The sequence below is a fragment of the Paenibacillus sp. VTT E-133291 genome, assembly GCF_002264395.1.
GTDB lineage: Bacteria > Bacillota > Bacilli > Paenibacillales > Paenibacillaceae > Paenibacillus_AQ > Paenibacillus_AQ nitricinens.
In genome coordinates, this window is sequence record NZ_NFVA01000001.1 from 115,343 (window position 1) to 173,013 (window position 57,671).

The window sequence follows — 57,671 nt, forward strand, 5'->3', positions numbered from 1 at the left end:
GGGTGGCTATCGACTTCCAACGGAAGCAGAGTGGCAATATGCTTGTAAAGCAGGAACTACTTGCTATCAATACGGAGAGCTAAATAAAATTGCTTGGTATAATGAAAATTCAGATGGTCAACTCCATACCGTAGGGACGAAAGACCAAATGCATGGGGGCTTTATGATATGTTAGGGAATGATTGGCAATGGTGCTGGGATTTATATGATGAACAAGTATATGGTTCCTATCGTATTTTTCGAGGAGGTAGCTGGGCTGAAGAAGTTAGGGGATGTGGAGCTACCTGTCGTCGTCGCAGCCATCCTACATTTAGCGTGGATGATCTTGGATTTCGTCTTGCTCGATTTTTATAGCCATAGCTGTCCCAAAATTTATCCTTACTAAGGAGGCATTTCTGGAATGAGAAAGTTTATGGCTATCTCCACAATATTTATTACTCTGCTCGTTCTAGGTATATGTTAGATTTGCTGATGATCCAGAAACTGATTATATTTTCACAGACAGGGATGCTTCAGACTGGACGCAACTAGATCCAAAGGAACCGCAATTATTAAAGAAGGTTGATCATTAGTTGCTACATAGCAAAGAATCCTTGGTCTGAAAAAAATAGTTTCTCGCCAGCTAACCGCACTTTGTGCGGTCTTTTCTTTGAGGATCAATCCAATAAAAATGATAACTTGACAGATTTCATTTGTGCGTATACATTTGTATACATAGGCAATTCGTATACATATGTATACAACAAAGGAGGGGTTAATATGCGTGATGGACATTTCGGAAAACGCGGCCATCGAGAACATGGGGAACACAAAGACCGTGGAGAGCATAGAGATCGTGAACATATGGGCAGACATGGGATGGATTCCATGGATGGTCCCCCAAAAAGTGCTCAAACTTTTCGTCGCGGCAGAGCTCTAGCATTTTTGGAAAAGCTTAATGTGAATCGAGCCACTTTACAGCGGCAGCTGCAAACACCGGAGCTGGATTCGATCAAGCAAGTGATTAGCGGTGAACTGAAGGCAACAGAAGCGATCATTGAAGAGTTTATTCATATTTTTCAGATTCACGAAGTAACAACTGAAGAGAAGACGGTTTGCGATACTAAAAAAGAGGAGATTGATCCTGAAAATGAAAACCATTGATCTTATTAAAACGCGTAGAAGTATTAAGCAATTTAAGGCAGATTCCATTCATGAGGATGATTTATTGAAATGGCTGGAAGCAGCTAGTTATGCTCCAAACCATCGTATGAATGAACCTTGGGAACTCCTATTTATCGGGCCTGATACGAGAGCTAAATTAAAGCATAAGACGAATTTTGGAAGCGCTCCTGTCGTTCTTGCTATCTTATCTAAACCTGGTGCAACAGCGTTTGAACGTGACGAGAATGTTATGGCTGCCGCTTGTTTCGCACAGAACTTTTTATTAGCAGCACATGAAGTGGGGGTTGGTGCCTATTGGGCTTCTTTAGGTGCTTTGCCTCATAATCGTGAAATTCTAGGTGTTCCGCAAGATTACGATGTGATTGGACTATTTGGTATTGGATATCCAGAGGAAGTTCCAAATGCTAAGCCAAGAACACCGATGAAATCAAAAATCACATATTTATCTTAAAAGGTGATGGAATGTGGAAACTTAAGAGTTACTTAAGGCCATATTGGGTGTGGTCTGTGTTAGCACCACTTATGATGATGATCGAAGTGTCTATGGATTTGCTTCAACCTACATTAATGGCGAGCATTGTGGATCATGGGATTATGACGAAGGATGTATCACATATATATTCGACTGGATTGATCATGCTTGGAGTGGCATTGATCGGTCTATTGGGTGGGGTGGGCTGTACCGTTTTTTCAAGTATCGCCTCTCAAAATTTCGGTAATGATTTACGGATCAATCTGTTTGAACATATTCAGAAATTCTCAAATAAGAATCTGGATCAATTGAAGACAGGTTCGTTAATTACTCGTTTAACAAATGATGTGGTGCAGCTACAAACCTTTGTACAGATGATTTTGCGGAATATCCGATCTCCATTGCTATTGATTGGTAGTTTGGTGATGGCCATCCGGATTAGTCCTACGTTGACGCTCATTCTTGTCGTTGCCGTGCCATTGCTGGTTGCCATATTGTATGGGTTAATTCGACTTTCTTTTCCTTTGTTCGAGAAAATGCAAACTAAATTAGACGGAGTCAATACCGTATTGCAGGAGAATTTATCGGGCATCCGTGTAGTCAAAGCATTTGTTCGTGGCAAACATGAAGAGAAACGGTTTAATACAGCCAACAAGGATTACACAGAGACTGCGATAAAAGCGGTACGCCTGATGTCATTAAATATGCCACTCATGATGCTAGTGCTCAATGCAAGTATTGTAGCTGTCCTTTGGTTTGGAGGGGCGCAGAGCTGGAATGGCACGCTTCCGGTAGGTCAGTTGATCGCCTTTATTAACTACATCACCCAACTATTGATGTCCATGTTAATGCTGAGTAATATGCTCATATTCTTCTCGCGTGCAAAAGTCTCCGCAGATCGGGAGAATGAAGTGTTGTCCACAATCAGCGAGATTACAGAAGTAACCGATGCTATGAAAGATGCTATATCTAACGGTCGAATTGTATTTGACAACGTTTCCTTTGCCTATGACCCTGCGGATGAGAACCTTGTGTTAGATGGCATCAATTTCACTGCTGAGCCAGGTGAAACCGTAGCCATCCTTGGAGCCACTGGTGCTGGTAAATCAACCTTGGTTAGCCTCATTCCTCGTCTTTATGATGTATCCTCTGGATCTATTACGATTGATGGTTCCGACACTCGGCAAATTTCTTTGAAACAATTGCGTCGCAGGATCGGTTATGTTATGCAGCAGGCTATTCTGTTCAGTGGAACAGTCCGGGATAATATCCGCTATGGCAGACCGGAGGCTACAGATGAAGAAGTGGAACAAGCAGCAATTGCCGCTGAAGCGCATCTTTTTATTATAGAACTTCCAGAAGGCTATGATACAGTGCTTGGTCAAAGAGGGATTAACTTGTCTGGTGGGCAGAAGCAGCGGCTTTCGATTGCAAGGGCGTTGTTAATACAGCCAACAATCCTAATCATGGACGACAGTACTAGCGCCCTCGATGCGGCAACAGAGTCGCGAATTCGACAAATGTTAAAAACACGGCTACATAGAAGTACAAATATTTTAATAGCTCAACGTGTCACCTCTGTGATTGATGCGGACCGTATTTTAATTCTAGAAAACGGTCGAATCGCTGTACAAGGTACACATGATGGACTTATGAGTAGCAGTGAAATATACAGAGATATCTGGAAGTCGCAGATAAAGGGGGAGGAGATGCCTTATGTCAAAGTCTAATAACGGCATGAACACCACTCCTTTCAATCGACCAGGCGGATTCGGCCCAGGACCGGGATCAGGCCCCGGACGCGGCGGCGCTGTACCAATCGTCCGCGCCAAGAATCAAGCAAGTACGCTTAAACGCATCTGGACTTACTTGAATCGCCAACGGTTCGGGTTAATTATTGTGTATGTATTTACGGTGTTGAATGCACTTCTTTCATTGATCGGACCGTATCTCATCGGTAAAGCGATTGATACTGCGGTTATGCCGCATGATTATCATGGTCTTGTGCAGTTTTGTATTCTCCTTATTGGCATTTATGGGTTAGGTAGTGTAGTTGCTTGGGTGCAAGCATACGTCATGACATCTGTTTCACAGAATACCGTATTTGAGCTGCGTCGTGATCTGTTCAGCAAGTATCAGCAGCTACCTATTAAGTTTTTTGACACACGAGCTAATGGAGAGCTGATGAGCCGGGCAACGAACGATATAGAGAGCGTATCCAGCACACTCAATCAGAGTGTAACCCAGTTGTTAAATAGTTTGATTACGCTAAGCGGTTCACTCGTTATAATGTTCATGCTGAACGTTCCTTTGACCGTAGTTTCACTAATCACAATTCCGCTCGTACTACTGGCTAGTCGTAAAATTATAGGTTTAAGCCGAACTTATTTTCGAAATCAGCAGCGGCATTTAGGTGAACTGGGCGCGTTTATCGAAGAAACCATCAGCGGACAAAAAGTGGTCAAACAATACAATAGAGAAGAAGCGGAAGTTAAGCGATTCCGAAAAATCAGCGGAGAGCTGAACAAGGTTATCATTAAGGCACAAATCGTATCTGGACTAGTGGGACCCGTGATGAACATGATTAATAATCTTGGATTTGCGATCATAGCCGGGGTTGGGGGCTGGATGGCCTTCCATAACATGGCTACAGTAGGTATAATCGTTAGCTTCCTTACCTATTCCAAACAGTTCGGTAGACCCATTTCTGATCTTGCTAACCAGTACAATTTAATCCAATCTGCAATTGCCGGAGCGGAGCGTGTGTTTGAAGTTTTGGAGATGCCGTCCGAATATGGGGATGAAGAAAGTGAGAATCTGCCAAGGCTAAAAGGGGAGGTTGTTTTCCAGGACGTTTCCTTTGCTTACAAATTGGATACACCGATTCTGTCTGGAGTTACGTTTGAAGCCAAACCTGGGGAGAAAATTGCGCTTGTTGGTCCAACAGGAGCAGGTAAAACAACTATTGTTAACCTGCTGAGTCGTTTCTATGATTTGAACGGAGGTGCCATACGGATTGATGGCCGTGACATCCAAGAGGTAGATAAAAATTCACTTCGTAGTCAGCTAGGGATGGTGCTGCAAGATGCGCATGTATTCTCGGGAACCATTCGTGAGAATATTCGGTTTGGCCGACTTGATGCGACCGATCAAGAGATTGAGCAAGCTGCGCGGCTAGCCAATGCGGATGCTTTTATCAAAAGATTGCCGCATGATTACGAGACCCTTCTTAATGCAGAAGGTAGTAATCTTAGTCATGGACAGCGCCAACTGTTAACAATCGCTCGCGCAATTTTAGCTGATCCTGCCATATTAATTCTTGATGAAGCAACCAGTAGCGTAGACACACGTACGGAAATGCACATTCAACAGGCAATGAAGAATTTGATGAAGGGTCGAACAAGCTTTGTAATTGCCCACAGGCTTAGTACGATTCAGGACGCAGATCGTATACTCGTGATCCAGGGTGGAGGAATTGCTGAGCAAGGAAATCATGAGGAGCTTCTTGCAATGCAAGGCGCCTATTACGAGTTATACAATACCCAGTTCAAACGAGCGATTTAAAGAAATATTTATATGGCTGTTGAAAAAACACTGACTTGGATCAGTGTTTTTTTGTTAGAGAGGTGACCAGAGACCATCGAATTGACCGCCGAAACGCGACATTGTATGCTACAACAAGATAATGTAAACAAGGAAGTGATTATGTGAGCCATTCCAGCTATGAGCAGCTTGAGACAGAAGGCAAACTACCGTTTGATGTTTCTTTACATAGCGTCAGCTTTGTGCCGAATCATTGGCATACGAGTGTGGAGCTGATTTTTGTGCTGTCTGGTAATCTAGAGGTTTCTACCGGAAACCGTCAATATAGGCTTAAAGAAGGGGATATGCTACTCATTAACCAGTGTTACGTGCATGAGGTTATCGGATTAGATGAGAATATCATCGCTACCTTTCAAATCCCTACAACCTATCTTAAGCAGCACATCCACAATGTGGAGAAGATCAGCTTTGAATGTTATTCTGCAGAAGCCGGTCCTGAGAAGCAAAATGGCTTAGATAACATGCGTCAGCTCATGGCTGAAATGGTACAGCTGAAATACAAAGGTGGGGAAGCCTATGAACTGGAGATGGAAGCACGTATGCTTGGGTTATTCTCTGTTTTGGTCAAACAGTTCAAGCTGCCAAATTCCGGCGAAGCGATGAATATAAAATATATGGAACGAATGATGAGCATCATCACTTATATAGATGAACATTATAAAGACCCGGTGTCGCTGCAGATAATCGCGGAACGAGAGTATTTGTCGGTGCCGTATTTATCCAAATTTTTTAGCGAGAATATTGGGGTCAACTTCCAGACGTACTTAACCAGCATTCGTTTAAAAAATACCGTAGAAGCCCTTTTAAGAGATCAAGAGCATTCCCTTGCTGAACTGGCACTTGAGCAGGGCTTTCCAAACGCGAAATCTTTTTACGCTGCATTCAAAAGCCGATATCATATCACACCACATGAATATCGCAAAAAATATCGGCCGCAAACTCACTCGAAACAGGAAGGTTCTACTTCCGGATACTTAGCGTTTAATCAATCCAGCGCACTGGGCATTATTCGGCAATTCCTCCGGCGTAGTCAGTCGCACCAGCTTGAACCCGTGCATCCGGTTGTTCAGCTGTCTGCGAGCATTTCGTTAGACAGGATTCAGCGGCAAATTCAGCATAGCTGGAAAAATATTATTACAATCAGTAAAGCAAATGAAGGACTTCAAAGTGATGTACAAGCTCATTTGAAATATGTACAAGAGCGGTGTCCGTTTCGCTATTTACGTTTTCATGGAATTTTTGATGATTCAATGATGGTGTACCGGGAGGATCACGAAGGGCAGGCACATTATAATTTTCGCTTTGTAGATCAGTTGTTTGATTTTTTGTTATCGATCGGCTTGAAACCTTTTATAGAACTGGGCTTTATGCCTTTTGATCTCGCAGTAGACAGCAGTAAACATGTATTTTATGAAAAGAGTTACGTGAGTCCACCTAAATCCATGGACCGTTGGTGTGAATTGGTTGATCGCTTTATTCGCCATTGTCTCAGTCGGTACGGTCTAGAAGAGGTGGAAAGCTGGAGGTTTGAATTCTGGAATGAACCGGAATATGGATTGTTCTGGCCTGCGACGGAAGAAGCGTACAACGAATTGTATGCCCGAACGTTCGACACCCTCAAAGTCATCTCTCTGAACCTACAGATTGGCGCTCCTGGTAGAATTATTACGCTGAACTCCAATGCGTTTTGTGAACAGTTTTTCGCATTCTGCAAAGAACGGGGTTGTCTTCCTGATTTTATCCCGTTACATTTTTATCCGCATGAGGACATGGATGATCTGCTTAGTAACAATTGGGGGCAAAAAGAACTATCAAGTGAAAAAGAAATGTCTCCCCTGACAGTAGAGGGGTTCAACAAAGTGTCCCCAAACCCTGACTATTTGAAGGAATCACTGGAGCGTGAAATCGGGCTGCTCGCTGAGTTAGGACTTAGCGGACTAGAGCTATATTTAACCGAATGGAATTCAACAGCATTTCATCGTGAATTGACCAATGACACATTATATAAAGCTGCATATATCGTAAAGAATATCATCGAAAATCTCGACAGCATCAGTGGGTTCGGATATTGGGTACTGAGTGACAATATTGAAGAAACAGCGGCTTCATCCCGGATGTTTCATGGTGGGCTTGGACTTATGACTCAGTATGGAATTCCAAAAGCAGCTATGCATGCCTATGAAATGCTCGCTAAGCTGGGGAATCGGCTAGTCGCACACGAAGAGGGTTATATCGTGACGGCTGGTAGAGGCGGTTATCAGATTCTGGCTTATAATTACTGTCACTTTGATGATTTGTACGCGCTTGGTGATACTTCATTCATTACACCTACTAGCCGTTATAGTGGCTTCAAAAACGAGAGGCTTCTTAAAGTTGAGCTCACATTAACTGGATTACCATCTGGCAGATATAAGCAAGTAAACCATACGATCAGCAGGGCACATGGCAGCAGCTTTGACAAGTGGGTAGAGATGGGGGCTCCAACCGTTCTGACTGCAGAGGACACTGCTTATCTAAAAGCTGCCTCTATTCCAGGCAGACAGATTCAGCTTCTTGAAGTAGGTGAAGAGCTTTCTGTTGTCATTAGAATGGAACCTCATAGCGTAGAACTCATTGAGCTGACTCCATTGTTTTGAGAAAATGAGTCAATTTTTAAGCTTCATTTTGATAAAGATTTTTGAAACGCTTTCATTTAGATTAAAAATAAACCTAAAAGTGTGTAATTGACTACCTCTCCTGTAAGAGGTGGTTTATTTTATAATCTAATTGTAAACGTTTTCTAAAAGGATGAGGAGGAATTACAATGACTGGAGCATCGATTAAAGGGCAGGTTCTCACCCCTTTTCGTAGATTGACCTTTGGTATTCTGCTTGGTTACGGCATGATGATGCTGGCACTGATGACACCTGCCACCTTGCTGCTGACCTTTAAAATGATTGAAGTGGATCCGAATGGTTACACCTCTTCCTATGGACTGGTTGCAGGAATTGGCGCAATCTTTGCACTTATCGGAAATCCGATTGGCGGTGCACTCAGTGACCGAACCCATCTTTCGTTCGGACGGCGGCGCACGTGGATTATCCTTGGTCCACTAGTTGGCTGTACAGCGCTGGTATGTACTGGTTTCGCCAACGAGCCTTGGCAGATCATGATTAGCTGGGCAGTCGCACAATTTTTCTTCAATGTAGGGATGGCAGCCTATACAGCGCTTATTCCAGACCAAGTATCTCAGGAAAAACAAGGGACAATCTCCGGATTAATCGGTCTCACTATTCCAATCGCTATGACGGTAGGGATGATCATGATGACAGTGATGACCTCAGTTTCTTCAGAAATTAAGTGGCTTTTGCTCGGAGTAATCGGCATCATAGGTCCACTCCTCAGTACGTTGATTATTAAAGAAGGTAAAGTAGAACTTGTTCCCAAGACAAATAATCAAATATCGCTGGGTAAGAAGCTGAGTACGATTTTTCCTAGTCCACGCAAATTCCCGGAATTCTCTTGGGCTTTCGTATCCAAGTTCCTGATCATGATGGGATATTGTAGCACTTTATACCTCACAGTCATGCTGGTAAACCGGATGGGACTTACGGAAGAGCTGGCTACCGCAAAGGTTGCTACGATTAATATCGTTATGCTAGTGGGTGTTGCAATTACAAGTATCTTCGGTGGGGTGTTGTCAGATAAATTTGGTAAGCAAAAACCATTCCTGATCGTTTCAGGGTTCATCATTGCTATTGGGGTTCTGTTGTTTGCCTTTGTGCCAAGTTATGCGGCCTACATTGCCGGAGCTGCAGTGATCGGATTGGGCTTTGGCTGCTTCTCAGCCGTAGATATGGCACTCGTTGCACGGATTCTTCCAAGTAAAGAGGATTCAGCCAAAGACTTTGGGATTATGAACGTAGCTAATGCGTTGCCTCAGTCCATTGTTCCAGCAATTGCTCCCGTGCTGTTAGGCATTGGCAGCTGGACCTTCTTTTATATCTTCCTTGCCGTCTGCACCATATTCGGTATGCTGGCAGTGAAGCCACTTCCAGAAGTGGGAACAGAGAAAAGAGCTCAAACTGCTGAACTGACGGCTGTCGAAACACAATCACAAAAAGCCAATTTGGTCTAAGAAAAAACAAACAAGAAAACAGTGGAGGGAAACCAAATGAATCAGAGAGAGACTATTAAAACTAAAAGCCATCATACCATTTCTTACGTAAGCAATAAGGGCGGTCCAACCTTGGGTTATTCCCCTGAATCTGGAGTGCAGATTCTCCAGCAGGACGGACTGTTCTTCAAAGATTTAAATCGTAATGGCAAGCTGGATAAATATGAGGACTGGCGATTGACGCCACAAGAGCGGGCTGAAGATTTGGCTTCACAGATGAGTATTGAACAAATTGCTGGACTCATGTTGTATAGTCGTCATCAATCCATCCCAGCAGTTAGCAGCAGCTGGTTCTCAGGAACGTATAACGGTAAATCCTATGAGGAGAGCGGAGCCAAGCCATGGGAGCTTACCGATGAACAGCTGGCATTTCTGGCACAGGACCATCTAAGACATATTCTGGTGACCACCGTGGAAACTCCGGAAATTGCCGCCCTGTGGAACAACCAGGTACAAGCATTTGCAGAAGGAAGCGGTCTAGGGATTCCAGCCAACAACAGCTCCGATCCTCGCCATGGCTCAGATTCTAGTTCGGAGTTTAATGCTGGAGCTGGTGGACAAATCTCCATGTGGCCGGAGACGCTGGGTCTTGCGGCTACCTTCGATCCGAAGATCACTTATCAGTTCGGGCAAGTTGCCTCGCGTGAGTATCGCGCACTGGGTCTAGGTACGGCGCTATCGCCGCAAATAGATATAGCTACAGATCCGCGATGGTTTCGCTTTAACGGCACATTTGGTGAGGATTCTAAGTTGTCTGCTGACATGGCAAGAGCCTATGTCGACGGCTTCCAGAGCTCGGAAGATGAGCGGGAGATTCACGAAGGCTGGGGATATGATAGTGTGAACGCTATGGTAAAACATTGGCCTGGCGGTGGTTCCGGGGAAGGCGGAAGGGATGCGCATTATGCTTGCGGCAAGTATGCCGTCTATCCGGGCGGTAACTTTGAAGAACATCTTATTCCTTTTACAGAAGGAGCTTTTAAGCTGGATGGCCCAACCAAGCAGTCTTCAGCTGTCATGCCATATTACACAATTTCTACAGATCAAGATCAGTTGAACGGGGAGAATGTCGGAAATTCTTATAATTCCTATCTTATTACCGATCTGCTTCGGGAAAAATACGGTTACGATGGTGTTGTGTGCACAGATTGGCTCATTACAGCAGACGAATCAGATAGTAAGGATTCCTTTCTCAGTGGTAAACCTTGGGGAGTGGAGGGTATGTCCGTCGCAGAACGGCATTACAAGCTCTTGATGGCAGGCGTTGACCAATTCGGCGGCAACAATGAGATGGAGCCAGTCCTTGAAGCATACCGAATGGGAGTAGCTGAGCATGGAGAGGTATGGATGCGGAATCGCTTTGAGCGGTCAGCTGTTCGGCTTCTACTTAATATTTTCCGTCTGGGTCTCTTCGAGAACCCGTATTTAAAGCCTGAGGCGAGCGCTCAGATTGTTGGGAATCCGGCGTTTATGCAATCAGGCTATGATGCACAGCTGAAGTCGATCGTGCTGCTGAAGAACAAAAATCGGGTATTGCCGTTGGTAGCGAAACAAACCGTATTTATTCCGAAGCGTTATACTCCAGCAGGAAAGGATTGGTTCGGCAACCCAACGCCCGAAAAGACAGAATATCCGGTGAACCTGGAGGTTGTGTCTAAATATTATCATGTGACAGATCAGCCGGATAAAGCAGACTTTGCTCTCGTCATCATAAGCAGTCCCAAATCAGGAGTAGGCTTTAGTCAGGAAGATTCTGATCAAGGCGGTAACGGCTACGTGCCGATCAGCTTGCAGTATAGACCGTACACTGCGGAACATGCTCGGGAGCAGAGCTTAGCTGGAGATGCGCGGGATAACGATGTACTTAACCGTTCTTATAAAGGAAAAACCGTTGTTACGCATAATGAGAGCGATCTGGATCATGTCCTGGAAGCTCGCAAGCTGATGAAAGACAAACCGGTAATTGTGTCAATGTTGCTGTCCAATCCTTCGGTTGTTGCAGAATTTGAGGGAGAGGCTGATGTTATCCTTGTTAACTTTGGGTTGCAGGATCAAGCACTTATGGAGGTTTTAACGGGTGCGGAGGAGCCTTCTGGATTGCTTCCAGTACAAATGCCATCAGGTATGCAAACGGTAGAAGAGCAGCTGGAAGATGTGGCGCGTGACATGGAATGTCATGTGGATTCAGAAGAACATGTATATGATTTTGCCTTTGGAATGAATTGGAATGGTGTTATAGAGGATGAAAGAACGAAAAATTACCGGAAATAAGAACCGTTCTGCGGAAAAATAAAAGCGAAGCACCGCCTGAAGAATTTATCAGGCGGTGCTTTGTGGATCTATCGGATTTCCGATAATGGAGCTATAAATTCCTGTAACCGATCCTGCCAAATGCAAAATCTGCTTCAGACGATCCATATCCACATAGATATCTTCGAATCCCGGAAAACGAATAGCAGGATCTGGCCAGCCTTGACCATACATCATGTAATAATCAAGAGCGTTATGGTTGCTGATCATCCAATACGTTGGAACGACATGCTGTTTATGAACAATTTCGATAACTTGTGTTCCAGGTTGACAAAACGCCAAATTGGCCAGTCCAGCGCCATGCGCTCCCAAGATTAGCTTAGCCGAAGCGAATAACTGGATTTGCTGTGCAACCGTCCAATCCTCAAGGTGAATAGGTTGAATGCTATATTCTTCAAGGCAGCGTATAACTTCCTCTTCATTGACCAAGCGCCTGGTGCTTGCTTTGTTTCGAGAAATATAAATGCGCTCAGGTGTAGCGAGTGTTGATTCCCTATGAGGTAGTAATAATTTACGTAGCGTATCCGTGGTCCACGGGGGATAGTGGGAATTCATCATCAAAGAAGGGATAAGTAGCTGATCAGCTTCAAAGAAAGCTTCAGGATTTGTCCGGATTACTGAAGACTCTGATATCCCGAGCATAGCCCAGGTTTGTTCCACAAATGGTCCATATGGATTTGGATTCATGAGGATGGAGGTATAAGGAATTCCACTCATTTTGAGCATCGCCAACCTAGGGAGCACATCATACAACCAGTGGAAATAGTTATAGCTTCCGCAAAACGTCAACACAGCCACAGTTCCTTCTAAATATTGAAGTTTTGGATCATTCCACCGGTGGAATACAGGGTGTTCCTCTGCTTCTAGCATTCTATTTTGCATGGCGTCATATTCCTGTGACAGATCAAAGATCAGCTTTCCTTCCGGAGATAGAACAGCACCAGATTCTCCCCATACCCTTCCACTCGAGATAGTGGCTACGTATCCGCCAATAGGCTGTAAACAATAAGGTGTCAGTGCAGGATGAATGCTCGATTCAGTGCTTTTAGGAGCAATGAAATGGGCAGCCCTACCGAAATCAAAGGGAATAACCTGTCCAGCTTTATGGATAGTTCTTTTTTGTCCCCATTCTGCTTCAAGTTCCAAGATGCTCCGGTAATATCCAGAGGGCGTTCCCCCGTTCACAGAAAAACTCATCGTTTCACCTCTTTTGGCCAAGTAGAACTCTAGAAACATCATTAAGCTATTCTATGGAACAAAGAACTTAACGACACAATTCCTTCGGAAAAGGGCGAGTGAACAGCGTTAAAAGCAGTCAACTTTATAAATAGCTTGACTTGGAGTGAACTCCAAGTGAAATAATAACAGATAACTGCTAGTGAACCTTACCTTCTATTGAAAGAGAGGAGTCATTGTAAATGGACTATGTGAAACTTGGCAATACTGGCTTAGAAGTATCCCGGCTGTGTCTTGGCTGTATGAGCTTTGGGGTAGCAGAACGCTGGATCCATCAGTGGGTGCTTGATGAGGAGCAGAGTCGGCTGATCATAAAAAAAGCTCTAGAGCTCGGAATTAACTTTTTTGATACGGCTAATGTGTATTCTGACGGAACGAGTGAGGAGATTCTTGGACGGGCACTCAAGGATTATGCTAATCGAGATGAAATTGTCCTCGCCACTAAAGTTTATAATCGTATGCATGAAGGACCCAATGGTGCCGGACTTTCCCGAAAAGCAATTATGAGTGAAATCGATAAGAGTCTAAAAAGATTGGGAACAGACTATGTGGATTTGTACCAGATTCATCGCTGGGATTATCACACACCTATCGAGGAAACGATGGAGGCACTTCATGATGTGGTTAAGGCGGGAAAGGCAAGATATATTGGTGCTTCTGCAATGTATGCTTGGCAATTTCAGAAAGCTTTATATGTAGCGGAGAAGAATGGCTGGACCCGGTTTGTATCCATGCAGAATCACCTCAACCTTATCTACCGTGAAGAAGAGCGCGAGATGTTACCACTTTGTAAGGAAGAAAAAATTGGTGTTATTCCGTATAGTCCGTTGGCCTCCGGTAGATTAACTCGCGACTGGACAGTATCAACACATCGTTCAGAGACCGATCAAATACAAAAATCCAAATATGATGGAACTGCAGATGCTGATCGTTTAGTTGTGGAGCGGGTAGCTGCAATTGCCGAAAAGCATGGTGTTCCGCGGATTCATATTGCTCTTGCATGGTTGCTTCAAAAAGAACCGGTAACTGCTCCAATTATTGGTGCTACGAAAATGTCTCATCTCGAAGATGCTGTAGGAGCGTTATCCATTACGTTAACACCTCAAGAAATGACGTTCTTGGAAGAACCCTATACACCGCATCCAATCATTGGTTTTAATTAATATTGAGGATCGGAGGATAATGAAAGTATGACCATTACAGAAGTAAGTGGAAAATTTAATCTTACGCCGGATACGCTCCGCTATTATGAACGCATCGGTATTATTCCACACGTGAATCGCAATAAAAGTGGAAATAGAGATTATTCGGAAGAAGACTGCAGGTGGATTGAACATATCAAGTGTATGCGAGGCATTGGGCTTCCTGTTGAAATCTTGATTAAGTATGTCGAGCTGTATAGACAGGGCGATGAGGCTAATCATGCTAGAGTAGAACTCTTGATTGATCAGCGGAAGCAGCTTTTATCTAGAATGGAAGAGATGAACAGAGTAATGGAACGGATGGATGCAAAAATTGAACGATTGAGTAAACAATAAGTCCTCTTTTGAGGGCTTATTGTTGTGTTAAGGATGTTCTTTTATAGATTCTTCCGATAAGCTTTGGGAGACATACCGTAGGTTTTGGTGAATTGTCGTGTAAAGTAATTGCTATCGCTAAACCCGCTTTCATGTGAGATCTGAGTGATACTGAAGTCAGAATGCTTCAACAAGCTGCAAGCCCGTTCCAGACGCAATCGATGGAGATAGGAGATAGGAGTCGTTTGATAGTAAGAGCGAAAGATCCGGTTTAAGTGTCTAACGGATACCCCTGAGTGTGCGGCGATTTGATCCAACGACAACGCTTCAAGATAATAGTCTTCCATAAAAGAGAGCGACTTCGCTAAATGTATTAGGTGATTATCCAGGCTGCCTTTATCCTGTTTTTCATAATGCCTTGATAAATAGACAACCAGCTCCATAAATCGTGAGACGAGCAAAGTCTGATATCCTTGAAACTTGTGGCTATATTCTTCAATCATACCGGCAATGAGTGTAGTGACAAATTCCAGCATGGGAATTGGCAAGCTTAGTTTACTTGTGTAGGCGTGTTTATGACGATACAACGGCTCCAATACAAACAGCGCCTGAAAGCCGTTCGAAGTTCGCAGATCTGATCCAGCTGTCGACAGCATTTCAGGCTTGTACATAATATTACAGATCTTAAAATCCTGAGGATCTTTAAAAGCATGCGGGGTTGAACCATTAATAACAAAGACATTCCCCTTTTTGATGAATGATTCTTCGTTATTCACAATATGAGTAGCAGTACCACTCAAGACAATCACGAGCTCTGAAAAGTCCACATGTCTATGAAGGTCAGTATCATTGTCGTGGAAGCCGTATTGAATAAAAAATGGGAATTTCTGATCTGATGTAAACCAATTTAAATAAAATTCGCTCAATCCGTAACCCTCCAAAAGAATGTCTAGATGAATGTCTATATCATGCTATTTTACGACTGGATAATCAAGGTTTATCGTTTAGCTAGTGGAGTATAATCCTTGACATAGATGCAAATGTTCAATAAAAGGAGAATGCTTCATGAAATATAACAATCCGATATTACCAGGTTTTTATCCAGATCCAAGCATTTGCAGAGTAGGCGAGGATTACTTTTTGGTTAACAGTTCATTTGCTTACTCTCCGGGAATCCCCATTTGGCATAGTAAAGATTTAGTCCATTGGAAGCAGCTCGGATATTGCTTAACGCGTGATTCCCAGCTTCAATTTGATACATCGGTCGTGTCTGGAGGGGTGTGGGCACCAACCATTCGTCATCATAACGGTCGATTCTACATGGTGACGACAAATCAGGATAGCGGTGGACACTTCTACGTTTGGACGGTAGACCCAGCAGGTGAGTGGTCGGATCCTATTTACGTGGATCAGGAAGGGATTGATCCCTCCTTATTTTTTGACGGTGGAAAAGTGTATTTTACAAGCACTGGCACCAAGGATGGCATGGGAATCTACCAATGTGAGATTGATATTGAAACGGGCCATAAGCTGAGCGATTCTCGCTTAATATGGACAGGCAGTGGCGGTAAATTTCCTGAAGGACCACATCTTTATAATATAAATGGCTACTATTATTTAATGTGTGCTGAAGGCGGGACAGAATATGGACATATGGAGACCATAGCTAGAAGTAAATCACCCTATGGACCCTTTGAATCCTCTCCCTGGAATCCCATTTTGACTCACCGGAGCTCGGATTACCCTATTCAAGCTACGGGACATGGCGATCTGGTAGAAGCACAGGATGGCAGCTGGTGGGCGGTATTGTTAGGGATACGACCAGTAGGATATCCATATCGACATCATCTTGGTAGAGAGACATTCCTTGCTCCGGTCCATTGGAGAGAAGATGGATGGCCGATGATTGGAGATCACGGTGTTGTTGGATTAGAAATGGAAGCTGACACTCCACCACCAGTGCTATGGGAAAAGGAGCCTGAGACCGATGATTTTAATCGATCTGATTTAAGAATGAGCTGGAACTTTATCCGCAATGCTAAAAAAGTCGATTGGTCTTTGCAAGAGCGACCAGGGTGGCTAGCATTATATGGAGCGGATGTGAGATTAAGCGAACAGGGAACGCCTGCATTTATTGGCTGTAGACAGCGCCACTTGGATTGTGAAATCTCTACTAAAATGGAATTCAACCCACTAGATGGTGATGAAGCAGGTCTTGTTGTGTTTATGGATCGGATGTATCACTACGCAATCGGGCTAACCCAGGTAGAGGGTGAAAATGTGATTACGCTGCGAAGACAAGTGGGTAGCATAAGTGATGTGAAATATTCTTCTCCATTTGAAGGCACAGTCGTAGAATTGAGGATTCAAGCATTACCTGAGAAATATTTGTTCTTTTATCGAGGTGAAGATCAGTTATGGCATCCACTTGGTGAAGCGGAGACGCACTTGATCTCTACAGAAGTGGCAGGCGGATTTACCGGAGTGTTCTTTGGAATGTATAACTACTCAACTAACCGAACAATCGCATATTATGATTGGTTCCGCTATCAAAAGGAATGACAATCTAAAAAAATGTTAAATTAGGAAATGGCGGTGCTCGGGATGTTATCCCAGCACCGTCATTTCTTGTATTCGGCAATAGCTTAATTTTTCCGTATATATTCTATATACCAGTGCTGATTGTGACCGCCGTTATCGCTCCATTGAATGGCCTGCGCACCGCTGGTTTTATCTTGTCCCGATATATCTAATAACTTGCCACTGGCCCGGTTTTTAATTTTATACGAGTTTTTTTCACCAGTCGGAATAAGTTCCCACTGTTGGTTCCACCCGGTATTGCTTGGCCATTGAATAACACTGGCCCCATCGGATGATGATGATCCGTTGACATCCAATAAATCTCCGCTAGCTATGTTTCTGAAATTATAATATCCGTTCTCTGCAGTTTCGAGATACCATTTTTGATAATCTAATCCTTGATCGATGTATTGTACGATAAGCGCACCGTCCGCTTGTGAATCCGCTCCGCTGACTGACAGCACCTTATTGCTGTGTTCATTGATAATTCTGAGAGGGATTGGCACTCCAGCGTGCGTCGTTGAAGTTAGTGCGAGTGATGATGCAGATACAACTAACACAAGTGCCAAAATCGTTTTCAAACCGTAGCGAATGAGAGATCGTTTCATGAAAATACACTCCTTCTTCAATTTAATTTAATTGCGGCCTGTCCAATTTTAAAAAAGTTTTATGTATTCAATTTAATCACCTCCTAAATCGGTAAATGTACTGCATATCATGTAATAGAATCTGAAAAATCTATCTTCAAAAGTAAATAGATTAAATATAAATAAATAATGGTTCATTTGCTAAGAATATACTTTAATATAAAATAATGAGTCAATATGATTTTTTTCACTATTTATATAAAAATAATAATGTCAACTGCTTTAAATGAGCATATCAAAAACAAAAAAATACTCACCGGATCATAAAAAGAAACGGCCAAATCCGTATCTTTTTGTGGGCATTCATGATATTGAATTTCTAGGTTCAGTGCTAATAGGAAATATCTTCTTGTCTACTTTTTAAGATATTCTTGGTAAGGTAAGGGGATATCAATAAATAAGAGGTGATGAGTTGTAATGATTAAGAAATACTGCTTGTTCTGTGATGAGATGGTATCCATTACATCGGAAGGCGATTACGATAGATATTTAGGCTGTAATTGTTCTCCTGACGGGTTCTATAGCTTATTGAGAGACAGCTATGAGCCTATAAATTCTCTTGCGCATTCAAAGAAACGCGATATGTTTCATGTAGTATCGGCTTATATACGGGAGCTGACAGATCGTGGAGAGAAGGTCAGTTTATCGGCCGGTGATTTAGAATCCATTGTAAATTCCTCGAAAATTCCAGTGACGATTGAAGATAAAGGCAACCGTTTACTGCAATACTTATACAGACATTCTGAAGCCCCAGGGGAATCCGTTGTTATTCAGCCACTCTCCAGTAGCTATAACCTAACGTATTCACCTAATCTGCAAGAACTGGTATATATCATAGATAAGCTGATAAACGAGCAGTTTATGATCAGGGAGGGCATGACCTTTAAGCTGACGGACGAGGGATGGAATGAAGCTGCCGCAATCGCAGGAGGCAAAAAATTAAAACCCTGTATCGTTCTATTGTCAGATGCGGAGGATTTGCACACGGAGTGGGTGGATAAGCTGCTTCCTAAAATCGAGCAGTTTGGTTATATTCCACGGCTACTAAGGCATACGTCAACGCAAAACCGTGAACCGTATTCCTTGGAGCTTATAGAGGAGAGCAAACTGATTATCGCTGATTTAACCGGCCAATCCCCTGAAGTGTATTTTACTGCAGGATATGCACTCGGGTTGAACATTCCAGTAATTTGGACTGTAAACAGCAGCGATGCTAATGATCTTTTCGTACAAGTGAAAAATATCCGTCCTATCGTTTGGGATACAGCTGAAGAGCTGGTAGTTTTACTCCAGCAGAAGTTGAGTTTATAGAGACTATGTCAAATTTAAAATGAACATCCAACGCAGAAGAAGCCGCGAAATATTGCGGCTTCTTTCTTTTTGCTATAACCGTTAATGTCCCGACACAACGCTATTACGAAATTTTTTTTCTATTATTGACGACTGACCCGAGACCTACGAATAGGAATGCTACAATACTGCAGAGAAAAAATAGGTAACTAAGCGGAATTAAGAAAAAAAACGGCTCATGCAAGATTCCATCCGGTCCCACGCTTGAACCGACCATACGTGAGATCATTAAACTGATGATGCTTAATAATAATGGTGAAGCTGCTAATAGATATTTCTTTTTCATATGACATTCTCCTTTTATTAATAACCCTATAATACACAAATCAAACTCGTAAATCAATATTAATTTATTGTTAATCGATATATCATTATTGTGATTCAAATGAATTAACTTGTGCTTAGAATTTGATTTGAAAAAGGGGACTTGACCATAATTGCTGGCGAGGACTATTATTTGGTTTAAACAAATTCAAGTAAGTCTCAAGGCTTTTTTGTATAGGAGGTCGCTCCAAGTAGGATAGATTGAACAGTAACAAATAAATAGAAAACGGTTACATCTAATGCTTCGATAGAATGAAGGAACGGCGTTCTGATCATTGGTATGACTTTTTAACAGCTGCAAGGGGGCAGATATGAAACCAATATTTAAGATTATGATTGTGGATGACGAAATGCTGGTTAGACAGGGAATTAAACATCTTTGGGATTGGGAACAAGAAGGGTATCGAATTGTCGGTGAGGCCTCTAACGGTCTTGAAGCACTAAATATGATCGACGAGGTCAGTCCTCATATCATACTTACAGATATCGTAATGCCTGTTATGGGCGGTGAGAAACTGGTCAAGATTGTAAAGGAGAAGTACCCTCACATTGAAATCATCGTCTTAAGCAGTTTCAGTGAATACGATTACGTTCGATCCACATTTCAGAGTGGTGTTGCGGACTACATTCTAAAGCCTAAGCTAGAAGCAGATTACCTGTTGTCTATCTTAAATAAAGTTACTGCCAAAATGACAGGGATGAAGACGACTGATCAAGGTTCCAATGCTGGGGAAAAACAGCTTTTGCTAGTCATCGAGAAGCTAATGACAGGTTATGAGTCTGTGGTTGAGCCCACATTGCTTCAATCGATGTTTCCTTACAGACAGTTCGCGTTTTTCGGAACGGATATGAGACATATTAAAGATTCTAGTGATAAGTTAACGTTCGCAAATGAAATCGAAAGAGGAATACAAAAGTTAGCTTTGGACGATGTTGTGTTTATTCGGCTAAAGTTTGTCAACGATTCGGTTATTTATTTACTTAATGCTAATCCGGAGCCATGGGACGAACTTGTAATTGAGCTTAGATACCTGGTCTCCGAAATGGTGCAAGGGGCAAGAGAATCGCATTTTATTATTAGTCAGAGCTTTATGGAATTTAAAAGACTTGGTGAGATTTACCGTGACAATTATTTAAAGCTTGCACGTTACAGTTTCTATTTGCCGGAACGAAACCTAATAGAAAATGATCATTTACCGGGTCTTCCAGGGGCGTACCAAGAATTAGACATCGGAGAATTAATGGAACAGCTTAGACGTAAGCAATACCAGAAGGCATTCACAGCTTTTCTTGAAAATGTTCATCTGCGTTCGATGGATTATCGCATCGACATTTTCGAATTCAAATCGTTATTGGGGAACTTTATATTCAACGTAGCGACCACACTTGGAAAAATGAAGTATGAAATCGGTGGGCTGGAGGAAGCTAAATACGATTACTTCCGAAGAATAGATGAAGCGTTGTATGCAGGGGATGCAATAGCTGTTGCTGAAGCGTTCATTCGAGAAGTTGAGCGCACTATAGGAGAGACGAATACATCAGTTAATCCAAATATGACAATGCTAATTAATTATATTCAGGAACATTATGCAGATCCAATCACGCTTACAGAGGTAGCGAAGCAGTTCCATTTTAACGCTTCTTATCTATCCAGCTATTTTACTGCTCATAATGGTGAAGGGTTTAGTGAGTACTTAAACAAAGTTCGATTGGAAAAAGCTATGGAGCTGCTTGAGACAACAGAACATTCTATTTCCGATATCAGTGCCAGCGTGGGTTATTCAGATCAGAGTTATTTTACCAAGGTATTTAAAAAGCAGACGGGCATTTCTCCAAGCCGGTACCGGAGACGGGATGTAGAGGAGCATGATTAAAAACATCAAGAACAAGATTAGAAAGCAGGGGCTATTCCTCAAGTTATTTCTCGTTACACTTATTAGCATCGTTACAGTATCGCTCCTGACGTTGTCTATTACCATCAGCATGTCAGAGAAATTATTTCTGCAGACCTTCAGCATAACCAACGGTAAACTTCTGAACCAGATGAAGACAAACCTGGAATCTTACAACAATGTTGTAGCCACTGGTGCCACTATGATGGCTCAGAATGAAGCCATTCGAAACTACTTATCTAGCGGAGAGACGGACACAGTAAACCTCGCCATCAAAACATATCAAATGACAGAAGGCATGCGGGCAATACGTTCTAACCTCAGTGCTTTTGATGTTGGGATCATGATTGTGGGCGTGAATGGCAGGAGTTATTCAACTGATCCTTGGTATTGGTCCATTTCCGCAGAGGAACTGAAGGATCATCCGATTACGAAGGAGACCAAAGCCCATCCTGAGCAAATCTTGTACCAGCTCGATCTAAGGGATAATAAAGCGAACGGAAAAGAACCTATGTTGGTGGCTTCCAAAGCTTTATTTGATCATTCGACTGGTAGAATCTATGGCACCATGTACGTAGCCATTAGTGATCGCGATTTCAAGCCCTTTTATGCTAACTTTACGAGTGAAGGTAATGATGTTGTACTGCTAAATGAGAAGGGGTTAATTGTATCCAGTAGCAAGACTGAGATGATTGGGGTCCTCGATAAGCAATTGTTGCAAGAAGTGCAAGGTGGCGGAAAAGATGGTGAATCCACCTATTTCATGGGGAATGAACGAATTGTGTTTTCTGAATACTTACCTGAATTTGATTTTTATTTGGTGAATCTCATCGATAAGAACGCCGTGATCGGACAGATGGTAAATGCCAAAGCAGTAACCTTGACGATCATGGCTATCGTTGCGATATCGCTTATTATTGTATTTTTAATTACCCGAACAATGACGAAGTCTCTACGTGTTCTCGTTGAACAGATGTCTAGTATCCCTACAGGTGAGTTTGATAATCATGTAGATGTCGCCAATAGTAGTTATGAAGTTAAGGAGCTGGGAAACGCCTTCAATTTTATGCTTGATTCACTACAAGATTATGTTGATCGATTGATGGAGACCCAGAAGCAGCAGCGTAATGCAGAGCTCGCCGCTCTTCAAATGCAGATCAATCCCCATTTCTTATACAATACGCTGGCTTCAATCAAATTTTTGGTGCAGCAGGGTGACAAGGAAAAAGCAGCTGGAACGATAAACGCTCTAATCTCACTTCTGCAGAATACAGTCAGTGATGTTCACTCTACCATACCTGTTCGTCAAGAATTAGAGTCGCTGGAGCATTATGTATACATCAATCATGTAAGGTATGGTGAGAAGATCCGTGTGAATTTCTTTGTGGAGCCCGAGAGCTTGGATTATCATATGCCGAAGCTAATTCTTCAACCTTTTATAGAGAATGCATTCTTCCATGCATTCAATCTTAAAGATGAGGGAAGGATTCTCATCATGATTGCCGTTCAGGAAGATCAACTTGTATGTGAAGTTGTAGATAATGGCGATGGGATGGATCTTGATCCGGATTTGATGAAGGAGGAGCAGCTACCAGCATCGAAGCATAAACGTCAATTGTTCTCCGGGATCGGTATACGAAATGTAGATGACAGAATCAAATTGTTGTACGGAGAGAGCTACGGGATTAACATTTCAAGTAAACGGCATGAAGGTACGAACATCAAGATTACGCTTCCATTGGTGAATGCCAAAGATTTTACAAGAACCTAAAAATAATACCAGAGTCGATAAGAGTGGCACAACAGGACCCAATAATAACACCAAAGCTAATAAAGATACTGCCAAAGAAAACGGATACAAGATGATAAGATGGAAGCGTACTCAGGAAAACGCTTCCATCTTTATTATTTTACAGATTATAAGGGGGTTTATGTAGTGAAAAAATTATTATCCGTAATGCTGGCTAGTGTGGTTCTACTGTCGGCATGTTCCACAGGTGGAACGAAAAATGAAACGAGCAACTCTGGTAACTCCGGAACCGAAGGTAGTACCAGGCCACAAGAGATAACAGTTTGGGCTTGGGACCCGGCGTTTAACATTGCCGCCATGAATGTTGCCAAAGATGCTTATGCGAAAGTTAATTCGGAGGTAAAGATTAACGTCGTAGAGAACGCGCAGGCTGATATCGTTCAAAAGTTGAACACAGGGTTAAACTCTGGTTCTACGAAGGGTTTGCCTAACATCGTACTAATTGAGGATTATCGTGCGCAGAGCTTCTTGCAAGCATATCCGGATTCCTTTTATGAATTGACGGACCTCGTAAAATCTGCTGATTTTGCAGATTACAAAATTGGCCCAACAAGTGTTGATGGCAAGCAATACGGTGTTCCGTTTGATTCCGGTGTAACTGGAATGTACGTACGGACAGACTATCTCGAACAAGCAGGCTACAGCCTGGATGCACTACAAGATATTGACTGGAAGCAATACATTGAGATCGGTAAAGCTGTAAAAGCAAAAACTGGTAAAAGTATGCTCACGCTTGATCCTAATGACCTTGGGCAAATCCGAATGATGATCCAATCGGCAGGTGCATGGTATACAGGAGACGATGGTCAGACTCCGACGATAGTGGATAACGCTGCGATGAAAGAGGCATTTGTAATTTACAAAGAAATGATGGATTCCGGCATAGTGAAAGTAATTTCGGACTGGAGCCAATTTGTAGGAGCATTCAATAGTGGTGAAGTGGCTTCCGTACCGACAGGCAACTGGATTACCGCTTCGATTAAAGCTGAAGCTTCCCAATCCGGTAAGTGGGCAGTAGCTCCATTTCCTAAGCTAGCAGCAACGGAAGGTTCTGTCCACGCATCCAACCTTGGGGGTAGCTCTTGGTATGTAATGAATGTAGATGGTAAAGAAGCTGCAGCGGAGTTCCTTGCTAAGACTTTTGCTGCTGACACTGAATTGTATCAGACTTTGAATACAAAAGTTGGCGTCATCGGCACTTTCAAAGCTGCGGCTAATGGAGAAGCTTACTCAGCTACGGATGAATTTTTCAAAGGTCAAAAGGTCGTATCAGACTTTGCAGCATGGACCGAACAAATTCCTAATGTCAACTACGGCATGAACACTTACGCAATTGAGGACATTATGGTTGTAGCGATGCAAGCTTATCTAGGCGGTAAAGATGTGGAAACAGTGCTGAAGGATGCGCAGAAGCAAGCGGATACTCAAATTCGCTAATCGCACTTAGGCTGTTCAAACTATGCCCTTGCTCCTTCTTCTCCTGTAAATTGGAATTCTACAGAAGGATGGGTAGCAGGGGCTTTCATCTCTAATATATAAGACAGAAGGGTGCGGAGTGGAGTGGGAACTATAAAGACAGGGCTAAGCCCGCAAAAACTAAAGAGCTCTAAAGGGTCACGGCAGATCCACCTGACGGGTTGGTTATTCGTCCTTGTGCCGGTCATTATGATCAGTGTTTTCTATTTTTATCCAATGATCCAAGCTTTAATTTTATCTTTTAAGACGGGTAGAGGAAGCAGTCTTCATTTTACGGGATTTGATAACTATTTTCGACTGTTTAGCGATACCACGTTCCTTACAGCCGTCAAAAACACATTTATTTACTTAATTATTCAGGTCCCAGTCATGCTGGTGCTGGCGCTCTTTATCGCTGTGCTGCTTAATGACGAAAGGCTGAAATTCAAAGGTTTTTTCAGAACGGCCATATTTCTGCCGACGGTGACGTCACTTGTAGCTTACTCCGTTGTTTTCAAGTACATGTTTGGAGCCGAAGGTATCATCAATAAATTTCTAGTGAATCTGCATTTAATCAACGAACCGATTCAGTGGATTACTGACCCCTTCTGGGCAAAAGTTACGATCATCATTGCCATCACTTGGCGCTTTACTGGCTATAATATGATTTTCTATTTGTCATCCCTTCAAAATGTCGACAAATCTATTTATGAAGCTGCTCATATCGATGGTGCCAGTGCATTTACTCAATTTTTCAAAATAACAATTCCCCTATTAAAGCCGATTATCTTGTTTACGACGATAACATCGACTATTGGAACACTTCAGTTGTTTGACGAGGTGGTTAACATCACGAAAGGTGGACCCGGCAATGCAACCATGTCGATTTCCCAATATATTTATAACCTTTCCTTTGAATACACCCCTGACTTTGGATACGCTGCAACCGTCTCCTATTCAATTGTTGTAATGGTGCTCATTCTGACACTAATTCAGAACAAAGTAGGAGGAGACAAGAGATAATGAAAACTAAACGCATGTTTACTTATCTGTTTTTAATCATCGCTGCGCTGATCTCTATCTTTCCATTTATCTGGATGGTAATAAGCGCCACGAACCAATCAGTTGATGTAACGAAAGGGACATTGCTGCCAGGTACGCATCTCTTTAAGAATATAGACCATTTATTTAGTTCCGTAGATATGTGGCAAGCCCTATGGAATTCTGCAAAAATCTCTGTGGTGACTACTGTGCTTTCACTACTGGTAGCTTCGGCGGCTGGATATGGTTTTGAAATGTACCGTAGCCGGAGTAAAGATATCGTATTTAATATTTTGCTAGCTTCAATGATGATTCCATTTGCAGCGATCATGGTGCCTCTATTTCAAATGTTCGCCAAAGTATCGAGTGTTGTGCCGTTTCTTGGTATCGATACAGCAGCAGCAGTCATTTTACCTACATTCACAACAGCATTCCTGATTTTCTTCTTTCGTCAAAGCACAAAAATGTTTCCTAAGGATATGATGGAAGCCGGTCGCATTGATGGTCTTTCAGAATTTGGTTTATTCTTCCGCATCTATATGCCGACGATGAAATCAACTTATGCAGCTGCGGCGATTATCACATTCCTTAACAGCTGGAACAACTATTTATGGCCTTTGATCGTATTGCAATCTCAAAAAAATATGACCGTGCCACTTCTAATTTCGAATCTTGGATCGGGTTATGCCCCTGACTATGGTCTGATTATGTCCGCGATTGTTATTACGACTCTGCCGACTGCCCTTGTATTCTTCATGATGCAAAAGCAATTTGTGGCTGGGATGACGGGTTCAGTTAAATAAGTAAGTAAGCAATCATTTTAAGAAAAGAAGGAGGAAAATTAGATGAAGCAGCAGGCTGAACGGGGCGTCGCTCCAAGTCTGGAATGGTTGTCAGACCCTTCCATTTATGCAGTAGGCAGAATACACGCGCACTCCGATCATCGGTATTACGGGACGAAGCTTGAAGCTGAAAGGCTTGGAGAAATGCGTTGGCGCCATAGCCTGAACGGAAGTTGGAAATTTAGTTACGCCCACAATGCTATGGAACGGCAGGCGCATTTTTATAAGGAAAACGTGTCCTGTAGAGGATGGGATGATATTGAGGTTCCTGGACATATCCAGCTTCAGGGCTTTGGGCAGCCTCAGTACGTAAATACGATGTACCCATGGGATGGTCATGAGCATCTTAGACCTCCGATGATATCTGAGGATCACAATCCTGTAGGCAGCTATGTTAAATATTTTGTAGTGCCTGCGGGCTGGGAGCAACGTCCACTGTATATCTCTTTTCAAGGAGTAGAAACCGCTTTTTATATATGGCTAAATGGGACGTTTGTTGGTTATAGCGAAGATAGCTTTACTCCGAGTGAATTCGATCTGAAACCGTATTTAACGGAAGGTGAGAATAAGCTGGCGGTTGAGGTCTATCAGCGTAGTACCGGGAGTTGGCTGGAGGATCAGGACTTCTGGCGCTTCTCTGGAATCTTTCGTGATGTGTACCTATATACTGTGCCTGAAGTTCACGTGCGGGATCTCCACGTTCAGACCGATCTGGATGGACAATTTGAGCAGGGAACGCTGAAAGCTGATTTGCAGTTGATGGGTAAGCCAGCTTCGAAAGTGGTCCTAGAGCTTAAGGATAAAGCAGGAAATCTTGTAGTTCGTAGTGAGACTGGAGTTTCAGGGGATTCCGTTTCACTTACGCTTGAGGCATCAAAGGTTCATCTGTGGAGCGCAGAAGATCCTTGTTTGTATACCCTTTACGTATCTGTCTACAACGCAGCCGGAGATCTTGTGGAAGTCGTGCCACAAAAGGTTGGTTTTCGAAAATTTGAGATGATAAATAAGATTATGCACTTGAATGGTAAACGTATTGTATTCAAAGGTGTTAACCGGCACGAGTTTAATTCCCGCTTCGGTCGCAGCATTACAAAAGAAGATATGTTATGGGATATAAAGACTTTGAAACAGGCGAATATCAACGCTGTACGGACGTCGCACTATCCAAATGAAACACTCTGGTACGAACTGTGTGATGAATACGGTGTGTATGTTATTGACGAGATGAATTTAGAGTCGCATGGATCATGGCAAAAAATGGGTGTTGTAGAACCATCTTGGAACATACCGGGCAGTAAGCCTGAATGGCAGGAAATCGTAATGGATCGTGCGATCTCCATGGTGGAGAGAGACAAGAACCATCCATCGATTTTGATTTGGTCCTGTGGCAATGAGTCTTTTGCCGGAGAAGTCATTCGGAACGTAGCGAATTATTTTCGTGAGAAGGACTCTACACGTTTGGTTCATTATGAAGGAGTGTTCCATAACCGCGAATATGATGATTCGAGTGACATGGAGAGCCGGATGTATGCGAAGGCAGCAGATATCGAATTGTATTTAAAAGAGAATCCATTAAAGCCATATATTAGCTGTGAATATATGCATGCGATGGGTAATTCCGTCGGAGGATTGCATAAATACACAGAGCTAGAGCAGAAGTATCCAATGTACCAAGGTGGATTCATCTGGGACTTCATGGATCAGGTCATCGTAAAAAATGATCGATATGGAAAACCTTATATGGCTTATGGTGGTGACTTCGATGATCGGTCAACCGATTACAACTTCTCCGGAAACGGAATAGTGTATGCGGATCGGAGATGGTCGCCAAAAATGCAGGAAGTGAAATTTCTATATCAGAACATCAAACTGTCTCCGGATTGTCATGGCGTAACTATTAGAAATGAGAATTTATTTGTTGGCTTAGATGCGCATAAATTGAAATATTGTCTGAATTATGAGGGCAGGGAAATCTATCGTGGGATTGTATTCGCCCAGGTTAAACCCGGAGAAGAAAGATATGTTGAACTTGATTTACCAGAGACTAATCACTCTGGTGAGTATAGTTTAGATGTTTCTCTTGTGCTCAAGGAAGATTCGTTATGGGCAAATGCTGGTTATGAAATCGCTTTTGGACAGTATGTTTTTCAAGTGGAGAGCACATTGACTGATATGAACTCCATCCATCCTAAGGTAACTCCTGCCCTGAATGATTTTCGCGTAGTTGAAGGGGATGTAAATATTGGCGTTCACGGTCGTGACTTCTCCGTAATGTTCTCGAAGCAGGCTGGTACATTAATCTCCGTTAAATATTCAGGAAGAGAAATGATCTCTTCGCCGCCGGCACCGCTCTTCTGGAGAGCGATGACAGATAACGACAAGGGTGCGGGAATGCATTTCGACTCTTCCGCTTGGTATGCAGCAAGTTTGAGCCGAAGAACTTTAAGCTTCGAGCTTATGGAAGAAGAAGACCAAGCGACTGTGACCTATGTATATAAACTGAGTGTGTCAGAGGGAGTGCGAGTAAGTGTGACATACACGGTGTTCTCCGATGGGAGCATAAAGGTGAAATCAAGCTACTATGGAGAGCCGGGTTTACCGAAGTTTCCCCTCTTTGCTTTAACCTTTAAGGTACCAGCGGATTATTACCAGCTGAATTGGTATGCGAATGGACCAGAAGAAAATTATATTGACCGTTCCTTTGGCGCGAGATTGTGTCGCTTTCAGAATCATGCGGTGGACAATGTATCGTCCTATTTGGTACCGCAGGAATCGGGCAACCGTACAGGTGTACGCGAAGTATCGATAACCAACGATCTTGGTCAAGGGATTATAATATCCTCACCAGTCTCAGCCCCTGTTGAAGCCAACATATCGCCATATTCGGCAATGGAGCTGGAGAGTGCTACGCATCAATATGAGCTGCCGAACATTCATCATACCGTTGTTACGATTGCCGGTCGGCAAATGGGCGTTGGCGGTGATGACAGCTGGGGAGCGCCAGTTCTTGATGAATATCTAATTGATCCATCAAAAGATTTGGATTTTGAATTTACAATTCGTAGAGCATAATTAGAGACGGATAGCAGTTGCCTCAATGGATAACAGTTGCCTGGTTCGGTAATATCACTGGCGGTTGGAACAATAAGGTCAAAGATGCAATGATGAGACAACAAAAAGTAATATTGGTAAAAGGAGAGCATAGAGCAGAAGCTCAATTGCGCACTCCATTTACCGATCAAGCTAGCATCTCAGGTTACGCTAGCCAAGCAGTAACAGAAGCAGCAGCCAAAGGAATTATCAAAGGTAAAACAGAAACAACATTTGCTCCGCAAGATGCAGCAACACGTGCTGAGGCAGCGGTGATGATTAAACAAATTTTACAATACTTGAAGTTTATGAACTAAATGATTCAGCGGGATGCTCGGTTCAAACGCTAAGTTTGAGCTGAGCGTCTTTTTTGCTTTGTTGGAACATTTTTCCGATATTAATTAGTCAAAGGTAAAGTGAGAATGAATTCAGTTCCTTCTCCTGATTTACTTCGTACAGTTACATCACCGTTCATCGAACGGATGAATTGATAAGAAAGGGTAAGTCCTAATCCTGTTCCTTTGCTTTTAGTTGAAAAATAAATGATTCCAAGTCGCTCCATCTGCTCGTTGCTCATCCCGACTCCATCATCAATGATTGTTATTTTTGCATATTCGGATTGACGTTCGATACGAATGTTTACATTACCTGTTGCGAGAACAGCGCAAGCTTCAATCGCGTTTTTTATAAAATTAATGAACAGTTGTTTGATTTCAGTAGGATTTGCAGAGATATATAGTTTATCCTCCAAATGTTGCATTTCCAAAGAGACGTTATTCATATTGGCGTACGGGGTCATGATCTCTACAATCGAGTTGATCTGCTGCACAAGTTCAATTTTCTCTACCACTGCATGATTTGGTTTAGCTATCGAAAGATACTCAGAAAGAATAACCTCAGTCCGCTTTATTTCTTCAAGACAAATAGCAATATATTTCTGACTCTTTTCTCTGGTGATAGAATCGTCCTTTAATAATTTCAAGAAACCCATAACGGCTGTAAGTGGATTACGGACTTCATGGGCTAGAGAAGCGGCTACATGAGCAATCGTTTCAGATTTTTCACTTTGTAGATACCTCAAATACAATTCCTTATCAGATACTGCTTTATTAAAAAGAGAAATCAATATCCAAATTCCAAGGAAATTTAGTACTGGCATCACCAGGACGTTAAACTTTAAATGCTGAATCGAATATTGATATTCCGTTACAAACATCGTAGCTATAGGAATGACGGAAAAGCTAAAACCTGCAACGAATGTAATAAGTTTTCGGTATTCAGAACGGCGACGGTATACGTTGGATAAAAGCGCAGATAAGCTAAAGGTGATGGAAAGAATAATGATCGCTGAAAATAGTCCCTGCCCACCTATAAGCAGGCGATAGGTTAAAAATTCAACGAGAAGAAAAACTCCAGTAGTCATACCACCATACACCATTCCGAAAAACATGATCACATAACGAATGTCGAATATAATTCCATCCTCCACAGTAAATGGAAATGACATCGACATGAAAAGACAAATCATACAGGTTATGGTAATGAATTGCCTTGAATAATTTTCAGCTTTGTCACGATAGTAGATGGTATAAAGGACAAAGGGGGTTAGGGCAAACAGTAATTGTAACAAAAAATCTTTTATATACAGCATCTTAGCCCTCCCACCAGTTTAAAAAGAATTTGATATATTGTTATTCGTTGTAAGTAAGAATTCCTCCTCCTGAAAATGGATAGAGATAAGAAGAATAGGGAAGATCTTTTATGATAGGTTGCTTTCTAATAAAATCTCCAATTGTGCTTCCATAACATGAGGTGGATAAGGCATTTCGTTAGAAAACCACCATTCTACGATCCCTACATACGCTGGTGCAATAAACTGAACAATAACGTCTTCGTATAATCCCCGTTTTTTCCCCGCTGCCATATCCCATTCATTCTTGATATCCTCGATGACAAATTCAAGAAACCGACTCCGAAAGAAAGGGGCTCCTTTACTAGATAACATGGCAGAAAAAAATAAATAATTTTTTTCAAAGTATTCGAACCAGGTCAAATTTCTATGTGCAGCACTAATTTCCGAATCTGATTCACAGGATTCTCGAAGTTCTTGGATATGTTCCTCGATTAGCTTATCTAATAAATCATACTTATCCTGATAATGAAGATAGATCGTTCTGCGGCTAACATCGGCTCGGTCTGAAATATCCTTCAATGTGATGTGATCGAAACTTTTATCAGACATCAGTTCAATCATTGCTTTTTTTATTGCTGCTTGTGATTTAAGAATTCTTCTATCGACCTTTGCCAAGTGGAATCACCAAACTTTCCTTCAGATAATAAACAGATTCAAGCCACGTGTGAATTAATATACGAATTATTAATATTTGATAATTGAAGAAATTCGAGCATTCTTTAATAATACACATTAGAGCAATAATGCATCAATGTTTACTATCCGGTGTAAAACAAATTTTCGATACTGAAGGGGTTCATATGGCAAAACAAAATCAATGGTATCTATTTATCCTAGTCATAGGAGTCTTCGGCATTCTGACAACTGAAATGGGGGTAATAGGGATATTACCGCTAATAGCCGAAAACTACCATGTCACGGTCTCCAAAGCAGGGCTGTTAGTTAGTCTCTTTGCACTTGCTGTTTCTATCGCTGGTCCCACGATGCCTTTGTTATTCTCAGGTCTAAATCGTAAAAAAGTTATGTTACTTGTACTCGGTATTTTTATACTTGGCAATATCATTTCCATGTTCACATCAAACTTTACTGTGTTGCTCATGGCCCGAGTGCTGCCAGCCTTTTTTCATCCAGTGTATTGTTCATTGGCTTTGACAATAGCTGCTACATCGGTCAGTAAGGAAGAGGCTCCAAAGGCTGTTTCTAAAGTAATGTTAGGCGTGACAGGAGGGATGGTCCTCGGCGTACCGATCACTAACTATATTGCTACCGAAGGCACGGTAGAGTTGGCGATGTTATTCTTTGCTATTGTAAACGCTCTGGCATTCATAGCTACGCTACTATTCGTACCTTCTATGCCGATTAAGGAGAGGCTTACTTACGGATCTCAATTAAGTGTATTAAAAAAGCCAATTGCTTGGCTTGCTATTGTTGCGGTCGTATTTATAGGGTCAGCGAGTGCTAGTGTTAATAGTTACATTGCGGAGTATCTTGAGTCCGTAACACATATTTCGGGGAAAACATTAAGCTTGGTGTTATTACTATATGGTTTGGCCAGCTTGGTTGGAAACATCGCAGGAGGAAGGTTGCTCTCAAAAAATGCGATAAAAACTGTAATATTATTCCCTTTTATATTAGGTATCATTTATCTCTTATCATTCTTAACGGGTGCTTTCACAGGACCTATGATCATAACAGTTTTATTATGGGGTTTATTCTATGCAATAGGAAACTTGATCAGTCAACATTGGATTTCATCTGCGGTTCCAGAGGCTCCTGATTTTGCTAATGGATTGTTTCTATCTTGCGGTAATTTAGGAATAACCATTGGTACAGCTATAGGTGGAATGTTCATATCTGGAATGGGTACACAATATATCGTTTTAGGTGGGGTGTTATTTTTGGTATTGAGTTTATTCCCTATTCTTCTGAGGATCTTCTTTTTTAGTGCAGCAAAACAACAGTTATTGTAGTCATATTAATGAAAAAACGCATCGAGTTGTTAGACCCGAAGCGTTTATCTCTTATATTAATCAACCGCACGCAGTTCGCAATGAAATTATGTCTTATTGATTTTCAATCTTAGATATCCCACCACTGGTCAGATTCACTCTGATATCAATCTTTTCGATGCTGCTTGAATCGAGCGGTAAGATTCCCTTAACATTCAGTTTGTTCCATTCCACTGGAAGGTTACGATAGAATATGCCTGAGAGTCCATATACATCGGCATTTATTTCTAAACCTTTCAAGTAAGTTTCCCTAATCTGATCATCAATTACTTTTATGGCTTTCAGTTCAAGATCATTTCGATTAAGGTTTGCGCTCAACTCCGGAAGTGTGCCCTGCATAGACACTTTAATAACGAAGACAGGTTTGCCATGCTTCATCTTTGGACGAATAGAGAATTTAACTTTATTCATGACGATCACAGCTAGTACTTTTTTGTCATCTTTGATTATCACTGGCGTTCTTTGTGTCTTTTTTTCCAGCCATCGAACTCCTAAAATATCTTTAGACTTCAAGCATCCACGGAATTGCTCATTTTGCAGAAAACAGATTCCTGACATGCTAATATTGGGAGAAGGCACTTTGTTATTGGTCCAGTCTGGCGCAATTTTAAGATAAGGCAATAGTACCGTTTCGGCGTTCTCTCTCCATTTCCATATAAATTTGTACAGATATAGCGGAGCGATAATCGAGTTCTGTTCATAGGTTCGCATGGGACTGTTAAGTTGTGAGTAAATCACCGATAGATCAGCGATCGAAGGGGTATTCAGCACATCTTCCATGGGTTCGCTGGTCGCCATAGTCCAAACGGTGTAACGAAATTCATAATATCGATCCCAAACATCCAAGACTTGATTAACAACATTGCCCTTCTTTAGCGCTGCTTCACTAAATACGATCGTTTTCACATTGCTCCAGACAATTCTTTGTGGACTAGTAGCATATAAATTGAATATCGCATTATCAAACGAATCACCATCGGCTTTTCCAATGAAAGTTTTTTGTTCCTGGCTCTGACCCGCCTCTTTCTTCGCAATACCACTAAAGTTAACCATTTGAATATAAACAACGACTTTGTTATCTACATAATCGACTCCTAATGTATTCACATAGATCATATGCTCAATTTCTTTTGATCCCCAACAACCTGTAAGCAGCGTGGAGAGCAGAGCGGTAATAAGTATGCATTGGATCAATTTCATGATCGATCTCGTCCTTTAGTTCCCGTATTGTCTGTAAATTTCCCTTTTCCCCACGGCATTCTGAAAATAACTTTATAAAAATCCTTCAAGTGAGGCGGGGATAAAGGGGATAGATAGTAGGTGCCGAAAGAACGTAAATTGACCATAAAGAGCACCAGCGCAAGCAGACATGTCATTGTACCAAACAATCCTAGAAACCCACTGATAAAGAGTACAATAATTCGAAGCAAGCTAACGACGCTAACTAATGACTGGTTCACCAATGTAAAGGTAGCTAATACTGAAATGGCTATAACCACAATTGTACCTGGGCCTGCAATGCCGGCACTAATGGCTGCCTGACCGATAATTAAACCTCCAACTACCGATAAGGTCTGGCCATAAGCGGTAGGTAATCTCATCCCGGCTTCTCGAAAAATCTCAAATAAAATGAGCATCACAATTGCTTCCAGAGGAGCCGGAAGAGGTACGCCTTGTCTCGAATTCACTAATGTTGCAAGCAGTGTAAAGGGAATTTGATCTTGGTGAAACGTAGTAAGCGCAATCCAAAAGCCCGGTAAAAACAGGGAAAGCATCACACCTAGGACTCTTAATAACCTAGTGAAAGCAACAAAGATATTTACCATATGTGCATCTTCCGAAGTATTCAATAAGAAGCTAAAGCTCACTGGCGCAATAATTACAGTAGGTGAACCATTCGTTAACAGCACGAATTTTCCATGAAGAATTGAATTCGCTGCATAGTCAGGTCTGCCCGTATATGAGAATAATGGAAAGAATGAAAATCTAGTCAGACTTTCTTCAAGCTGGGTACTACTCACCAATCCTTGGATTTGAATGCTGTTTAGTTTTGACTTGATTTCATTAAGTACATGAGGCTTAATCGTTTCCTTGAGATATAAAAGATGAACTTCAGTCGAGGTTTGGGTTCCAATCGTGAATTCTTCAACCGCTAATAATTCGGTCTTGAGCCTTTTTCGAATAAGGGCAATATTGGTAAATGATTCTTCCGTAAAGCCATCCTTCGGCCCCCGTGTGGACACTTCCGTATTTGGTTCCTCAGGTTGTCGTTTAGGAGGATCAGCTAATTTCACGACATAACTTTGATTTGATGGCGTAAATAGAAGGAAAAGATCACCATTTAGCACAGTGTCAACCAATGAATTTTCAATCTCAATTTCACTTGATGGAAGGGTGGTCATGTGAAACGGAACCTTTTGCATGAGATCGAGTTCATGGGATGTGAGGATAGATTCCGGAATCTTTTTTAATTCGGGTATGATGTATTCTTCTACTTTGATTTCGTCGCACAACCCCTGGCAATAAACCAGTTGAACGGCATTGTCAGAGTCAGACAAAGAGAGAGTCAGTCTCTTAATGTCTGAGCTTGAACCAAATATTCGTGAGAACATATTCTCGAACGTATTTAACTCCTCTTGCTCAGGCTCTTTCATGATGTTACTTTCCCCTTTCGTTGAGCCAAGCTAATCAGCCCTGCAATAATTACAGAAAAAGCGAGTACGCCCCATAAAGAAAAGGGAAGTACATAATGAGCTAACATGCTCAGAAAAAATTGATCACTAAAAGGTATGGCTGTGAACACTACAATAGCTAAAGAAATGCTCCCAAGAACCAACATTTTCACTTTTTTACTTTGAATTTGGAGTATATCGAGAATAAGGAACATGGTTAAGGAAATTCTCAGAAAAGCACCACTGAACCATTGATAAACGCTAAAAAAGTCCAGATGCTCAATATATCGTCCAATCGTTAGTAATCTCCATTCTTCATACGCGGGAAATCTGAGTTTATCAGCCTCATCTGGACCGAATTCAACAATTGCACCAATAATCGGTCCCATCGTTAGGCCTAAGATAAGCAGGATCATGATCATAAACGATAGATATGACAATCGTGATTTGATGTGGTGTTGCATAAAGAAAAGCATGATGACCTCAACAAAACCTGCGCCTACGTACACTGTCCCATTCCAAACGGGCTGCATACCGTGCTCAAGCATCGGCCTTAACAAGGAATAATCTTTATGCGTTGTGTTAGAAATCATTATAAAAAAACCTAATATCACAACAAAAGGCAACAAAATACCAGCGGTGTTAGCGAGAGAGTGAATACCTAAATATGCATTTATTACGGAAATTAAAAGCAATATGAAAGTAAGGACCAGTATAGGTGTCTCTGGAGAAAATGTTAGATGCACCCAGTAGACAGTGTCCCTAGTTGTAAGCATGCATAAGAGAAACAAATATACACAAGCGAATACCGAAAGAATATGGCTCACGATAGGAGGGTAAGCTTTTGCCAGCCAAGCGAAAAGATGCTGCTTTTTGATTTTGGTAGTACTAATGTGCAGGATAAAGATCCAAACTAGCGCACATGCCCCAGCAAGCAGCACTGAGATCCATGCGTCACGTTTTGCCGCGTCCAATAGGATGGGGATGATAATGACATGATTTAGAAGGCCTGTGCTCAGCATAATAATCATAATGGCTTGAATAAACGTAATATTTGTTTTGATTTTCCTCATCCTCCTAAATAAACCGGAACCGTCTACCTTATAATGCCATTCTTGGAGGTGATTTATTCTGGGAAGTTGAGTAGGGGGAAACGTAAAGAGCCGTGCAGACATCCGCACGACTCAGAGTGTTTTTATTTATTACTCCATAAGGCAACACGATCCTGCACGTATTTGGTGTAACCTTTCTCCATTTTTTCTACGCCGGCTTTCTCTAAAGCTGCCATGTAGTCATCCCAGATTTTATCGAAATCTGCTGGTTTGGCAAGAATGGCTTCCGGAATACGTTTCCATGTAATATCTCTCATTTTGTTGCCTAGAATGGTGACCTCATCTTCACCTGGAATCGCGATATTCCATGCTGCACCATAGGCTTTTTCAATGAATTCTTCTTCTTTCGGAAATAGATCCTTCCAAGTTGTTGCCTTGTAGGCGGCTAAAGTTTCTTTCTCGACATCGCTATACCCAAGTACAAGTTGTTCGGGGAAGTTTTTAGTGTAATAATTGCCACTTGCATCCTTAGCGCCGTCTCCGTAATGAACCATCATATTCCAGTAGAAGCCGATTCCGGTTTCCTTAGTGAAGGCTGTATTGTCATTGTTGATACGTTCTTGTACATCTGCTGGAACGACCCGTTTGCCGTTCTCCACCACATAATGCTTACCTTCAATTCCCCAATTGTTCAAGATTTGTCCTTCGTCAGAAGCGAGGAAATCAAGGAACTTAATTGTACGAATCGGGTCTGGGTTTGTGCTGGAGATCGAGATGCCATAGCCACCCATGAAGCCGGTAGGCCAGAAGCTAGTTTCCTTGTATTCTTTCGTTAAAGTTACCGGATAATGACCGTAAGTTTGTTCGAACTTGCCTGCCGTCTTCAACGCCTGCTGAGCATCATTATAGTCCCAATCCTGGTCAATCAAACCTAGAACCCGTCCAGTGGCTACTTTAGCTTTGTATTGGTCATACTTTTGCACAAAGCTCTCTTTATCGAGCAATCCGATGTCATTCATATGATTCAGCCAGCGGAAGTACTCTTTCTCCTCCGGACGACGGAAGTGGTAAATCGCCTCATGGGTTTCTTGATCAACATAATATTCTCCGTCATCAGAACCACCTGTCGTAGCAACAGCAGGGTTAGTGACAGAAATATACATATGCCAATCATCTGCGTTCAGGGAGACTCCAATGTTCTTATTGCCGTTTTCATCAGTTGGATGCTTCTCCAGATAGGCTTTAATTACATTCTCATAATCGGTGACTGTTCTGATTTCAGGGTATCCGGCTTCCTTCAAGACACGATGTTGAAGCTCAAAACCGCCGCCAGCCACAAATTTCTTCTCATCAACTGCCGCCCAGGTCGGAATGGCATAAATGGATTGGTCTTCATTCGTATATTTTGCCCGAGCAAGGTTGTCGCCGAGTACACGTTTAATATTAGGTGCATACTTGTCGATTAATTCGGTTAGATCGATGACTGCTCCAGCGTCTACAAGTTTACCGATATCCGCTTTGGCGGAGATAATATCCGGATAATCACCACCAGCAGCGATCAATGCGATTTTTTGTTGTGGATCACCTACCGCAAATTCAGCATCGAGTGTGACGCCTGTTTTCTCTGTAATCACTTTACTGATGTCGTCTTTCATATTGTTCCAGTTCGGATTTGGATCTTCTGCGAAGAAGGAGAGTGTCAGCGGGCTTAAATCTTCGGCTTGTGCAGTTGCTTCCGCGGTAGCTTCTGCAGTGGCACTGACTTCATTTTTAGATTTATTTTCTGCGTTGTTATCTGCTGTTTTGTTACTTGATCCGCTACAACCTGCCAGTACACTGATCAGTAAAGTCATGACCATCCATATCACATGCGATTTTACTGTCTTTCTTGTCATGAATAGAAACCCTCCTTTTTCTGGTCAAAAAATTATTGTGTATACAGGCTGAGCCTGCTGATACCATAAGCGTATTAGCTCTTTACTGAACCCAAAGTCATTCCTTTAACAAAGTAGCGCTGCAAAAACGGATAGACGATTAGAATAGGCACTGTGACTACGATCGTGATTGCCATTTTGACGGACTCCGGAGAAATTTGTGCCATAACCTCCGTCATATTGCGACCTCGGAAATTGTCCGCATTAGTTGTCGTACTCTGTATGACCTTCATAAGCTCGAATTGCAGGGTAGTCAACGCATCCTTGGAACCATTGTAGAGATAAGTATCCAGCCATGAATTCCATTGGCCAACGGCTAAAAAGAGAGCGATGGTTGCTAGCGCAGGTTTGGTCAACGGAAGAATAACCCGCCAATAAATTGTGAAGTCATTAGCCCCATCCAGCTTAGCGGATTCCTGCAACGCATAGGGCAAGCCATCGATAAAGGAACGGATAACAAATACATTAAATGCACTGACAAGACCGGGGAGGACATACACACTAAAGGTTCCTATCATATGAAGATCCTTGATTAAGATGTAACCAGGGATGAGCCCCCCAGAGACATACATTGTAAGCGCGAGAAATGTAGAGACGAACTTTCGGGCTTGAAAGTCTACCCGACTCAGAGTGAAAGCTAACATGGATGCACTGACCAACCCAAGAATCGTGCCAATCACCGTACGCAAGATCGAGATTTTGAGTCCGGTCATCAGACCAGAATACGCAAAGATCGTCTCATAGTTCTTTAAAGTGAAGACGCGAGGATAGATCGTGATTCCACCCTTAATGCTATCTGTGGAGTCATTAAAGGAAATGGCCAACACATTCAGAAAAGGATATAGCGTAACTATGGTCACTACAGTGATCGCTATATAGACTACCAGATCGAAGATACGGTCCGACCATGATACGGTGGCCAGTTTTTTACTTAGCATAAGGGCCTCCTATATGATGCTTTCCTTTGTTATTTTTTTGAATATCCCGTTGGCGACAAACAGCAGAATCACGCTCACTACAGAATTAAAGATATTAATGGCCGTACCGAAGGAGAATCGACCCATGCCCAGACCATAGTTCAGCGCGTACAAATCCAGTGTCTGAGAATAATCGCGCACCAGGTTGTTACCGAGCAGGAACTGCTTCTCGAACCCAATACTAATTAAATGCCCGATGGAAATGATGAGCAAAATAATGATCGTTGTCTGGATACCTGGAAGTGTAATGTTTCGCACTTGCTGCAAGCGACTTGCACCATCTACCCGCGCTGCTTCATAAAGCTCTGGACCAATGCCTGAGATGGCTGCAAGATAAATGATGGTGTTCCATCCGGTTTCCTTCCAAACGTCCGAAGCCGTGACGATTCCCCAGAATAAATGACCTTTAGCCATAAATTGAATAGGCTCACTGATTAGATGAAGACCCAGCAGTAGGTCGTTTACCGCACCGTTATCGGTAGAGAGCATTTTGGTAATAATCCCGGCAGCCACCACCCATGATACGAAGTGGGGGAGATACGAGACCGTCTGCACAAACCGTTTTAGAAACTGTAGTCGCAACTCGTTCAGAAGGATGGCAAAGAGGATGGGAATGATGAATCCGGCCAATAGGCCCATGATGCTCATTGCGAGCGTATTGCGAAGTGCATTGAAGAATTGATCATCCTGAATAAGCTCTCTGAAGTACTGTAAGCCGACCCATTTTTGCTCGAAAAAGGATTTCCCGGGCTTGTATTTCTGAAAAGCCATTGTCCATCCCCATAAAGGCAAATAATTGAATACAAATGCCCAGAGCACAAATGGAAAGGCCATCATATAGAGGTATTTTTGCTGTAAAAAAGTTGGCCAAAAGCGTGAGGTTGACTTCTTCGGCTCAGATTGAGCTTTTGAGGTAATCGCTTTCATTTATGTCCCTCCTTCGATATGCCATAATCATAATCTATAGAAAGTGTAGGAAACACCCGAATATTTCATATAAAAAACAGGGGGGAATCCGTCATTTTCGTAAGCGTTTTCTGAAAAAGTAAAATTAAATCAAGTTCTTTCTGCGGTAGTCTGAGGGAGAGATACCTTCAAGCTTTTTAAATTTTTCACGGAAATAATCCACATCGCTGAAGCCAACTTCGTTTGCGGCCTGATGGATTTTGTAGCCTTGAATTAATAGCTCCTTGGCCTTTTCCATGCGGACTTTATCCAGATAACTGTTAAAGGAATACCCCGTGCTGTTCTTAAAAAGCTTCCCCAAATAAGCGCTGCTGTAACTGAATACATCCGCAAGCGTATCAAGCTTAAGATTCTCATTATAATGCCGATGGATGAGGTCCAGCATTCGCTTTAGGAAGACCTCCATATCGTCACGGGCAATATCTTTTGCATAATGCTCCAGAAGAGTGGTGGTATACCGTTGCAATTGAGGCAGAGAGGTATGTTTATATATTTGTTCAATTTGCTCATCCATGTCGTTGTGGAGAGGACTCTGCTCCTTATATTGAAGAGAGAGTTTATTTAGTAGATGAGAGACAATACGCACATAACGCGATTTTACGCCCATCTCGGAATAATCGGCGGCAATCATAAGCTCTCCAGCTTCTTGAATCAGGGTAAAGAGTAACGCACTGCTGCCAGTATCCATACAAAAAAATATTCGTTCCACAACGGACTCCAGCCTGTTCTCTATTTCCTCTGGACTAACTATCAGCTCTTTCTTTATTTTTATGGAATCCGGTCCAATCATCTCCGGTTCATCGTAGAAAAAATGCTCCTTCATCCTTGTAAGAGCAGATTGGTGGGAGACCGAGATATCCTCCAAGTTGTTCACCATATCACCTGCAGCGATGATACATTCAAGTCCATGTTCAAATACTACTTCCTGTATATTTTGGACCATTAATTTACGTACAAGCTCTTTCTGAAATGAGGGCTGCAGCAAAACTCCCAAATAAGAATCTAGCAACAATACTATGCCCCAGCCATGTTCTTCAAAACTATTTGTAAGTCTTGTCTTTATGACCGTTGAAGGTCCGTGGTCTGAATTGTCCTGAAGTAGCAGCCGAATTAGGACCACCTGATAGGAATCCCAAAGGAGTCCTGCTTCGCGTACGGTTGCCTCCAATATGGGTAAAGTCTGCATGCTTCGATCCAATAGCAAGGATTGAACCAGCATTTCCCGGCTCCATTCATTAACTGCAGCCTGTTTCTTATGATGGGTTATACGCGCATGCAGCTCAATGGACAGATTTTCTAAGTATGACTGCAATTCAGCTTCATCCACCGGCTTGAGCAAATAGTTATCAATTCCCAAAAACATCGCACGCTTGGCATAGCTGAAATCAGCATAGCCACTGAGGATAATGATATGCATTTCAGGATCGAGAGCTCTCAGCTCTTCAACAAGCTCTAGACCATCTCTACCGGGCATACGGATATCTACGATCATTAAATCAGGGGAGTAAAGGTCATATTTATGCTTTGCCTCTAAGGCGTTCGCCGCGGAATCAACGACCTGATATCCAAGACTCTCCCAGTCTAGCAAAGCAACAAGTCCTTCACGAATCGCCTGCTCATCATCGACAATCAACACGCTATACATATGAATCACTCCTTAATGGGATTGCAAAGCTGATTTGCGTTCCAAATCCGATTTGACTTGTTAAAGTTAGCCCAAATTGCGGGCCGTAGGTCAGCTGGAGCCGTAAATGAATATTGCGAATCCCAATACTATTAGTTTCATAGTCATCATTATGATCTAGCATTTTGATAATTTCTTGTATTCGCGCTTTTGAGATACCGGCTCCATTGTCAGATACCTGAACCTTTAAATAATGGTCTTCTAAGCGGATTTCTACACGGATCATGCCGCCATCTATTCGATTCTCAAGTCCGTGGATGACACAATTCTCTACCAGAGGTTGAATGATCAAAGGAGGAATTTGTAAAGGGTTCGCCCTTGGGTCCACATGAAGCTCATACGTGAGTCTGTCATCATAACGGAATTTTTGGATGACTAGATAACAGCTTACGGTTTCAAGCTCACTTTGCAGACTGATCATCCCATTGCCAACCTCAAGGTTTTTACGCATCATTTTCCCTAGCAGTCGAACGACTTGAGAAATATCCGCTTGTCCCCTGACAAGGGTTTTCATTCGGATTGATTCCAGGGCATTGAAGAGAAAGTGGGGGTTGATCTGGCTGGCCATCATCTTGAATTTAATCTCATTTTGCTTAAGCTGGATCGCATTTTTCTGACGGTTGGATTCTTGAACCTCACTCATTAGTTCTTTAATGTTCCTTACCATATGATTAAATTGTCTGGCGAGCTGACCAATTTCATCCTTGCCGTCAATAACAAGCGTGGCTTCTAAATTACCCGAAGCGACCTTCGAAATATGCTTGCTAAGATGCAGTATCCTTCCAGTGAGTAGTCGGGAGACATAATAAATTAAGAGAATAGCCATAAACAATGCCGAAAGAACTACAATTGAAGCAAGGAAAATAATTTGGTTGGGCTCATCGACAATGCTTGCAACAGAAAAAATAGAGATGATACGCAGGCTGTTCGAGCTTCCGCCTGGCTGCCAGTGATCGATTACCATTTTGAATGGTTTACCGTCAATGGTTACATTGTGGGGACCTTGACCTGTAGCAGATAAGGTTATAAGGTCAATGTTCGTCAGTGATTTATCTTGTGTATCTACCCGATTGGAGGCGACAATATTGTCGTTCTCATCCATAATAAGTGTTTCAAAGGATTCCTGATTAAGGATAGCATTGAGCTTATTCGTATTTACATTCACAACTAGAACCCCAGTGGTTCTCTCCTTAAAAAAATTGACCTTTCGGATTAAACTTAGATAATAACGTCCATTACGGTTATCCCGTATATAATTCCAGCACACCAGTCCCCTTTGATTGAGCGCAGTTTGGTACCATTGCTCTTGTGTAACATTCTCGCTCGTCTGTAGAAACTCCCAGTTGTCTAGAATCGTTGGATTATCAATATACAAGCGGATGCTGGAAACTTCGTTGTACAGTCGGACAAAATCACGGAAATCAGGATAATTCCAGTAAGCTTCCACGACATCATAGACAGATTCATAATGATGATTAGCTACCTCTTCAAGTCGGCTGTCATTTGATAGACGGTAAGCGATGTCGATCGGAACGTTAAGCATTTCGCCTGTCCGTTTCTTCACCCGATCCACGTTAGCGGTAATCTGTTCCAGCGCATTAGCCATTGCCATATTCCGTAGTTCAATAGTGAGGAACAGTCCTACAATTAAGACCGGAATAAGCACAACACAGCCAAATGACAGAAATAACTTCGTTCTGAGTTTAAGATTATTCACTAGGGTGATGATACGAGCATACACGAATAAGAGCCACCTCCAGCAACAGAATGTTAACGCTTACATAAAAGTATATCGTTAAACGAACTTCCATTATATGTGATCATTTAGGGATTTATTGTCTTCTATTATGGAGTTTTGAAATGGGGGGCTCTGTCCTCCCTTTTTGTAAGCAACTGCTTTATATCCCCATTTACAAATACAAAAGAACAATACTTTTTGGGGTAAAACCTTTAATTTGAACAGATAAAATGTAAGTAAGCTATGATAAACTTCTAATTGAAATCGCTTACAATTATATAAATGGAAGGATGTGGGATACCAAGATTTTCACCAAACAACAAAGTAAACCTCAGACGATTGCTTGTAATATTAGAGGTCAGTCAAGTAGTATGTAGTCAAAAAAATCTTAGGAGGTAGATTATGTTTAAGATGAATAAGAAAATCTTGACTGTATTCTTCGCAGCAACTATGAGCTTTAGCCTGTTCGCAGCAACCACAAATGCAGCGACAGATTATTGGCAAAATTGGACCGATGGTGGTGGAACAGTAAATGCTACCAATGGATCAGGTGGTAATTACAGTGTTACATGGTCAAATACCGGGAATTTTGTTGTTGGTAAAGGCTGGAATACCGGATCACCTACAAGAACAATAAACTACAATGCCGGCGTCTGGGCTCCGTCCGGTAATGGATATTTGACACTCTATGGATGGACGAGAAACTCACTCATAGAGTATTACGTTGTTGATAGCTGGGGCACTTATAGACCAACTGGAACATTTAAAGGCACCGTGACCAGTGATGGAGGCACCTATGATATTTATACCACTACGCGAACCAACGCACCTTCCATTGACGGCACTGCTACATTCACCCAGTTCTGGAGTGTAAGACAGTCGAAGAGAGCAACTGGAAGCAATGCCGCTATCACTTTTAGCAACCACGTTAATGCATGGAAGAATTATGGAATGAATTTGGGTAGTAGTTGGGCTTACCAAGTGTTAGCTACTGAGGGATATCAAAGTAGTGGGAGCTCTAACGTAACCGTGTGGTAACCAATAAACAGCAGGCTCTTAATCGATGAAAGTAATAAGGACTGCCGGTCTCACAACCGGCGGCCTTATTTATTCCAAAAGATTACTTACATACTACTAAGATCATCGTCACGACTTATTATTTTCCTATCCGTTCAAAGGAGATAAATCAATGAGAAAACTATTGAGCTTCCTATTCATAGCAACAGTAGTTGTTATCAGCGCTTGCTCACAAGAAAAGCCTGAAACGAGTAATGACAATGTATTTGTAGAGGGAGGTGAAACCTTATCCAACTTTTATATTGGTAAATATGAGGTAACTCAAAAAGAATGGATCGAGGTAATGGGAAGCAATCCTTCAGAATTCAAGGGCGACAATTTGCCGGTTGAAATGGTTAGCTGGTATGACGTTGTTGAGTACTGTAATAAGCGGAGTATAAAAGAGGCTTTAAAACCCTATTACAATATAGATAAGAATAAGAAAGACACAAATAATAAGAGCGATAATGATATTATAAAATGGACCGTAACGATCAATGTGGGAGCTAATGGTTATCGCTTACCGACAGAAGCAGAGTGGGAGTATGCTGCAGGTGGAGGTCAATTAAGCAAGAGTTACACATACAGTGGAAGCAATAATGCAGATGAGGTAGCTTGGTATTGGAAAAATGCTGGAGATAAATACTTAACGGGTGAATGGAACTGGCCTATCATTGAAAACAACAATAATAAAACAAAATCCGTCGGTGTCAAAAAGCCCAATGAGTTAGGACTTTATGATATGTCTGGAAATGTCAGGGAATGGTGTTGGAACTGGTACGGGGACATGGGAAGTGATATCGGTTCTTTCCGGGTTGTAAAGGGTGGTGGTTGGATCGGCAACATCACAAACAACGAGATATCTTTTCAGGGCAAGTTTGAGGCAAATGGCATGGGACCTGATCAAGGTTTTCGTGTGAGTCGTGGTGAGTAAACGGCGGGAAGGTTATTTTCTTTTAAGTTTGGACTCCATGACAGTGATTAAAATGTTCTTACCAATAAGCTGTTTCCGGTACTCAACCGGAAGCAGCTTATTTAATTTCGTTTATTTCCAACTACAAAAGATCTAAACTTTTCACGATATAAGCTTTAGTTTATGCATATGAAAAAATTGGGACAATGTTAGAATTTAATTGTTTCCGCTTACATTTATAAATATGGAATAAAAAGGAGGTTGATCAAACGGGTTGCACAGCATCTTAGTAAAACTAGTTGCAGTACAACCATGAGGAGGAAAGCAAATGAGACCAAAGAGAATGCGTTTATTTAATGGAAAGATTTGAAGAGGTAAAGTTGCTAGGAGGGATGAAAAGATGATTAGAGCCAACGTAATAAAATGGACGGCCATTGCGTCGCTAGTCGTATTCTTATTTACAGGCTCCCTGACGATGACTGGTGACAAGGCTCTCGCGGCCGATTGTTCGAACGGCTATGTAGCATTAACCTATGACGATGGTCCGAACCCTAACAACACTGTAACACTACTTAATGCACTACAACAAAACGGCTTGCGTGCAACGTTCTTCAACCTTGGACAGAATGCCCAAAATAATCCGTCCCTAGTAAACCAGCAGAAGGCAGCAGGCATGTGGATTGGGAATCATTCCTGGTCTCATCCGCATTTGACCCAACTGACCACCTCACAAATGTCATCAGAGGTTACAAACACGCAAACGACACTACAGTCTATAACGGGTACGGCTCCGAAGTTGTTTCGTCCGCCATATGGTGAGACTAACGCAACTTTAAAGTCCATTGAGGCCCAAAATGGTCTCACTGAAGTGTTATGGAACGTTGACTCCCAGGACTGGAATGGAGCCAGTACCGCTCAGATTGTAAATGCTGTAGGTACAATGCAAAATGGCGACGTGATCCTTATGCACGATCAGTACCAAACTACGGTTCAAGCGATTCCACAGATTGCACAGAATCTCAAGAACCGCGGTCTATGCTCTGGCATGATCTCGACGAGCACAGGCCGGGCAGTCCCACCTGATAGCGGAGGTACGACACCTACTCCAACACCAACGCCATCATCTACACCAAGTCCTGGCACAAGCACAAAGATTGAAGCTGAAAACATGACCAAAGGTGGTCAGTATACTGCCAATATAAGCTCACCGTTCTCCGGAGTTGCTTTATACGCCAACAATGATTTAGTGAAATACACACAAAATTTCTCGAGCGGTACCCATAATTTTTCACTACGCGGGGCTTCGAATAACTCCACTATGGCGAGGGTCGATTTGAAAATTGGGGGAGTAACCAAGGGTACCTTTTACTTCGGGGGAAGCATTCCAGCCGTTTATACGCTAAACAATGTCAGTCATGGAACCGGAAATCAAGAGATCCAGCTCGTCGTAACAGCTGATAACGGAACATGGGATGCTTACCTTGATTATCTGGAAATCCAGTAAATATTCCACACATGGAAGTTGGAGACGGACTGCTTAATGTAGAGACAAAATGAAAAAAGCAACCCGCCAGCCATGACTGGTGGGTTGCAAATGTAATCTATCTCTCAACTACAGTCTCACCTTCAATTAACACAGGCTGATAATAAGTGTTGTTGGGCAGGTCTTTTTTTCCTTGTAGTTTCTTAATGACCCAATCTGCTGCATCTCGTCCCATGGCTTCTTGTGGGTGTGTCAAGGTGGTTAGTTTGATGTTCGCGTTTTTGGCAATATAAGAATTGTCTTGTCCAATAATCGATAATTCCTCCGGAATAGTGATTTCCAGCTGTCTGCAGGCATGGACCACTTCCAATCCAACCTCGTCGTTATAACAAACAATAGCAGTGAGCGTATCTCTATTTTTATTCAGAAAATCCTTCAAGTCTGTAGATAACGTCTGTTTTGTCTCCGTGTTGAATGAAAAAATCTGCTCAGGATAAAATCGTAATTTGGATTCTCCGAGCGCTTTAATATAGCCCTTCATCCGATACTTTCCTTGTAAATCATCCATTTTTGCGATGAGCCCTATTTGGGTGTGGCCTTTGGTTATCAACTCTTTTGTTGCCAAATAGCTGGACTGCACGTCATCAAGACAAAGGTACGGCAGTTCTATTTCTTCATAAAAGGCATTAATCATTACTATCGGAATATCCTGTTCCTTAAAAGAGAGGTAGTAAGCAATATTGGGGTTATATAGATTGCTTTTCGTCGGTTCAATAATTAAACCATCTACACCGTAGGACAGCATCATTTCCAGCGCCTTTTTTTCTTGAGCAACATCGTTATTGGTGCTAGCTAATAGTAAAGAATAATTATCCTCATTTAGCCGACTCTCGATCCCACGGATAATGGAAGGAAAGATATAGTCGGAAATATAGGTCGTGATTACACCGATTGTCTTCTTATGGGAACTCCCGCCGGTCTTCGAACGATAGTGGTTGCTAACATAAGTACCAGACCCTTTTTCGCTTCGCAGGAAGCCTTCATTGGAAAGTTCTAAAATTGCTTTTCGAACAGTCTGCCGGCTAACTTCATACATGGACTGTAAAGCAGACTCAGTAGGGATTTGTTCACCAACATTGTAATCTCCCGAAAGGATTTTGCTTTTTATGTCATCTAATATTAATTGATACTTTGGTTTCATGTAATTCCTCTTTCCATACTTGTTCGCTAAGTTATTCGTGTATTTGGTGAATTTGTATGTACAAATTATAGCATGACTGCGAAAAAAATAGAAAGGGGCTCTTTTTTTATACAGTTAAATCATTATCATCTCCACATTTGTATGTATATATAACAATTTAATTGACAAATGTACGTACAAAAAATTATACTGTAGCTGTCAATTAAGAAAGTTAATTCTTATCATGACCGTTTAAAAAAGCGCTCTCAGAGAGGTGACAAACGTGATATCGAATCGATTAAGCATCGAACAAGCGATTAATAAGGGAGAAACTTCGCTTGGTATTGAATTTGGGTCCACGCGCATCAAAGTTGTACTTATTGATCATTGCTTTCAAACGATCGCTTCTGGAAGTTACGAATGGGAAAATCAGTTGAAGGACGGTTTTTGGACGTACAACTTGGAAGATATTATCAAAGGTCTGCAAGACGCATATCGCGAGATGAAGGAAGAAGTTGCACAAAATTACGGAATCACCCTTCAAACGGTTGGCTCAATCGGTTTTTCTGCAATGATGCATGGATACATGGCTTTCGACGAGCACAATGAACTTCTTGTTCCATTCCGGACTTGGCGTAATGCAACAACAGGTAAGGCTGCCAAAGCATTGACTGATCTGTTTGGGTTTAATATTCCAGAACGCTGGAGCATTGCTCATCTTTATCAGGCGATTTTGAATAAAGAAGAACATGTGCCACAGATCCGTTTTGTTACGACATTATCAGGATATATTCATTGGCTATTGACTGGAAATAAAGCACTTGGTGTTGGGGATGCTTCGGGCATGTTCCCTATTGATGAATCCACACGAAATTATAATGAATCGATGATACAGCAGTTCGATGAGCTTGTTGCAAGCAAAGGTTATCCGTGGAAGACCAGTGATCTGTTTCCTAAGGTGTATGTTGCAGGGGAGCAAGCAGGTGTATTAACCGAAGCGGGAGCTAAAATTCTAGATCCATTGTTACATTTACAGGCAGGCATTCCGCTCAGTCCTCCAGAAGGAGATGCCGGAACCGGGATGGTGGCAACGAATAGCGTAAGAAAACGCACCGGAAATGTCTCTGTAGGAACCTCTGTTTTTGCCATGATTGTGTTAGAAAAAGAACTTACCAAAGTTTATCCGGAAATCGATATGGTTACTACTCCGAACGGAAGTCCAGTGGGCATGGTTCATGCGAATAACTGTTCAAGTGACCTCAACGCCTGGCTCGGGTTATTCCGCGAGTTCTATGAAGCCATGGGACACAAAGTGGATGCAAATAAATTGTACAACGTGCTTTTAAATAAAGCTTTGGATGCAGATCCTGATGCCGGAGGCTTACTAAGCTATGGTTATCTCTCAGGAGAGAATATTACTGGGTTAGAACAAGGTCGTCCGCTATTTGTCCGCTCGCCGGAGAGCAAATTTAATCTGTCCAACTTTATGCGTACGCATCTATTCAGCGCCTTTGGTGCTTTGAAAATTGGAATGGACATTTTGACGAAGGAAGAGAATGTAGCCATTGATAGTATTTTAGGCCACGGCGGCTTATTTAAGACTCCGGTAGTGGGTCAAAAAATAATGGCAGCTTCAATGAATGTTCCTGTATCCGTAATGTCGACTGCCGGTGAAGGCGGTGCATGGGGAATGGCTATTCTTGCCGCTTACATGATGAATAACAATCAGGAAGAAAGTTTAGAAGACTTCCTCGATCAAAAAGTGTTCAAAGATGTTAAGGGTGAAGAAATTCATCCAGAGGAAACCGACATTAAAGGATTTGAAACCTTTATCGAACGTTATAAAAAGGGTCTGGCGATCGAGCAGTCCGCTGTTGACAATTTAGTGTGAAAATGGAGGTGGCAAGATGTTAGAACAACTTAAAGAAGAGGTTTTTCAAGCCAATCTGGAATTGCCGAAACAAGGACTTATTAAGTATACATGGGGAAATGTAAGTGCGATTGATCGTGAAAGTGGATTATTCGTAATCAAACCTAGTGGTGTAGACTATGAAACAATGAAAGCCAGCGACATGGTTGTTGTTGATCTCGATGGGAATGTGGTTGAAGGGGATATGAGGCCTTCATCTGATACACCTACTCACGCAGTGCTTTATAAGCATTACTCTGAAATCGGCGGAATCGTGCACACGCATTCTACTTGGGCGACCATCTGGGCTCAAGCAGGACTAGATGTTCCTGTCATGGGAACGACGCATGCAGATACCTTCTATGGTTCCATTCCTTGTGCGCGTTTCTTGACGCAAGAAGAAGTCGATCGTGGTTACGAAGCGGAAACGGGTAATGTCATCATCGAGACTTTTGAACAACGCGGGATAGATATTATGGCGGTTCCTGGTGTTTTGTTAAAAGGCCACGGACCCTTTACGTGGGGAAAAAATGCGAAATCGGCGGTAATGAACAGCGTAGTTTTGGATGAAGTATCCAAAATGAATTTATATGCAAGAGAACTGAACCATTTTGCAGAGGAATTGCCACAACGTATTCTAGATAAACATTACTTGCGCAAACATGGAAAAGGCGCTTATTACGGACAAAAATAATAAAACTACAAAATGACGAAAAGAGGATGAATATGTCAACAGCGGTAGCAAAAGAATTTTGGTTTGTCGTAGGTTCGCAACATCTTTATGGGGAAGAAGCATTGGCTGAAGTTAAAGCACACGCACAAACGATGACAGATGCTTTGAATAAAAGCGGAGTTTTGCCTTACCCACTAGTATTACAGGATTTGGCTGTCAGCGCAGATAAAATCACCAACATCATGAAAGAAGTTAACTACCGTGACGAAGTTGCCGGTGTCATCACTTGGATGCATACGTTCTCACCTGCAAAAATGTGGATCCGCGGAACTAAGATGCTGCAAAAGCCTTTGCTTCATCTAGCTACGCAATATAATGAAAGTATTCCTTGGGCAACAATTGATATGGACTTCATGAATCTAAACCAAGCGGCACATGGTGACCGTGAATATGGTTTCATAAATGCACGGTTGAACAAACAAAACAAAGTGGTAGTAGGTTACTGGGAACGTCCTGAAGTCCAAAAGCAAATTGCAGAATGGATGGACGTAGCGGTTGCTTATAATGAAAGCTTCAATATCAAAGTCGCTCGCTTTGGTGATAACATGCGTAACGTTGGCGTAACCGAAGGAGATAAGGTTGAAGCCCAAATTCAATTTGGATGGACTGTGGACTATTTTGGTATTGGCGATCTAGTGCAAATTATTAATGATGTTAAAGAAGAAGAAATCGACGCTTTGTTCGCTGAATATGCGGAGCTGTATGAGTTTGATTATGGTACTAACAGCAAAGAAGCTTGGGAAGCTAGCGTAAGAGTTCAAGCAAGCTATGAAATCGCTATTAAACGTTTCCTAGACCAAGGTGGTTATAATGCCTTCACGTCAAACTTCGAAGATTTGCATGGCATGAAACAACTTCCTGGACTTGCTGTTCAACGTCTAATGGCACAAGGCTATGGTTTTGCTGGGGAAGGCGATTGGAAGACTGCAGCACTTGATCGTTTGCTTAAAGTGATGAGTCATAATCAATCCACCGGCTTTATGGAAGATTACACATATGAATTGACGGTTGGACAAGAATCGATCCTTCAATCCCACATGCTTGAAGTAGACCCTACTTTGGCAAGCAACAAACCAAAAATCATCGTATCACCGCTAGGTATTGGTGGTAAAGACGATCCAGCACGTTTAGTATTTGATGGTAAAGCAGGAGACGGTGTCGTAGTTTCCATGGCTGACTTCGGTACTCATTACAAACTTTTGATCAATGAAGTTACTGCTTTTGAACCAACTGTTCCAGCTCCAAACCTTCCAGTAGCTCGTGTCCTTTGGAATGTTAAACCAAACTTCCAAGACGGGGTTAAAGCATGGATCGAAAATGGTGGCGGTCATCACACCGTTGTATCATTAACTCTTACAACAGACCAAATTATTGCTTACGCAAAACTTGTTAACTTGGAATATGTAGTTATTAAATAATAATAAAGCTCTATGTATCTTAAAATAGTAAAAAAAAGAACCTTATCAAAAGGTTCTTTTTTTACGTGAAAATCAACTTATCATTCTTTCAATAAATGCGATAATTTCCACTAAGGGCCAGTAAACTAAAGAAGTACAGACAGTTATCATAATAACGACTTTGTCCAGTTCGCAAAGGTGTATCCCAAAACAAACGGACAAAATGCTCTGCCTCCGGACCATCAGAAGCAAGCGAAGCCATGGCGTTGGTTGCCAAAAGGCCTACCGGATGCAGCGCCGGTTCGTCGAATGCTTGTCCCTCAATAGTATACCGCCGGTAATTGGAAACTTCGATATTCCTAAAAAAAGCTTGAATCCGGTTACATTGATCGACCTGCCAGCTGTCCTTTTGGAACCATGCCCAGTCCAGACCGATATTAGCTGCAACCCGGTAAGCATCACTGAAAAAATGGCTGAAATCACCATGAGGCTGAGGTTCTGCCGGAGTGCCGTTAAAATTGGCATATTCGGGAGCGAGACCAGTTACAGGATGGCATGTAGTGTGTAGATAAGTGCGGCTGGCTTCCGCCGCTTCTCGCCAAAACATGCGGTCACCTTCATCCGCCCACAAAGCGAACAAATCATAGAAATGGGGGAGATGGTAAGATGGATCACTGAAGGTGGATTCCGGTACAAATTTAATCAATTTCGTTTCCGCATCCCACATTGAGTCACCAGTGCCTGTTTCAGTTTTATGTACACAAGCACGCAATATCGTTCGGGCCTGCTCAGAATAATTATAAGGTTCCAGACCGTTCCCCCAACGTTTTGAGGCAAAAAACAGGGCCATGGCGAAAAACTCTTCCCCGTCCGGTGCAGGTCCATGAGAGATCCTTGTACCGTCAGGCTTGCAGTGCCAAGCAAAGTAATTGGCATAACGACCTTCTTTGTGCTGCATAAACGTCTTTGAGAAGTTCCATAAACGATCAAACTCATCTTTTTTATTCATTTGAACGGCCATCATCATCCCGTACGACATTCCTTCTGACCGTACGTCTAGATTACCTGTATCCAGAATATAGCTTTTATTCTCGTCCTGCGGATAGTAGATTCGTACGTTCGGATCTCCATAAAATAAATCATTCCAAGTTATATCAATTTTAGCGTTGATTTCATCTTCAGAGAAGCCAAGCTCCTTAAATAAATTTCGATATTCCCCCGTATAAAAAGCACCTTGTTGTGTTATTGACATCAGAATCCCCTCCAGTGAACTACAGCATGCCGCCTATTTCATTAAAAAACTAAGGATGGATAGTTTGAATAGTGCCGTCATCGTTGTATTTCAGCTCCGTATATTTTACAGAACGCTTATTGTCAGCTCCACCAGACAAAGAACTGTCATGATAAAATAGATACCATTTCTCTTTAAACTGAACAATAGAATGGTGTGTTGTCCAGCCCAGGACGGGTGAAAGTATTATTCCTTGATATACATAAGGCCCAAACGGATCTTTACTGATAGCGTATACAATATTATGGGTAGTTCCCGTGGAATAAGAAAGATAATAATATCCGTTATATTTATGTACCCATGGACCTTCAAAATATCTTCTCTCTTCATCTCCAGCAAGAATCGGATTTCCGTTCGAATCGATGATGGATATTTCTCTAGGTTCACCTTCAAAGCTCATCATGTCCTCGCTCAGCTCCGCCACGATAGGTCCAAGTGCTGGCGCCGTCTCAGCCGGGCCTTCGGCATCCGCAACAAATGAGCCAGTTTGCCATTTTTCAAGTTGACCGCCCCAAAGACCACCAAAATAAATATATGATTTGCCATCATCATCAACGAAAACAGCAGGATCAATGCTATAACTGCCGGGAATATAGTTTGGTTCAGGTGTAAACGGTCCGGAAGGTGAAGCTGAGGTAGCAACCCCGATTCGGAAAATATCGTCATGGTCTCTGGCTGGGAAAAACAAATAGTAGGTATTGTTTTTGTATGCTGCATCCGGAGCCCACATTTGCTGCTTGGCCCATGGGACATCCTTCACATGAAGCACTTCACCGTGGTCGATACAAGGGGAGCCCTCTCCATCAATAGATAGAACATGGTAATCCTCCATATTATATTGGTCACCGTTGTCATTAGAGATCATATCGTGATCCAGGTCATGAGAGGGATAAATATAAATTTTACCTTCAAATACATGAGCGGAAGGATCCGCAGTATAAATATGAGTTACGAGAGGCACATTGGGTTGCGCAGGCTTTGTCAAGTCATTTCCTCCTATAAAGTTAATCGCTTACAATGCTAATGGTATAAGAACTTTAAGGCTCTGTATATATAGCAACTATAGTTTATACCCCACAAAGTTTAGATGTTGCTTTCTTGATCTTGTCGAATCCTTACCCTCGTCAAGTACAATTCGGGTAAGTTCAATACAACGCTGAAGATGTTTGATATCAGGCCTCCTGAAATTTGATTAATAGATAAATCTCACGAACAGCAGGCCAGAGCCTGTTTGTTCCCCGCATTCTTCTATGTTAGCATGTAAAGTATTCGATTAAAAATATGTCATGCAATTTCAAGATAGGGAGGGCATCTAGAAATGAAACACCCATTTATATTAAATGCCGTATGGAACGGCGGACGTAATAGTGATGGAACGATTGAAGCCGGACAGCTCAAGACACAAATTTCCATTCCGAAGGAAATGGGCGGGCCCGGAATTGGAACGAATCCAGATGAGATGCTTCTGGGTGCAGCAGCAAGCTGCTATCTCATTACACTTGCAGCCATGCTGGAGCGATCCGAGCTTATAACTTCAAATCTGACCTTAACATCAGAGGCGACGGTGGATGTAACAAATAACATTTTTACATATGAAGCCATCAAACATTCACCTGTAATCACACTTTCTAAAGACGCGTCACAAGTCGATATCGATAAAGCTATCCATATTGCCCATAAAGCGGAAGGCTCTTGCATGATCTCCAGAGCTGTAGCAGGAAACGTACAAATTACTACACAGCCAACAGTGCTGACATCAAGTATGTAAGGATAGGTTCTAAAGCAGTAGTTATCCCTTAGGAATCAGAGAGGAGAAATAAACTTTGAACATTGAGTTGTATAAGGATTTGATCAAGGATGAACGTGGGAATTATTACGTAGCGGTACACAAAGAGGACAATGAACTGACCTTGGTAAATGCAATGCTTGAGCGTTCTTACCAGGACCTGCTGGAATTTAACGAAGCGTTTAAAAAGAAATATGCGGAATACGAGCACCAGTTCATCGGCAAAGTGATTATGGATAAGCTGCGGCACGATGTTGTGTTCGCGTCCAAAGAAGACGGCCATGGACGAATGTATAATCTGGCAGCGGTTGCTGGCCATTACATGGTTACTTTTATTGATATGATTGAATTTTACCGAAACCCTCGAGTAGGACGTAGCTATGACCATGACAGCCATTAAGCTTAGTGTATTGGACTTTGTGCCTGTATTTGATGATGTGGATGCAAGCTTTGCTTTAGGACAAGCAGTGGAACTGGCTCAAACAGCTGAAAGACTGGGATATACTCGTTATTGGGTTGCCGAACATCATGATATGCCGGGCTTAGCGTGTACCTCCACAGAGGTGTTGTTATCGCATATTGGAGCGAGAACACAGCATATCCGCATCGGGTCGGGAGCTTTATTGCTGCCGCACTATAAGCCGTTAAAAGTGGTAGAATCATTTCATTTGCTGGCAAGTTTATATCCTGGACGTATCGACCTTGGATTAGGCCGGGCTCCTGGTGGTGCTGCTGAAGTAAGTTTAGCGCTGAGCGGGAATTTTCTCGAAAATGTTTGGAAAATGCCAGAGCTGCTTAAGGGAGTTACCGAATTGTTGCAGGGGAACTATTCATATGAAGGACGTCAGATAACCGCCCGTCCGACTCCACCCGAATCGCCAGAGTTGTGGATGCTGGGCACTAACAAGAAGAGTGCAGCATATGCTGCCGAGTTTGGTGCAGGCTATGTGTTTGGTCAATTCATGAGCGATGTAGCCGGGGAAGAAATTTTGCAAGCTTATCGAGAAGCCTTTGCGCCTTCTTCAGTTAATGCTATGCCTCGGGCCATCGTAGCAGTTGGCGTCATTTGCGCCGAGACAGAGGAAGAAGCAATGCAGCTAGCCTCTTCCAGTATGACATTATTTCAACAAGAAGGCTCAGCCGAAGAAAAATCCAAACTTTTGGAACGCAAACTGCTGATAGGCACACCCAAAAGCATTAAAAAAAAGCTGGAACAGTTATCTCACTTGTATGGAGTTGAAGAATTCATTATCGTTACTATGATTCCAGACTATGAGAAACGGCTGCATTCGTTTGAGTTGCTTGCCCGTGCTTGCTTGGATTCTAACTAGCCCTTTCTTCATGCAATTAAGGAGGTCCACATAGATGCAGACTAATCCCTCTGACTCCATTAAAATCCCTCCCGGATTTTGGGCTGGATTAATTCAATTAGGGATAACCGCTCAAGATATAGCCAGTAAAGCAGGTCTTCCCCTGAACCTTATCACGGAGTCAGTAGTCAGCACAGCCCAATATTTCGCTATCTGGCAGGCATATTCGGATCTCGTTGGAGATACTGCTGAGGGAATCATCAAGCTAGCAACCGTTTTTGAAACTACACAATATCCGCCGACCGTCTTAGCTACTTATCATGCTAAAGATTATCGTGACGCTCTAAACCGAATGGTGCGCTATAAACGAATGTGTCCTCCAGAAAGCTTGCATATTCT

General features: G+C 42.3%; 46 protein-coding genes and 1 pseudogene (2 of these 47 running past the window's edge). 30 read left to right on the forward strand and 17 right to left on the reverse strand.

The window, feature by feature from the left end:
- The 8 genes and pseudogenes from CA598_RS00485 to CA598_RS00520 all read left to right on the forward strand — a co-directional run.
- A pseudogene (locus tag CA598_RS00485) lies at positions 1–354 on the forward strand (formylglycine-generating enzyme family protein); its annotated part reaches 101 nt to the left of the window's first position; the annotation flags it as partial.
- 405 nt (positions 355–759) lie between these two features.
- The gene (locus CA598_RS00490) at positions 760–1,143 is read left to right on the forward strand and encodes a hypothetical protein (protein ID WP_179283544.1); all 384 of its coding nucleotides are present in this window, start codon (positions 760–762) and stop codon (positions 1,141–1,143) included.
- Positions 1,130–1,615: a nitroreductase family protein gene (locus tag CA598_RS00495; protein WP_094868742.1), complete on the forward strand. Its 486-nt coding sequence runs from the start codon at positions 1,130–1,132 to the stop codon at positions 1,613–1,615. Before CA598_RS00490 ends, CA598_RS00495 begins: the two co-directional genes overlap by 14 nt.
- An 11-nt stretch (positions 1,616–1,626) precedes the next feature.
- Positions 1,627–3,366 carry an ABC transporter ATP-binding protein gene (locus tag CA598_RS00500; RefSeq protein WP_094874921.1) on the forward strand — a complete coding sequence of 580 codons (1,740 nt, stop codon included), beginning with the start codon at positions 1,627–1,629 and terminating at the stop codon, positions 3,364–3,366.
- On the forward strand, positions 3,353–5,200 hold the full coding sequence (locus tag CA598_RS00505) for an ABC transporter ATP-binding protein (protein ID WP_094874922.1): 1,848 nt from the start codon (positions 3,353–3,355) through the stop codon (positions 5,198–5,200). The genes CA598_RS00500 and CA598_RS00505 overlap by 14 nt, the downstream gene beginning before the upstream one ends.
- Positions 5,201–5,343: 143 nt before the next feature.
- Positions 5,344–7,875 (forward strand): GH39 family glycosyl hydrolase, encoded by a 2,532-nt coding sequence (locus CA598_RS00510; RefSeq protein WP_094874923.1) that lies wholly within the window; start codon positions 5,344–5,346, stop codon positions 7,873–7,875.
- A gap of 167 nt (positions 7,876–8,042) precedes the next feature.
- Entirely contained in the window at positions 8,043–9,356 is a 1,314-nt protein-coding gene (locus CA598_RS00515) for an MFS transporter (protein ID WP_094874924.1), read from the forward strand.
- A gap of 36 nt (positions 9,357–9,392) precedes the next feature.
- A complete protein-coding gene (locus CA598_RS00520) occupies positions 9,393–11,666 on the forward strand; it encodes a glycoside hydrolase family 3 protein (RefSeq protein ID WP_094874925.1) in 2,274 nt (757 codons plus the stop codon).
- A gap of 48 nt (positions 11,667–11,714) precedes the next feature.
- Here CA598_RS00520 and CA598_RS00525 read toward each other — a convergent pair whose 3' ends face one another.
- Entirely contained in the window at positions 11,715–12,902 is a 1,188-nt protein-coding gene (locus CA598_RS00525) for a glycosyltransferase family 61 protein (protein ID WP_179283545.1), read from the reverse strand.
- A 221-nt stretch (positions 12,903–13,123) separates the two neighbouring features.
- On the opposite strand from CA598_RS00525, the gene CA598_RS00530 reads away from it, so the two are divergent.
- Together CA598_RS00530 and CA598_RS00535 are read left to right on the forward strand one after the other, a co-directional pair.
- Positions 13,124–14,104, forward strand: coding sequence for an aldo/keto reductase (locus CA598_RS00530; RefSeq protein ID WP_094874927.1), 981 nt, complete (start codon positions 13,124–13,126; stop codon positions 14,102–14,104).
- Between the two features lie 27 nt (positions 14,105–14,131).
- Positions 14,132–14,479, forward strand: a complete 348-nt coding sequence (locus tag CA598_RS00535) for a MerR family transcriptional regulator (protein ID WP_094874928.1) — start codon at positions 14,132–14,134, stop codon at positions 14,477–14,479.
- 41 nt (positions 14,480–14,520) lie between these two features.
- On the opposite strand, the gene CA598_RS00540 is transcribed toward CA598_RS00535, so the two are convergent.
- A complete protein-coding gene (locus CA598_RS00540) occupies positions 14,521–15,384 on the reverse strand; it encodes a helix-turn-helix domain-containing protein (protein ID WP_094874929.1) in 864 nt (287 codons plus the stop codon).
- A 139-nt stretch (positions 15,385–15,523) separates the two neighbouring features.
- On the opposite strand from CA598_RS00540, the gene CA598_RS00545 reads away from it, so the two are divergent.
- On the forward strand, positions 15,524–17,020 hold the full coding sequence (locus CA598_RS00545; RefSeq protein ID WP_094874930.1) for a glycoside hydrolase family 43 protein: 1,497 nt from the start codon (positions 15,524–15,526) through the stop codon (positions 17,018–17,020).
- Between the two features lie 83 nt (positions 17,021–17,103).
- On the opposite strand, the gene CA598_RS00550 is transcribed toward CA598_RS00545, so the two are convergent.
- The gene (locus tag CA598_RS00550) at positions 17,104–17,646 is read right to left on the reverse strand and encodes an RICIN domain-containing protein (protein ID WP_094874931.1); all 543 of its coding nucleotides are present in this window, start codon (positions 17,644–17,646) and stop codon (positions 17,104–17,106) included.
- 456 nt (positions 17,647–18,102) lie between these two features.
- On the opposite strand from CA598_RS00550, the gene CA598_RS00555 reads away from it, so the two are divergent.
- Entirely contained in the window at positions 18,103–18,996 is an 894-nt protein-coding gene (locus CA598_RS00555) for a hypothetical protein (protein WP_094868753.1), read from the forward strand.
- Positions 18,997–19,099: 103 nt separating this feature from the next.
- On the opposite strand, the gene CA598_RS00560 is transcribed toward CA598_RS00555, so the two are convergent.
- Positions 19,100–19,321 carry a DUF3955 domain-containing protein gene (locus CA598_RS00560; RefSeq protein ID WP_094874932.1) on the reverse strand — a complete coding sequence of 74 codons (222 nt, stop codon included), beginning with the start codon at positions 19,319–19,321 and terminating at the stop codon, positions 19,100–19,102.
- A gap of 349 nt (positions 19,322–19,670) precedes the next feature.
- Here CA598_RS00560 and CA598_RS00565 point away from each other — a divergent pair, with 349 nt between their 5' ends.
- The 7 genes from CA598_RS00565 to CA598_RS00600 all read left to right on the forward strand — a co-directional run bounded on the left by CA598_RS00565 (position 19,671) and on the right by CA598_RS00600 (position 29,806).
- Positions 19,671–21,233 (forward strand): response regulator transcription factor, encoded by a 1,563-nt coding sequence (locus tag CA598_RS00565; RefSeq protein ID WP_094874933.1) that lies wholly within the window; start codon positions 19,671–19,673, stop codon positions 21,231–21,233.
- The gene (locus CA598_RS00570) at positions 21,226–23,022 is read left to right on the forward strand and encodes a sensor histidine kinase (protein ID WP_094874934.1); all 1,797 of its coding nucleotides are present in this window, start codon (positions 21,226–21,228) and stop codon (positions 23,020–23,022) included. The genes CA598_RS00565 and CA598_RS00570 overlap by 8 nt, the downstream gene beginning before the upstream one ends.
- A 165-nt stretch (positions 23,023–23,187) precedes the next feature.
- Positions 23,188–24,498: an ABC transporter substrate-binding protein gene (locus tag CA598_RS00580; RefSeq protein ID WP_094874936.1), complete on the forward strand. Its 1,311-nt coding sequence runs from the start codon at positions 23,188–23,190 to the stop codon at positions 24,496–24,498.
- A gap of 228 nt (positions 24,499–24,726) precedes the next feature.
- A complete protein-coding gene (locus CA598_RS00585; RefSeq protein WP_306440445.1) occupies positions 24,727–25,539 on the forward strand; it encodes a carbohydrate ABC transporter permease in 813 nt (270 codons plus the stop codon).
- Complete coding sequence (locus tag CA598_RS00590; protein ID WP_094874937.1) at positions 25,539–26,360, forward strand: carbohydrate ABC transporter permease; 822 nt, start codon at positions 25,539–25,541, stop codon at positions 26,358–26,360. The genes CA598_RS00585 and CA598_RS00590 overlap by 1 nt, the downstream gene beginning before the upstream one ends.
- A gap of 42 nt (positions 26,361–26,402) precedes the next feature.
- Positions 26,403–29,471: a beta-galactosidase, LacZ type gene (gene lacZ, locus CA598_RS00595; protein WP_094874938.1), complete on the forward strand. Its 3,069-nt coding sequence runs from the start codon at positions 26,403–26,405 to the stop codon at positions 29,469–29,471.
- 17 nt (positions 29,472–29,488) lie between these two features.
- A complete protein-coding gene (locus CA598_RS00600) occupies positions 29,489–29,806 on the forward strand; it encodes an S-layer homology domain-containing protein (RefSeq protein WP_094874939.1) in 318 nt (105 codons plus the stop codon).
- Positions 29,807–29,886: 80 nt separating this feature from the next.
- Here the strand turns inward: CA598_RS00600 and CA598_RS00605 are convergent, their stop codons facing one another.
- Together CA598_RS00605 and CA598_RS00610 are read right to left on the reverse strand one after the other, a co-directional pair.
- Positions 29,887–31,140: a sensor histidine kinase gene (locus CA598_RS00605; RefSeq protein ID WP_094874940.1), complete on the reverse strand. Its 1,254-nt coding sequence runs from the start codon at positions 31,138–31,140 to the stop codon at positions 29,887–29,889.
- A 108-nt stretch (positions 31,141–31,248) separates the two neighbouring features.
- Positions 31,249–31,797, reverse strand: coding sequence for a TetR/AcrR family transcriptional regulator (locus CA598_RS00610; RefSeq protein ID WP_094874941.1), 549 nt, complete (start codon positions 31,795–31,797; stop codon positions 31,249–31,251).
- 185 nt (positions 31,798–31,982) lie between these two features.
- Here CA598_RS00610 and CA598_RS00615 point away from each other — a divergent pair, with 185 nt between their 5' ends.
- Positions 31,983–33,152, forward strand: a complete 1,170-nt coding sequence (locus CA598_RS00615) for an MFS transporter (protein ID WP_094874942.1) — start codon at positions 31,983–31,985, stop codon at positions 33,150–33,152.
- A gap of 93 nt (positions 33,153–33,245) precedes the next feature.
- Here the strand turns inward: CA598_RS00615 and CA598_RS00620 are convergent, their stop codons facing one another.
- The 8 genes from CA598_RS00620 to CA598_RS00655 all read right to left on the reverse strand — a co-directional run bounded on the left by CA598_RS00620 (position 33,246) and on the right by CA598_RS00655 (position 44,217).
- Entirely contained in the window at positions 33,246–34,391 is a 1,146-nt protein-coding gene (locus CA598_RS00620; RefSeq protein ID WP_094874943.1) for a Ger(x)C family spore germination protein, read from the reverse strand.
- Positions 34,388–35,845, reverse strand: a complete 1,458-nt coding sequence (locus CA598_RS00625; RefSeq protein WP_094874944.1) for a spore germination protein — start codon at positions 35,843–35,845, stop codon at positions 34,388–34,390. The genes CA598_RS00620 and CA598_RS00625 overlap by 4 nt, the downstream gene beginning before the upstream one ends.
- On the reverse strand, positions 35,842–36,936 hold the full coding sequence (locus CA598_RS00630; protein ID WP_094874945.1) for a GerAB/ArcD/ProY family transporter: 1,095 nt from the start codon (positions 36,934–36,936) through the stop codon (positions 35,842–35,844). Before CA598_RS00630 ends, CA598_RS00625 begins: the two co-directional genes overlap by 4 nt.
- A gap of 122 nt (positions 36,937–37,058) precedes the next feature.
- Positions 37,059–38,810: an ABC transporter substrate-binding protein gene (locus CA598_RS00635; RefSeq protein WP_094874946.1), complete on the reverse strand. Its 1,752-nt coding sequence runs from the start codon at positions 38,808–38,810 to the stop codon at positions 37,059–37,061.
- 74 nt (positions 38,811–38,884) lie between these two features.
- Complete coding sequence (locus CA598_RS00640) at positions 38,885–39,787, reverse strand: carbohydrate ABC transporter permease (protein WP_094874947.1); 903 nt, start codon at positions 39,785–39,787, stop codon at positions 38,885–38,887.
- 9 nt (positions 39,788–39,796) lie between these two features.
- Entirely contained in the window at positions 39,797–40,753 is a 957-nt protein-coding gene (locus CA598_RS00645; RefSeq protein ID WP_094868768.1) for an ABC transporter permease, read from the reverse strand.
- Positions 40,754–40,877: 124 nt separating this feature from the next.
- Positions 40,878–42,437, reverse strand: a complete 1,560-nt coding sequence (locus tag CA598_RS00650; protein ID WP_094874948.1) for a response regulator transcription factor — start codon at positions 42,435–42,437, stop codon at positions 40,878–40,880.
- A complete protein-coding gene (locus CA598_RS00655) occupies positions 42,430–44,217 on the reverse strand; it encodes a cache domain-containing sensor histidine kinase (RefSeq protein ID WP_094874949.1) in 1,788 nt (595 codons plus the stop codon). Before CA598_RS00655 ends, CA598_RS00650 begins: the two co-directional genes overlap by 8 nt.
- Before the next feature lie 399 nt (positions 44,218–44,616).
- On the opposite strand from CA598_RS00655, the gene CA598_RS00660 reads away from it, so the two are divergent.
- The 3 genes from CA598_RS00660 (at position 44,617) to CA598_RS00670 (ending at position 47,687) form a co-directional block, all read left to right on the forward strand.
- Complete coding sequence (locus CA598_RS00660; RefSeq protein WP_094868771.1) at positions 44,617–45,252, forward strand: glycoside hydrolase family 11 protein; 636 nt, start codon at positions 44,617–44,619, stop codon at positions 45,250–45,252.
- Positions 45,253–45,403: 151 nt separating this feature from the next.
- Positions 45,404–46,204 (forward strand): formylglycine-generating enzyme family protein, encoded by an 801-nt coding sequence (locus tag CA598_RS00665; RefSeq protein ID WP_094874950.1) that lies wholly within the window; start codon positions 45,404–45,406, stop codon positions 46,202–46,204.
- Positions 46,205–46,583: 379 nt separating this feature from the next.
- On the forward strand, positions 46,584–47,687 hold the full coding sequence (locus tag CA598_RS00670) for a polysaccharide deacetylase family protein (protein WP_094874951.1): 1,104 nt from the start codon (positions 46,584–46,586) through the stop codon (positions 47,685–47,687).
- Between the two features lie 97 nt (positions 47,688–47,784).
- Here CA598_RS00670 and CA598_RS00675 read toward each other — a convergent pair whose 3' ends face one another.
- Positions 47,785–48,867 (reverse strand): GntR family transcriptional regulator, encoded by a 1,083-nt coding sequence (locus CA598_RS00675; protein WP_094868774.1) that lies wholly within the window; start codon positions 48,865–48,867, stop codon positions 47,785–47,787.
- 262 nt (positions 48,868–49,129) lie between these two features.
- Here CA598_RS00675 and CA598_RS00680 point away from each other — a divergent pair, with 262 nt between their 5' ends.
- Genes CA598_RS00680 through araA form a run of 3 tightly spaced genes read left to right on the forward strand, consistent with a single transcriptional unit; the run spans position 49,130 to position 52,906 of the window.
- Positions 49,130–50,737: a xylulokinase gene (locus tag CA598_RS00680; RefSeq protein WP_094874952.1), complete on the forward strand. Its 1,608-nt coding sequence runs from the start codon at positions 49,130–49,132 to the stop codon at positions 50,735–50,737.
- Between the two features lie 16 nt (positions 50,738–50,753).
- A complete protein-coding gene (locus tag CA598_RS00685) occupies positions 50,754–51,449 on the forward strand; it encodes an L-ribulose-5-phosphate 4-epimerase (protein ID WP_094874953.1) in 696 nt (231 codons plus the stop codon).
- Between the two features lie 32 nt (positions 51,450–51,481).
- The gene (gene araA / locus CA598_RS00690) at positions 51,482–52,906 is read left to right on the forward strand and encodes an L-arabinose isomerase (RefSeq protein ID WP_094874954.1); all 1,425 of its coding nucleotides are present in this window, start codon (positions 51,482–51,484) and stop codon (positions 52,904–52,906) included.
- An 88-nt stretch (positions 52,907–52,994) separates the two neighbouring features.
- Here the strand turns inward: araA and CA598_RS00695 are convergent, their stop codons facing one another.
- Entirely contained in the window at positions 52,995–54,137 is a 1,143-nt protein-coding gene (locus CA598_RS00695; protein ID WP_179283546.1) for a family 8 glycosyl hydrolase, read from the reverse strand.
- 49 nt (positions 54,138–54,186) lie between these two features.
- Entirely contained in the window at positions 54,187–55,161 is a 975-nt protein-coding gene (locus tag CA598_RS00700) for a glycoside hydrolase family 43 protein (RefSeq protein WP_094868779.1), read from the reverse strand.
- A gap of 333 nt (positions 55,162–55,494) precedes the next feature.
- Here CA598_RS00700 and CA598_RS00705 point away from each other — a divergent pair, with 333 nt between their 5' ends.
- The 4 genes in view from CA598_RS00705 to CA598_RS00720 are tightly spaced (at most 55 nt apart) and all read left to right on the forward strand, a layout consistent with a single transcriptional unit that may run on beyond the window.
- On the forward strand, positions 55,495–55,944 hold the full coding sequence (locus CA598_RS00705; RefSeq protein WP_094874956.1) for an OsmC family protein: 450 nt from the start codon (positions 55,495–55,497) through the stop codon (positions 55,942–55,944).
- Positions 55,945–55,999: 55 nt separating this feature from the next.
- The gene (locus CA598_RS00710) at positions 56,000–56,362 is read left to right on the forward strand and encodes a hypothetical protein (RefSeq protein WP_094874957.1); all 363 of its coding nucleotides are present in this window, start codon (positions 56,000–56,002) and stop codon (positions 56,360–56,362) included.
- On the forward strand, positions 56,343–57,293 hold the full coding sequence (locus CA598_RS00715; protein WP_179283547.1) for an LLM class flavin-dependent oxidoreductase: 951 nt from the start codon (positions 56,343–56,345) through the stop codon (positions 57,291–57,293). Before CA598_RS00710 ends, CA598_RS00715 begins: the two co-directional genes overlap by 20 nt.
- Before the next feature lie 34 nt (positions 57,294–57,327).
- Positions 57,328–57,671: the beginning of an AraC family transcriptional regulator gene (locus tag CA598_RS00720; protein ID WP_094874959.1), read on the forward strand. Its footprint extends 685 nt past the window's final position; 344 of the gene's 1,029 nt are visible here — the first part of the coding sequence; the start codon lies at positions 57,328–57,330; its stop codon lies off the right edge, out of view.

Excerpts from the sequence above, each read along its gene's own strand:
- CA598_RS00490 (WP_179283544.1), top strand. The coding sequence starts at position 760 with ATGCGTGATGGACATTTCGGAAAACGCGGCCATCGAGAACATGGGGAA.
- CA598_RS00495 (WP_094868742.1), top strand. The coding sequence starts at position 1,130 with ATGAAAACCATTGATCTTATTAAAACGCGTAGAAGTATTAAGCAATTT.
- CA598_RS00500 (WP_094874921.1), top strand. The coding sequence starts at position 1,627 with ATGTGGAAACTTAAGAGTTACTTAAGGCCATATTGGGTGTGGTCTGTG.
- CA598_RS00505 (WP_094874922.1), top strand. The coding sequence starts at position 3,353 with ATGTCAAAGTCTAATAACGGCATGAACACCACTCCTTTCAATCGACCA.
- CA598_RS00515 (WP_094874924.1), top strand. The coding sequence starts at position 8,043 with ATGACTGGAGCATCGATTAAAGGGCAGGTTCTCACCCCTTTTCGTAGA.
- CA598_RS00520 (WP_094874925.1), top strand. The coding sequence starts at position 9,393 with ATGAATCAGAGAGAGACTATTAAAACTAAAAGCCATCATACCATTTCT.
- CA598_RS00525 (WP_179283545.1), bottom strand. The coding sequence starts at position 12,902 with ATGAGTTTTTCTGTGAACGGGGGAACGCCCTCTGGATATTACCGGAGC.
- CA598_RS00530 (WP_094874927.1), top strand. The coding sequence starts at position 13,124 with ATGGACTATGTGAAACTTGGCAATACTGGCTTAGAAGTATCCCGGCTG.
- CA598_RS00535 (WP_094874928.1), top strand. The coding sequence starts at position 14,132 with ATGACCATTACAGAAGTAAGTGGAAAATTTAATCTTACGCCGGATACG.
- CA598_RS00545 (WP_094874930.1), top strand. The coding sequence starts at position 15,524 with ATGAAATATAACAATCCGATATTACCAGGTTTTTATCCAGATCCAAGC.
- CA598_RS00550 (WP_094874931.1), bottom strand. The coding sequence starts at position 17,646 with ATGAAACGATCTCTCATTCGCTACGGTTTGAAAACGATTTTGGCACTT.
- CA598_RS00555 (WP_094868753.1), top strand. The coding sequence starts at position 18,103 with ATGATTAAGAAATACTGCTTGTTCTGTGATGAGATGGTATCCATTACA.
- CA598_RS00560 (WP_094874932.1), bottom strand. The coding sequence starts at position 19,321 with ATGAAAAAGAAATATCTATTAGCAGCTTCACCATTATTATTAAGCATC.
- CA598_RS00565 (WP_094874933.1), top strand. The coding sequence starts at position 19,671 with ATGAAACCAATATTTAAGATTATGATTGTGGATGACGAAATGCTGGTT.
- CA598_RS00570 (WP_094874934.1), top strand. The coding sequence starts at position 21,226 with ATGATTAAAAACATCAAGAACAAGATTAGAAAGCAGGGGCTATTCCTC.
- CA598_RS00585 (WP_306440445.1), top strand. The coding sequence starts at position 24,727 with ATGATCAGTGTTTTCTATTTTTATCCAATGATCCAAGCTTTAATTTTA.
- CA598_RS00590 (WP_094874937.1), top strand. The coding sequence starts at position 25,539 with ATGAAAACTAAACGCATGTTTACTTATCTGTTTTTAATCATCGCTGCG.
- lacZ (WP_094874938.1), top strand. The coding sequence starts at position 26,403 with ATGAAGCAGCAGGCTGAACGGGGCGTCGCTCCAAGTCTGGAATGGTTG.
- CA598_RS00605 (WP_094874940.1), bottom strand. The coding sequence starts at position 31,140 with ATGCTGTATATAAAAGATTTTTTGTTACAATTACTGTTTGCCCTAACC.
- CA598_RS00615 (WP_094874942.1), top strand. The coding sequence starts at position 31,983 with ATGGCAAAACAAAATCAATGGTATCTATTTATCCTAGTCATAGGAGTC.
- CA598_RS00620 (WP_094874943.1), bottom strand. The coding sequence starts at position 34,391 with ATGAAATTGATCCAATGCATACTTATTACCGCTCTGCTCTCCACGCTG.
- CA598_RS00625 (WP_094874944.1), bottom strand. The coding sequence starts at position 35,845 with ATGAAAGAGCCTGAGCAAGAGGAGTTAAATACGTTCGAGAATATGTTC.
- CA598_RS00630 (WP_094874945.1), bottom strand. The coding sequence starts at position 36,936 with ATGAGGAAAATCAAAACAAATATTACGTTTATTCAAGCCATTATGATT.
- CA598_RS00635 (WP_094874946.1), bottom strand. The coding sequence starts at position 38,810 with ATGACAAGAAAGACAGTAAAATCGCATGTGATATGGATGGTCATGACT.
- CA598_RS00640 (WP_094874947.1), bottom strand. The coding sequence starts at position 39,787 with ATGCTAAGTAAAAAACTGGCCACCGTATCATGGTCGGACCGTATCTTC.
- CA598_RS00645 (WP_094868768.1), bottom strand. The coding sequence starts at position 40,753 with ATGAAAGCGATTACCTCAAAAGCTCAATCTGAGCCGAAGAAGTCAACC.
- CA598_RS00650 (WP_094874948.1), bottom strand. The coding sequence starts at position 42,437 with ATGTATAGCGTGTTGATTGTCGATGATGAGCAGGCGATTCGTGAAGGA.
- CA598_RS00660 (WP_094868771.1), top strand. The coding sequence starts at position 44,617 with ATGTTTAAGATGAATAAGAAAATCTTGACTGTATTCTTCGCAGCAACT.
- CA598_RS00665 (WP_094874950.1), top strand. The coding sequence starts at position 45,404 with ATGAGAAAACTATTGAGCTTCCTATTCATAGCAACAGTAGTTGTTATC.
- CA598_RS00670 (WP_094874951.1), top strand. The coding sequence starts at position 46,584 with ATGATTAGAGCCAACGTAATAAAATGGACGGCCATTGCGTCGCTAGTC.
- CA598_RS00675 (WP_094868774.1), bottom strand. The coding sequence starts at position 48,867 with ATGAAACCAAAGTATCAATTAATATTAGATGACATAAAAAGCAAAATC.
- CA598_RS00685 (WP_094874953.1), top strand. The coding sequence starts at position 50,754 with ATGTTAGAACAACTTAAAGAAGAGGTTTTTCAAGCCAATCTGGAATTG.
- araA (WP_094874954.1), top strand. The coding sequence starts at position 51,482 with ATGTCAACAGCGGTAGCAAAAGAATTTTGGTTTGTCGTAGGTTCGCAA.
- CA598_RS00695 (WP_179283546.1), bottom strand. The coding sequence starts at position 54,137 with ATGTCAATAACACAACAAGGTGCTTTTTATACGGGGGAATATCGAAAT.
- CA598_RS00705 (WP_094874956.1), top strand. The coding sequence starts at position 55,495 with ATGAAACACCCATTTATATTAAATGCCGTATGGAACGGCGGACGTAAT.
- CA598_RS00715 (WP_179283547.1), top strand. The coding sequence starts at position 56,343 with ATGACCATGACAGCCATTAAGCTTAGTGTATTGGACTTTGTGCCTGTA.